The sequence below is a fragment of the Flavobacterium arundinis genome, from assembly GCF_038289855.1.
GTDB lineage: Bacteria > Bacteroidota > Bacteroidia > Flavobacteriales > Flavobacteriaceae > Flavobacterium > Flavobacterium arundinis.
Genome location: NZ_JBBYHR010000003.1, coordinates 57,672 through 115,342, shown reverse-complemented (window position 1 = coordinate 115,342; position 57,671 = coordinate 57,672). Strand labels below are relative to the sequence as shown.

50 protein-coding genes (2 of these 50 cut by a window edge) are annotated in these 57,671 nt (G+C 41.8%); 25 read left to right on the top strand and 25 right to left on the bottom strand.

All coding sequences use genetic code 11. From position 1 onward, the window contains the following. From AAEO56_RS06140 to AAEO56_RS06120, 5 genes are all read right to left on the bottom strand, one after another. Positions 1–1,389, bottom strand: the 5' portion of a protein-coding gene (locus tag AAEO56_RS06140; protein WP_341696155.1) for an IS1182 family transposase. 159 nt of this gene lie to the left of the window's left edge; the window shows 1,389 of its 1,548 coding nt (coding positions 1–1,389); it begins with the start codon at positions 1,387–1,389; its stop codon lies off the left edge, out of view. Continuing rightward, entirely contained in the window at positions 1,367–2,683 is a 1,317-nt protein-coding gene (locus AAEO56_RS06135; RefSeq protein ID WP_341696154.1) for a pyridoxal phosphate-dependent decarboxylase family protein, read from the bottom strand. Before AAEO56_RS06135 ends, AAEO56_RS06140 begins: the two co-directional genes overlap by 23 nt. 144 nt (positions 2,684–2,827) lie before the next feature. After that, a complete protein-coding gene (locus AAEO56_RS06130) occupies positions 2,828–3,214 on the bottom strand; it encodes a hypothetical protein (RefSeq protein ID WP_341696153.1) in 387 nt (128 codons plus the stop codon). Beyond that, entirely contained in the window at positions 3,211–3,474 is a 264-nt protein-coding gene (locus tag AAEO56_RS06125; RefSeq protein ID WP_341696152.1) for a heavy-metal-associated domain-containing protein, read from the bottom strand. Before AAEO56_RS06125 ends, AAEO56_RS06130 begins: the two co-directional genes overlap by 4 nt. A 59-nt stretch (positions 3,475–3,533) precedes the next feature. Next, positions 3,534–4,070, bottom strand: a complete 537-nt coding sequence (locus AAEO56_RS06120) for an azurin (protein WP_341696151.1) — start codon at positions 4,068–4,070, stop codon at positions 3,534–3,536. A 67-nt stretch (positions 4,071–4,137) separates the two neighbouring features. Between AAEO56_RS06120 and AAEO56_RS06115 the strand changes: the two genes are divergently transcribed. Beyond that, positions 4,138–4,263 carry a hypothetical protein gene (locus AAEO56_RS06115; RefSeq protein ID WP_341696150.1) on the top strand — a complete coding sequence of 42 codons (126 nt, stop codon included), beginning with the start codon at positions 4,138–4,140 and terminating at the stop codon, positions 4,261–4,263. A 1,103-nt stretch (positions 4,264–5,366) separates the two neighbouring features. Here AAEO56_RS06115 and AAEO56_RS06110 read toward each other — a convergent pair. The 7 genes from AAEO56_RS06110 to AAEO56_RS06080 all read right to left on the bottom strand — a co-directional run bounded on the left by AAEO56_RS06110 (position 5,367) and on the right by AAEO56_RS06080 (position 12,109). After that, positions 5,367–6,044: an anaerobic ribonucleoside-triphosphate reductase activating protein gene (locus tag AAEO56_RS06110; protein WP_341696149.1), complete on the bottom strand. Its 678-nt coding sequence runs from the start codon at positions 6,042–6,044 to the stop codon at positions 5,367–5,369. Next, entirely contained in the window at positions 6,044–6,205 is a 162-nt protein-coding gene (gene nrdD, locus AAEO56_RS06105; protein WP_341696148.1) for an anaerobic ribonucleoside-triphosphate reductase, read from the bottom strand. The genes AAEO56_RS06110 and nrdD overlap by 1 nt, the downstream gene beginning before the upstream one ends. Beyond that, positions 6,186–8,306 carry a ribonucleoside triphosphate reductase gene (locus tag AAEO56_RS06100; protein ID WP_341696147.1) on the bottom strand — a complete coding sequence of 707 codons (2,121 nt, stop codon included), beginning with the start codon at positions 8,304–8,306 and terminating at the stop codon, positions 6,186–6,188. Before AAEO56_RS06100 ends, nrdD begins: the two co-directional genes overlap by 20 nt. A 5-nt stretch (positions 8,307–8,311) precedes the next feature. Further along, positions 8,312–9,034: an iron-sulfur cluster repair di-iron protein gene (gene ric, locus AAEO56_RS06095; protein ID WP_341696146.1), complete on the bottom strand. Its 723-nt coding sequence runs from the start codon at positions 9,032–9,034 to the stop codon at positions 8,312–8,314. A gap of 11 nt (positions 9,035–9,045) precedes the next feature. Further along, positions 9,046–10,548: an L-aspartate oxidase gene (gene nadB, locus AAEO56_RS06090; RefSeq protein ID WP_341696145.1), complete on the bottom strand. Its 1,503-nt coding sequence runs from the start codon at positions 10,546–10,548 to the stop codon at positions 9,046–9,048. 12 nt (positions 10,549–10,560) lie between these two features. After that, positions 10,561–11,493 carry a quinolinate synthase NadA gene (gene nadA, locus AAEO56_RS06085; RefSeq protein WP_341696144.1) on the bottom strand — a complete coding sequence of 311 codons (933 nt, stop codon included), beginning with the start codon at positions 11,491–11,493 and terminating at the stop codon, positions 10,561–10,563. Positions 11,494–11,674: 181 nt separating this feature from the next. Continuing rightward, the gene (locus AAEO56_RS06080; protein WP_341696143.1) at positions 11,675–12,109 is read right to left on the bottom strand and encodes an OsmC family protein; all 435 of its coding nucleotides are present in this window, start codon (positions 12,107–12,109) and stop codon (positions 11,675–11,677) included. 148 nt (positions 12,110–12,257) lie between these two features. On the opposite strand from AAEO56_RS06080, the gene AAEO56_RS06075 reads away from it, so the two are divergent. Both AAEO56_RS06075 and AAEO56_RS06070 read left to right on the top strand, forming a co-directional pair. Then, entirely contained in the window at positions 12,258–12,692 is a 435-nt protein-coding gene (locus AAEO56_RS06075; RefSeq protein WP_341696142.1) for a c-type cytochrome, read from the top strand. After that, positions 12,682–14,034, top strand: a complete 1,353-nt coding sequence (locus AAEO56_RS06070) for a cbb3-type cytochrome c oxidase subunit I (RefSeq protein ID WP_341696141.1) — start codon at positions 12,682–12,684, stop codon at positions 14,032–14,034. Before AAEO56_RS06075 ends, AAEO56_RS06070 begins: the two co-directional genes overlap by 11 nt. Before the next feature lie 46 nt (positions 14,035–14,080). On the opposite strand, the gene AAEO56_RS06065 is transcribed toward AAEO56_RS06070, so the two are convergent. From AAEO56_RS06065 to AAEO56_RS06055, 3 genes are all read right to left on the bottom strand, one after another. Further along, positions 14,081–16,057: a TonB-copper family protein gene (locus tag AAEO56_RS06065; protein WP_341696140.1), complete on the bottom strand. Its 1,977-nt coding sequence runs from the start codon at positions 16,055–16,057 to the stop codon at positions 14,081–14,083. A gap of 96 nt (positions 16,058–16,153) precedes the next feature. Continuing rightward, on the bottom strand, positions 16,154–16,993 hold the full coding sequence (locus tag AAEO56_RS06060; RefSeq protein WP_341696139.1) for a hypothetical protein: 840 nt from the start codon (positions 16,991–16,993) through the stop codon (positions 16,154–16,156). An 80-nt stretch (positions 16,994–17,073) separates the two neighbouring features. After that, complete coding sequence (locus AAEO56_RS06055) at positions 17,074–17,442, bottom strand: hypothetical protein (RefSeq protein ID WP_341696138.1); 369 nt, start codon at positions 17,440–17,442, stop codon at positions 17,074–17,076. 124 nt (positions 17,443–17,566) lie between these two features. Here AAEO56_RS06055 and AAEO56_RS06050 point away from each other — a divergent pair, with 124 nt between their 5' ends. From AAEO56_RS06050 to AAEO56_RS06040, 3 genes are all read left to right on the top strand, one after another. Beyond that, the gene (locus tag AAEO56_RS06050; RefSeq protein WP_341696137.1) at positions 17,567–18,154 is read left to right on the top strand and encodes a Crp/Fnr family transcriptional regulator; all 588 of its coding nucleotides are present in this window, start codon (positions 17,567–17,569) and stop codon (positions 18,152–18,154) included. Further along, on the top strand, positions 18,154–19,359 hold the full coding sequence (locus AAEO56_RS06045) for a hypothetical protein (protein ID WP_341696136.1): 1,206 nt from the start codon (positions 18,154–18,156) through the stop codon (positions 19,357–19,359). Before AAEO56_RS06050 ends, AAEO56_RS06045 begins: the two co-directional genes overlap by 1 nt. A 93-nt stretch (positions 19,360–19,452) precedes the next feature. Beyond that, entirely contained in the window at positions 19,453–20,007 is a 555-nt protein-coding gene (locus tag AAEO56_RS06040; RefSeq protein ID WP_341696135.1) for a fasciclin domain-containing protein, read from the top strand. 97 nt (positions 20,008–20,104) lie between these two features. Here AAEO56_RS06040 and AAEO56_RS06035 read toward each other — a convergent pair whose 3' ends face one another. Genes AAEO56_RS06035 through AAEO56_RS06005 form a run of 7 tightly spaced genes read right to left on the bottom strand, consistent with a single transcriptional unit; the run spans position 20,105 to position 26,795 of the window. Further along, the gene (locus tag AAEO56_RS06035; RefSeq protein WP_341696134.1) at positions 20,105–20,485 is read right to left on the bottom strand and encodes a group III truncated hemoglobin; all 381 of its coding nucleotides are present in this window, start codon (positions 20,483–20,485) and stop codon (positions 20,105–20,107) included. A gap of 49 nt (positions 20,486–20,534) precedes the next feature. Next, on the bottom strand, positions 20,535–21,302 hold the full coding sequence (locus tag AAEO56_RS06030; RefSeq protein WP_341696133.1) for an ABC transporter permease subunit: 768 nt from the start codon (positions 21,300–21,302) through the stop codon (positions 20,535–20,537). Then, positions 21,286–22,008, bottom strand: coding sequence for an ABC transporter ATP-binding protein (locus AAEO56_RS06025; RefSeq protein WP_341696132.1), 723 nt, complete (start codon positions 22,006–22,008; stop codon positions 21,286–21,288). Before AAEO56_RS06025 ends, AAEO56_RS06030 begins: the two co-directional genes overlap by 17 nt. Then, the gene (locus tag AAEO56_RS06020; RefSeq protein WP_341696131.1) at positions 22,005–23,237 is read right to left on the bottom strand and encodes a nitrous oxide reductase family maturation protein NosD; all 1,233 of its coding nucleotides are present in this window, start codon (positions 23,235–23,237) and stop codon (positions 22,005–22,007) included. Before AAEO56_RS06020 ends, AAEO56_RS06025 begins: the two co-directional genes overlap by 4 nt. Continuing rightward, complete coding sequence (locus AAEO56_RS06015; RefSeq protein WP_341696130.1) at positions 23,237–24,256, bottom strand: nitrous oxide reductase accessory protein NosL; 1,020 nt, start codon at positions 24,254–24,256, stop codon at positions 23,237–23,239. The genes AAEO56_RS06020 and AAEO56_RS06015 overlap by 1 nt, the downstream gene beginning before the upstream one ends. A 54-nt stretch (positions 24,257–24,310) precedes the next feature. Further along, positions 24,311–26,287 (bottom strand): Sec-dependent nitrous-oxide reductase, encoded by a 1,977-nt coding sequence (gene nosZ, locus AAEO56_RS06010; protein ID WP_341696129.1) that lies wholly within the window; start codon positions 26,285–26,287, stop codon positions 24,311–24,313. A 34-nt stretch (positions 26,288–26,321) separates the two neighbouring features. After that, positions 26,322–26,795: a c-type cytochrome gene (locus AAEO56_RS06005; RefSeq protein WP_341696128.1), complete on the bottom strand. Its 474-nt coding sequence runs from the start codon at positions 26,793–26,795 to the stop codon at positions 26,322–26,324. Between the two features lie 216 nt (positions 26,796–27,011). On the opposite strand from AAEO56_RS06005, the gene AAEO56_RS06000 reads away from it, so the two are divergent. The 15 genes from AAEO56_RS06000 (at position 27,012) to AAEO56_RS05930 (ending at position 52,478) form a co-directional block, all read left to right on the top strand. Further along, on the top strand, positions 27,012–27,464 hold the full coding sequence (locus AAEO56_RS06000; RefSeq protein WP_341696127.1) for a CopD family protein: 453 nt from the start codon (positions 27,012–27,014) through the stop codon (positions 27,462–27,464). After that, on the top strand, positions 27,461–27,931 hold the full coding sequence (locus AAEO56_RS05995) for a hemerythrin domain-containing protein (RefSeq protein ID WP_341696126.1): 471 nt from the start codon (positions 27,461–27,463) through the stop codon (positions 27,929–27,931). Before AAEO56_RS06000 ends, AAEO56_RS05995 begins: the two co-directional genes overlap by 4 nt. Before the next feature lie 300 nt (positions 27,932–28,231). Continuing rightward, positions 28,232–30,505 carry a nitric-oxide reductase large subunit gene (locus AAEO56_RS05990; protein ID WP_341696125.1) on the top strand — a complete coding sequence of 758 codons (2,274 nt, stop codon included), beginning with the start codon at positions 28,232–28,234 and terminating at the stop codon, positions 30,503–30,505. Positions 30,506–30,614: 109 nt separating this feature from the next. Then, on the top strand, positions 30,615–33,392 hold the full coding sequence (gene acnA, locus AAEO56_RS05985; protein ID WP_341696124.1) for an aconitate hydratase AcnA: 2,778 nt from the start codon (positions 30,615–30,617) through the stop codon (positions 33,390–33,392). Positions 33,393–34,040: 648 nt separating this feature from the next. After that, on the top strand, positions 34,041–34,481 hold the full coding sequence (locus AAEO56_RS05980) for an Arm DNA-binding domain-containing protein (protein WP_341696123.1): 441 nt from the start codon (positions 34,041–34,043) through the stop codon (positions 34,479–34,481). Then, positions 34,451–35,146, top strand: a complete 696-nt coding sequence (locus tag AAEO56_RS05975) for a phage integrase SAM-like domain-containing protein (RefSeq protein WP_341696525.1) — start codon at positions 34,451–34,453, stop codon at positions 35,144–35,146. Before AAEO56_RS05980 ends, AAEO56_RS05975 begins: the two co-directional genes overlap by 31 nt. Before the next feature lie 1,190 nt (positions 35,147–36,336). Further along, on the top strand, positions 36,337–39,324 hold the full coding sequence (locus AAEO56_RS05970) for a histidine kinase dimerization/phosphoacceptor domain -containing protein (RefSeq protein ID WP_341696122.1): 2,988 nt from the start codon (positions 36,337–36,339) through the stop codon (positions 39,322–39,324). Between the two features lie 111 nt (positions 39,325–39,435). After that, entirely contained in the window at positions 39,436–40,191 is a 756-nt protein-coding gene (locus AAEO56_RS05965) for a response regulator transcription factor (RefSeq protein WP_341696121.1), read from the top strand. Between the two features lie 195 nt (positions 40,192–40,386). Continuing rightward, positions 40,387–40,596 (top strand): hypothetical protein, encoded by a 210-nt coding sequence (locus AAEO56_RS05960; RefSeq protein WP_341696120.1) that lies wholly within the window; start codon positions 40,387–40,389, stop codon positions 40,594–40,596. 9 nt (positions 40,597–40,605) lie between these two features. Next, on the top strand, positions 40,606–42,975 hold the full coding sequence (locus AAEO56_RS05955) for an RHS repeat domain-containing protein (protein WP_341696119.1): 2,370 nt from the start codon (positions 40,606–40,608) through the stop codon (positions 42,973–42,975). Positions 42,976–43,120: 145 nt separating this feature from the next. After that, positions 43,121–43,807 (top strand): hypothetical protein, encoded by a 687-nt coding sequence (locus tag AAEO56_RS05950; protein WP_341696118.1) that lies wholly within the window; start codon positions 43,121–43,123, stop codon positions 43,805–43,807. A gap of 66 nt (positions 43,808–43,873) precedes the next feature. Then, entirely contained in the window at positions 43,874–46,120 is a 2,247-nt protein-coding gene (locus AAEO56_RS05945) for a hypothetical protein (protein ID WP_341696117.1), read from the top strand. Positions 46,121–46,293: 173 nt separating this feature from the next. Continuing rightward, positions 46,294–50,778, top strand: a complete 4,485-nt coding sequence (locus tag AAEO56_RS05940) for a beta strand repeat-containing protein (RefSeq protein WP_341696116.1) — start codon at positions 46,294–46,296, stop codon at positions 50,776–50,778. A 4-nt stretch (positions 50,779–50,782) separates the two neighbouring features. Then, entirely contained in the window at positions 50,783–51,313 is a 531-nt protein-coding gene (locus AAEO56_RS05935) for a TlpA family protein disulfide reductase (protein WP_341696115.1), read from the top strand. A 766-nt stretch (positions 51,314–52,079) separates the two neighbouring features. After that, positions 52,080–52,478 carry a hypothetical protein gene (locus AAEO56_RS05930; RefSeq protein WP_341696114.1) on the top strand — a complete coding sequence of 133 codons (399 nt, stop codon included), beginning with the start codon at positions 52,080–52,082 and terminating at the stop codon, positions 52,476–52,478. 143 nt (positions 52,479–52,621) lie between these two features. On the opposite strand, the gene AAEO56_RS05925 is transcribed toward AAEO56_RS05930, so the two are convergent. Continuing rightward, on the bottom strand, positions 52,622–52,930 hold the full coding sequence (locus AAEO56_RS05925; RefSeq protein WP_341696113.1) for a sensor histidine kinase: 309 nt from the start codon (positions 52,928–52,930) through the stop codon (positions 52,622–52,624). A 579-nt stretch (positions 52,931–53,509) separates the two neighbouring features. On the opposite strand from AAEO56_RS05925, the gene AAEO56_RS05920 reads away from it, so the two are divergent. Beyond that, complete coding sequence (locus AAEO56_RS05920; RefSeq protein WP_341696112.1) at positions 53,510–54,142, top strand: T9SS type A sorting domain-containing protein; 633 nt, start codon at positions 53,510–53,512, stop codon at positions 54,140–54,142. Positions 54,143–54,217: 75 nt separating this feature from the next. Here AAEO56_RS05920 and AAEO56_RS05915 read toward each other — a convergent pair whose 3' ends face one another. Continuing rightward, complete coding sequence (locus tag AAEO56_RS05915) at positions 54,218–54,745, bottom strand: lipocalin family protein (protein ID WP_341696111.1); 528 nt, start codon at positions 54,743–54,745, stop codon at positions 54,218–54,220. A gap of 241 nt (positions 54,746–54,986) precedes the next feature. Between AAEO56_RS05915 and AAEO56_RS05910 the strand changes: the two genes are divergently transcribed. From AAEO56_RS05910 to AAEO56_RS05900, 3 genes are all read left to right on the top strand, one after another. Further along, on the top strand, positions 54,987–55,439 hold the full coding sequence (locus AAEO56_RS05910; protein WP_341696110.1) for a VOC family protein: 453 nt from the start codon (positions 54,987–54,989) through the stop codon (positions 55,437–55,439). A 140-nt stretch (positions 55,440–55,579) separates the two neighbouring features. Further along, positions 55,580–55,951: an iron chaperone gene (locus tag AAEO56_RS05905; RefSeq protein WP_341696109.1), complete on the top strand. Its 372-nt coding sequence runs from the start codon at positions 55,580–55,582 to the stop codon at positions 55,949–55,951. Between the two features lie 83 nt (positions 55,952–56,034). Continuing rightward, positions 56,035–56,418, top strand: coding sequence for a hypothetical protein (locus AAEO56_RS05900; RefSeq protein WP_341696108.1), 384 nt, complete (start codon positions 56,035–56,037; stop codon positions 56,416–56,418). A gap of 123 nt (positions 56,419–56,541) precedes the next feature. On the opposite strand, the gene AAEO56_RS05895 is transcribed toward AAEO56_RS05900, so the two are convergent. After that, positions 56,542–57,671 carry the 3' end of a T9SS type B sorting domain-containing protein gene (locus tag AAEO56_RS05895; protein ID WP_341696107.1) on the bottom strand. Its footprint extends 4,132 nt past the window's final position, so only the last 1,130 of its 5,262 coding nucleotides appear in the window; the start codon falls outside the window, past its right edge; it ends in the stop codon at positions 56,542–56,544.

The following is a 57,671-nucleotide window of genomic DNA, read 5'->3' as shown; positions in this document are numbered from 1 at the left end:
CCTTCTTTTACGTTTAGCCACACCTTCTTCTGATAAAAGGAGTTCTTTAGCTTGTTTTTTGAGTCGTAAGAGATTGTAGTTGCGTTCTATAATACGGTTGCCTTTAGCTTTATGGCATTGTCCCCTTAGCGGGCATCCCGCACAGTTCTGTGCCTGGTAGCGTACATAGGTTTGCTCAAAACCTGTTTTGGTGGTGTCCTGTCTTATACCGATGTTTATCATCGGCTGTCCTATCGGGCAATAATAAATATCCTGCTCTTCATTATAAAAAAGGTTGTCAGGCAGGAAGGGATTTTCCGCACGTTTCTTATCATGCTGTTCTTTGTGGAAGTAGTTATATTTTACAAAGCCTGTAATCTCATTTTCTTCAAGGTAAGTGTAATTTTCTTCACTGCCGTAACCTGCGTCTGCTGTAACACTATCGGGCGATTCCCCATAGCTGTTGCTATGCTCATTGAGATGGTCTTTCAATGTGGTAGTGTCTGCTGTAGTCTGGGCAAGGGTATAGTTGGTGATGTACTGGTTGTTGCTGGATGCCTGTAGGTTGTAGCCGGGCTTGAGCTGCCCGTTGCCCATATGGTCTTCTTTCATGCGCATAAAGGTGGCATCAGGGTCGGTCTTGCTATAGCTGTTGCGCCCGCCTAATATCTCTTCCTGCTCTTTATACTTTTGAAGGTTCTTAGGCCAGTTCTTTTTACCGTAGTCTAACTTGCGCTTTATCTCCTTGTCAACTGGTTTATCCTTTAGGGCCTCATTGATCTGGTCGATGGTAGCTGCTATCTTTTCAGGGTCGATGGCAGTAAAGTCGGGCTCATTAAGTTCCTTTTGTTCTTCCCTGTATACCTTTTCTACATAGGCCCATATATCTTTCAGTTGCTTTTGGATGCGCTCACGGCTGGTCTTAGCTGACTTTGCCCATACAAAAGTATAACGGTTGGCATTAGCTTCTATCTTTGTCCCATCTATATACAGGTCTTTGATGCTGAGTACCCCCGCTTCCTGCAAAAGGAGCACTACCTGGGTAAAAATCTGTTTCAATTGGTTCCTTAGACGTTGCCCCCTAAAGTTATTGATGGTGCCATGGTCGGGCTTACTCTGGCCGCTAAGCCACATAAAGTGGATGTTTTCCTGAAGCGCCTGTTCTATCTTGCGCGAGGAATAGACATTGCGCAGGTAGGCATATACAAGAACTTTTAAAAGCATACGCGGGTGGTAGGAAGAACTGCCGCCCCCCTTATATTCTTTCTCTAAGGCAGTGATATCTAACTGGTCGATGATGTAATTGACAACACGAACCGGATGATTGGCTGCTACTAAATCATCATAGCTTGGTGGGAGTAAGCTTAACTGGTTCTGGCTATAGGTCTTAAAGGTAACTTTCTTGCTCATCCCTAAATTTAAGCAATATCCTTAAAATAGAAAAGAGGCTGCCTAACTTTTTAGACAGCCCCTTCCTTTCATCTTTAAGTGTTTGGATAAACAAAGATAAGTGCTCAATTTCAACATGATCCATTACAATAATTTTATACCATTGATTGGTGGGGTCATGTTTCTGCGGGACGAGATCAAATTTCTGAGCGACTGACTCTGAAATACCGTTGGACTTTATCGTTACGATGTTCATGTAAGGATTCCTGAAATAGTGGATGCCCAGCAGTTCCAACTGTTTGCAAAGCCAGGCGGTCCTCATTTGCAGGACGCTGATTTTTTCAAACCAGGCATGCGCGCCATAGGTGAAAAGGATCATCCATACCGCTACTGCATTGGCTCCGGAGCGGCTTCCGCAGAGCGTAAGGTCCATACCCTCGACATACTCAGCCTCCTTAGTCAGCACGTTCTCAATTAATCCTTTCCGACAGATAAAAATCCCGGTTCCGTAGGGAGCCTGCAGCATTTTGTGTGCATCGATGGTTAAAGAACTGACATGGGGGTTTCCAAAATGCAGTTCACTTGCCGGATTACTGAAAGGATAAATGAAGCCGCCATAGGCAGCATCTACATGCATTTTAAAGTGAGCGCCCAGCTTCTGCAGGATGTCGGTATAAACATCAGTATTGTCGACAGAACCGAACATAGTAGTTCCCATATTAGCTATTACAATAAAGTATTTCTTTCCTTTTTCCTGTGCGTCCTTAATGCTATCTTCCAAAGTAATTTCGCTTATAGCGCGTGTTTCAGAATCAACCGGGATCCTGCACCAGTCAATCATCAGGAGATCAGCGCCTTTTGGAATGGAGTAATGAGTATCTTCGGAGGCTATAATAGCAATTTCACTGCAGCAGGCACCGAAATTTTTAATAAAATAGTTCCGGTAGATCCACAATGCCTGGATATTCGCTTCTGTTCCCCCCGGAGCGATATAACCGTCAAAGCCATCAGGCTCGGCCTTAAAGACATCTATCGCAATAACATCAAGCACTTCACGCTCGATGGCCTGCGTGCCTTTAAATGCTTTTTCAGACGTGCCGAAAGTGTGGCAGCCGATATGGTTTGGGTTGGCCACGAAAGCCTGTAGTGTTGGGGAATCCTTTAAGAATGGTGCTTCGTCATGAAACACCCTGCCGTCTAACTTGGAGGCAGGATACCCCAGAGAAGGGTCCTGTGCGAAATTTACATTGTTTCCAAGTGCTTTTTTTATGTGCTCAAGTCTTTCTTCGTGCGAGAATTTTTTCCAATAGTTCATAAAGAATTTAATAGTAATGTAATAATTAAAAATAAAATCGCAGGCATGCTTCAGTAGCTTAGTGGCGATAAGTGTTGGCCTGTACTACTATAAAATGATAGAACACTAGAAAGAGCAAAATATTTTGCTCTTTCTAGTGTTCTATCATTTAAAATAAGTGTGGAAGGTCATAAAATGCTGCTTCAGCCTTTCAGTACTTTCCTTATCATCCACATCATCAACAGATTCCATAAGTGGGATCAGCCATTTATGAAGTTCAGCGTGAGCCTGACCCTCCATGGTACAATTTGAGGTTACCCCCTTTAAATTATCCTTCAGCATGGCCTTCAGCTTACTGATGTCTCCGTCGGGTCCAAAATCATTTACCGCAATTTCCATTGCATTAATGTATTCCAGCATAGCCTTGTCCACAATCCATTTCTCACCGTTATCCAATTCAATGTTGGCTTCTGCAACACCTTTTCTGTCATTTACACAGCCTGACAATGAAAGCGCTACTATAAGATAAGCTGTAGCTAAAACTGTTTTCATGATGCGGTTGCTTTACCTATTGCACAACTCAAATACGATTTAGCTTTAGATACAAATGAATTTTCACCTTTCTGCGGATAGCCAAGGACATGAAGCTTATTCACTATCACATCCCTATGTGCGGTACCAGTAATTTTTATCGTCCCTGTTTCCAGGGTAATTACAACATCTTCCACCTGAGGTATTTTTTTTAGCGCTTTTTTGATTGTGTTTTCACATCCGCCGCATTTAATATTCTCCACAACAAACAATTGTTCCATTTCAGTAATTTTAAGTAAATAAGAAAAATAAGTTGCCCTACAAGCATCAATCAAGTAGCTTATTCTACAATAAGTTTGCCTTTCATGATCGAAGAGTGGCCGGGGAAGGAACAGATATAGTCATAGGTACCTTTTTCAATAGTAAACTCTATAGTGTCGCTCTCACCTCCGCCAAGTAATTTTGTATGGGCAATAACATTCCCTTTTTCTGATTCAGGTATAAATTCATTAGCCTTAGCATCTGCGGCCTGCAAGGAGAACTTACCAATATCAGTTCCCGTTTTGAGGATAACCAGATTATGTCCCATAACCGATTTCTCCATCTTCCCTATATGATTTAAGGTAAGGGTAACAGTTCCGGGAGTTGCTTTTAATTCATTTTTTGTGAATTGCATCTGGTCAGTGCAATCGATCGCAAGTTTATTATCCACAGCGGCTTCCGTAGCGACTGTTTCACCTATTTGAGGTTCAGCATTATCCCCCTCATACGTTATCTCCTCATGATTGTGCTCAGCCTCTTTTTTGTCGTCTCCGCATGAATTTAATGCCAGGATCGTGCACACAGACAAAACTGTAAGTCTAAATAATTTTTTCATTTTTTAATACATTTTAGGTTATTACTTCATTATTATACAAAAGTAAATCACCTATTTGCACAGGAATATGACCGTAATCATAGTCGCACAGAAATATCAGCCATTCAGTCCTTTTGACTGGAAGGATGAGGTTATTATTAAAGATAAACCTATCGGTAATAATGTGCTGGAAATGAAAAGCAGTTCAAAGTAATGAGGGAGCTTCACGTACTCAAAAAAAATAGTAAATCCCTGTAGAAAAAGCAGTATTTCTGAAGATATGAAACCCAAATAAAAAATTAATACTCCTATAGTGAAGAATATATTTTTGAATTTTATAAAATAGAAAAGCGCCCCCGTTATTATCCCTAACATCGCAAGATGTATAAAGCCTAACGTAAAATTACGCACTGTATGCGATGCAACTGCGATCTGTGGCAATACAGTTACAGTCTGTATGCTTATTTTTAAAAAAAACGAAAATAATGGCAAAAGCAGTAGTAAGCGCGTTATTGGCGGAAGGGTATTGCCCGCTTTTCTAAAAGGCCAAACCAATTTTATAAAAAGGGCCAAAGCAAGTAACTGGAAAATGATTCCTAAAGCATTAAAATATGGTAGTGCTGCATTGTCATAATACCAACTAAGGGGCAAAGCGAAAGTCAGTACTGTTGAAATTATGAGCAGTATAAAAAAAGGCAAAAATTTTCTGTAGCCAATGATAATACTTTTTTGCTCGAAATGCTTGAAAAGAAGTGCAAGTACAGCAAAAATCAGCCATCCGTTAAACTGGAAGTGCAGGAAGAATTGCAATGATGAATAATATAAGGGGGAACTTTTTCCTCCGGTTGCACCTGTGGTGCCCAAACACCATGCTCCTAAAGTAGAGAGGGACATGAACAGCAACGAAGCCTTTAACATGTAGTAAGATGGTACTGGTTGCTTTTTTAAATCCCGGCTTACCCTGAAAAAAAAGTAATAGCTGCAAAAAATATGCGAGGTAGAAAAAGCTATTGAAAACAGGGCGTAGCCCTGAAATGGAAAACTTATCATCATCCCTGCCACTGTAGCCTGTGTGAGCCAAAAAAGCGCGTTGTATTTTTTTACCTTTTCTGCGGGAATAAAATATTTAACTATCAGTGAAAAAATCATCATGTAAGCCCAGCCAAGCATGGCAGTATGTGAATGGGCGTGCACCAGGTACTGATAATTTATATTTACCGGGTATATGTATGCAAATCGCAATAACAGCCCCATTAAAGCAGCTATGAGGAAATTTACGAGGCAGACAATAAGCCAGCTTTTTTTCATAATAAGAAATTATCCTCTAAAAATAACCTGAATAGTTGAGGAGTAAAAATCTTCGGCCTCTAAATTTTTTAATGAGGGTGATAAACCCGAGAGCGTGGGGGTGTCGTTTACAAAATGCTGTACATAGTACTTGCCCTTATAGCCTATCACTTCAAGGTAATTCACCATCTTGGCAAGGTCATTCTTCGTTATTAAGGAAGAGTGTACTGTAGTACGTACTTCAAACTTCATATTGTGCATCAGCAAAAGTGATAGTGTTTTTTCAAAATTGCCGAAAAGGTTACTCACTGTAACCGCTTTAAATGACTGTGGCAAAGCCTTGAAATCCAACGCCACATAATCAATGAGGTCCTGAGCAATTAAATTCCTCATCACTGCCGGGGTAGAGCCGTTAGTGTCGATTTTCACCATATATCCTCTTTTTTTAAGTTGAGTTATAAAGCCTGGCAATTGTTTATGAAGTGTACATTCTCCGCCGCTAAGCACAATACCATCCAGAAGTTTTCCGCGGCGGTCCAGGAATTTAAGGGCATCATCATAAGAGAGTTTGCCTTTGCCGGTAACAATATCGGGGTTGTAACAGTACAGGCACCGCATATTACAGCCTGCAAACCAAAATATGCAGGCTGTTTTATCCGGGTAATCCAGTAATGTAAAAGGTGTAATACTATATATTGGTAAAGCCACTATTTCTCTTCAAAATGCATTCTTTGCCTGTGCTCACCTTTTTTGCCAATATTAAAGCTTTCTACAGGCCTGTGGTAGCCCATTACCCTGGTATACACCAGGCACTTACTTCTTTTTCCTGAATTTGTTGCAAGGATTTCCTCACGTTGTTGTGTGTTCATACGGTTGTAATTTAAGGTTATCGTTTAGTATTGCATCATCACATTTAGGGCAGTATTCATGCTCACCGTTCAGGTATCCATGTACAGGGCAAACGCTAAATACAGGTGTAACTGTTATATACGGCAACTTAAAGTTGGTCAGCACTTTCTGTACAAACCTTTTGCAGGCTTCCGGGCTGCTTATTTTCTCTCTCATGTACAAGTGCAGCACGGTGCCTCCAGTATATTTGCACTGCAGGTCGTCCTGCAGAAACAATGCTTCATAAGGGTCGTCTGTATGGTCTACAGGTATTTGAGAGCTGTTGGTGTAGTAAATGTTTTCACCCTGTCCCGCCTGTATAATGTCGGCATATCGTTTCTTATCTTCTTTTGCAAACCGGTAAGTAGTCCCTTCGGCAGGTGTTGCCTCAAGGTTATAAAGGTTGCCTGTTTCTTCCTGGTACTCTTTCATACGCCCTCTGATGTGGTCAAGAATATCGGTTGCCAGGGTTATCCCGCTACTGCCCGTAATATCTTCTTTTCCGCCTGTAAAGTTCAGTATCATCTCGTTAATCCCATTTACCCCAATTGTAGAAAAATGGTTCCTGAAATGCGGGAGATATCTTTTAGTATAAGGAAACAATCCGCGCTCATACATTTCCTGTATAAATGCCCGTTTCTTTTCGAGGGTAGATCTTGCAACGTCCATAAAGTAATTCAGTTTCCCGTATAAGCCTTGAATATCCCCTTTGTACAGATACCCCAGCCTTGCCATATTTATGGTAACAACACCAATACTCCCGGTCATTTCGGCACTGCCAAAGAGGCCGTTGCCACGCTTTAGAAGCTCCCTAAGGTCGAGCTGGAGCCGGCAGCACATGCTCCGCACCGCGTTAGGCTTGTATGCCAGGGGATTCTCTGTGCGGTTGCCATCTTCATCTCTGACATACTGGCTTCCTATAAAGTTTTGGAAATATGATGAACCTATCTTAGCAGTATTTTCAAAAAGCAAATCTACATTTTCACCCTCCCAGTCAAAATCTTCGGTAATGTTTACAGTAGGTATCGGGAATGTAAAAGGCTGCCCGTTAGCATCACCTTCGGTCATTATAGTATAGTATGCCTTATTTATCAGGTTCATTTCTTCCTGGAAATGCTCATACCTAAGGTCCACAAGTTTTTCCGCACCCCTTTGCATGGCCTCTGCCAGTAGCCCATCATCATCAAGGCCGGTAAACAAATGCAGGTCTTGCCGGGTAGGTATCTGCTCTTTTAGGTCGGCTGGTACCATCCAGTCCAGGGTAATATTTGTAAAAGGCGACTGGCCCCAGCGGGCGGGCACATTAAGGTTGTACACAAAACTCCTTACAGCTTTTACAATTTCGACATAATCCAGCTTGTCTTTAAAAACATAAGGGGCGAGGTAGGTGTCAAAAGAACTGAAAGCCTGCGCACCTGCCCACTCACTCTGGAGAATACCGAGAAAATTAGCCATTTGTCCCAAGGCTTCCCTAAAGTGGGAAGGAGGCCTGCTTTCTACCCTGCCCCTTACGCCATTAAAGCCATCATTAAGCAGTGCCCGCAGGCTCCAGCCTGCACAATAGCCTGTTAAACAGTCAAGATCATGTATATGAATATCGCCGTTGCGGTGTGTGTAGCCTTCCTCTTTAGAATAAATTTTGTCGAGCCAGTAGTTTGCTATTATTTTACCTGCCGTGTTGTTAACCAACCCGGCATTTGAGTAAGAAGTGTTGGCATTGGCATTTATACGCCAGTCGGTCTGGTTTATATACTCCTCAATGGTTTGTGTGCTGTCTACATAAGTTGTATCGTCATTAAGCCCATTAACATGTTCACGCTGCAGCTTTCGTGTGTGGCGATACAGCATGAACGAGCGCATTACATTAAAATGATTTTTGTTGTATAATGCTTTTTCAATAATGTCCTGTATCTCTTCAACAGCCCATGTGTGCTTTTGTTCAAGATTTTGCAGCACCGTAGAAAAAACAGAGCCGTCAGCCGCAATGCTTACACTGTCAAAAGCTTTATTAATTGCTTCTTCAATTTTAAAGCTTTCAAAAGGCTTGTAGCTACCGTTACGCTTAATCACATATTTTTCCATAACGTTTAGTTTTCCAATTCTTTCTCCATTGCTATAGCCCTTGGAAATAAAATGTTGTTCTCTAAGTGTATGTGTGTGTGCAGGTCCTGCTCAAATTCCTGTAGCATGGCAAAGGTTACTTTGTATGTACTGCAGGCATCAGCCGGGGCATTATAATTATCTGTAAGCTGCGCGATTGCTTCAAAGCGCTCACCTTCTGTAGTGTGCTCATCTTTCATCATTGCAACAGGATTTTCAACTGTACCAAAGTGTGGCATCTCTATAGGCTCTCCGGTCTGCTTTGCCTTCAGCATCTTTTTAATGAACGGGAAAAGTATCAATTCTTCTTTCTTCATGTGTGCTGCAAGATCTTGTGCGGATTGGAGGAATAACTCATTGATCCTGAAAAGTTCAGGGTGCCTCTCACCGTGTACCTTACAAAGCTTATTTAAGTACTGTAAAAGTACAGGTGTTTTCTCTTCTATGTACCTGTGGTGCTTTTTCTCGATGTAGTCTATAAGCAAGTCAGACGGCCATGATAAATAATCGGTTGTGCCTGCCGAAGCATTAGCTACGTTACTTAATTCTTCAGTAAGCTGCTCTACGGTAATATTTTTCTTTTCGCAGGCTTCTTCAAGTGTCCTGTTCCCCTTACAGCAAAAGTCTATACCATATTTAGAAAATACCGATGCTGTCCTGAAATCTTCGGCAACAATTTCGCCTATTGTAATTTTTGTATCTACTGTCATCTCTATAATTTTTAAAATGTTATTAAATTGTTTTTTTTTGAATGTTCTATAATTAAAGTTGCTACTGTGAGCATATTTATAAGTTCAATTATCGGCACAGTTAGATCGTCATTGTTGTACAGGCTGGAGGTAGTATATTTTAAGTCTTTTAACCTGGCTAATGCTGTATTGCTGCTGTCGTTATCAGCATTATAGGAGGCCATTATTTCCTGCAGTTCTTTTTTTATGGCATTTATTTTCCTGTTGTCTGCCTTTAAAAGCCCATTATGGTATTTGCGTATGTAAACCTTTGCCGAAAACGACATGTCGTCTATTGTACTGCAAATTTTTTCCGCAGCCTGGTGTGCATAAACTACAGCCTCCAGCAGCGAGTTAGATGCCAGCCTGTTGGAGCCGTGCAAGCCGGTTTTTGCACATTCGCCTATAGCATATAATCCGGTTACTCTAGTTTGCCCGTGCTTGTTAACTGTGACGCCCCCGCACTGGTAGTGGGCTACCGGTACAATAGGCAAAAGCGATGTAAACGGATCCATTCCTTTACCCGTACAATAAGACAATATTGCCGGGAAATGTGTTTTAAATGCGTGTCGGTCAATATGCCGGCAGTCAAGATATACATGCTGCCGGCAGCTTTTTTGCAATTCAGTTCCAATCGCTTTTGAAACGATATCCCGAGTGGCAAGCTCACCTCTTACATCATATTGAAAAAGGAAACGCTTGCCCTCATCATTAACCACATGTGCGCCAGATCCGCGTAAGGCCTCCGTAAGAAGGAAGTAAGGATTTTTTCCGGGTTCATAAAGCGCCGTAGGATGAAATTGGATGTATTGCATGTCTTCTACCAGTGCATTTGCCCTGTAGGCAATAGCTACACCATCACCTGTGGCTATGTGCGAATTTGTAGTGTTCCTGAATACCTGCCCGCACCCGCCGGTGCTAAGCACTGTTTCTTTTGCGCGGATGTATCTTATTATGTTGGTGTCATCAAAATAAAAGGCACCAATACATTTCTTGTCACTGTTATCTTTTTCAACAACAAGGTCAATTACAAAGTGTTTTTCAAGCAGGGTTATATTGCTTAGTTTATGCACGGCATTTAGCAATGCGCTCTCAATCTCAAGTCCCGTTATATCGCCATGATGCAATATCCTGTGTGCCGTGTGGCCACCTTCAAGAGCCAGGTCCCACTGATTATTATTCATGTCAAATTTTACCCCAAGCTCTACCAGTTCCTGCAGTCTGTCGGGTGCCTGATGCACCACCATTCGCACAACCTCTTGGTCACAAAACCCTCCCCCTGCCTGCAAAGTATCCTGTACATGGCGGTTAAAACTATCGTTGAGCCTATCCATAACAGCGGCAATACCTCCCTGTGCATACCTGGTGTTCGTTACTTCTGCTGTATCCTTTGTCATTATGGTAATATGCAGGTCAGCTCTTTTCATTGCGGTTTTAATGGCAAATGATAGGCCTGCAATCCCTGTCCCTATAACTAATATATCCGTTTTAACCATATATCTAAAAAATTATGAGAGTTCAAGCATTCGTTGTATCGGGACTAAGGCTTTTAAACGGGTCTCTTCACTTACCTTTATTTCCGGATACCCATATTTCATGCAACGGTACAATTTCTCAAGTGTATTTAGTTTCATAAAAGCACATTCGCTACACGCACAGGTATTATCTTCATAAGCAGGTGCCGGTATAAGCGTTTTGCCGGGTGCATCTTGTGCCAGTTTGTGAAGTATTCCTGCCTCTGTGGCCACAATAAAGATTTCGGCATCACTGCTCACGATGTAATTAAGCATGCCCGATGTAGATCCTATATAATGTGCTACCTTTAATATCTGGGTTTCAGATTCGGGGTGTGCTACAATTTTTGCTTTCGGATATTCTTTATATAGTGCAATAAGCTTATCGAGTGAAAAAGCCTCGTGAACTATGCATGAACCGTCCCACAGGACGAGATCCCGATTTGTTTCGTTTTGAAGATATTTGCCAAGGTTCCTGTCCGGGGCAAATAAAATCGGCTGGTCTTGAGGAAACGATTCTATTATTTTTTTTGCGTTTGATGATGTGCAAACAACATCGCTCAGGGTTTTTATATCGGCGCTGCAATTTATATAGGTGACTACTTTATGTCCCGGGTACTGTGCTTTCCATTTTATAAAATCTTCTGCTTTGCAGCCATCGGCCAGGGAGCAGCCTGCATTTAAATCGGGCAAAACAACCGTTTTTTCAGGATTTAAGATTTTAGCTGTTTCTGCCATAAAATGTACTCCTGCAAAAACGATCATATCTGCGCTGGTGGCCGCCGCTTTTTTAGAAAGCTCCAGGCTGTCGCCTACAAAATCTGCAATATCCTGGATGTCTTTTTCCTGATAATAATGCGCGAGTATTACAGCATTTTTTTCCTTTCTTAATCTGTTTATTTCCTGAATTAATATATCTTTTTCCATATTTTAGGTAATATCCTGCTTAATCCAGCCCCTGCATTTATAATTATTGCATCAGTAAAATTAGCTTGCTGCATCCTCTTAGTTTATGACCTTAATCATATGGGCAAAATAAATAAATAAAAAAACGCAGTTACTTTCATAACTGCGCCAGGCAAGGGTTTAGTAAGATGTGCTTTATGGTTCACTGCACTAGTACCGTATAGTGCGGGATGATTTCTGTTTTGACTGAATTAGAAATAAGGCATGCAGCTTCTGCTTTTTGCATAACACGCTCTGCCTTGCTTCGCCCTTCTTCGGAAGCAATGGTAACAACAGGTTTTAAGTTAATTTGTGTCATTAAGTACTTGTTGTCTACCTTTTCCAGAACCCCTTCGGCAGTGCAACTAAAAGCTTTAAATTCCATTTTTGAGTGTTCGGCTATAGCAAGGAAAGTTGTCATATAACAACTCACTATAGCGCCTGTAAATAAATGTTCGGGTGACCAGATTCCCGCAATGCCTTTATCAAATTCAGGTGGGGTTGCAACCATCATAGATGTTGGAAGTTCAGGTGAGGCAAGTGTGCCTTTTCTTTCCCCTTCCCATTGCAATGATATGTTATAGCTGTGTCTTTTCATGATTTTTTATTGTATGTTTCCTTTCGTGATAAGCTCTGTATACTATTGAGCTACAAATTTGATACATCCTTTTTGGTTAAAACATGACTATAGTCATAATAAACACGGTGAATATAAATTTATGTTTGCTGGTAAAAAACCAGTCGTCATGTTGGAGGGGAATAAGAGGATCTATATGTTTTGCGTTGCAGTGTTGTTTTCAATATTTGGCTTCTATAACTATACCATTTACAGTGGCAGTACAACTGCTTCGGGCCCTCCATTTAGTGATAAGGCCCTGAGTGGGCAGGAGCTTTGGCAAAGCAATAACTGCTTTTCGTGCCATCAGCTTTATGGGTTGGGCGGGTATATGGGGCCTGACCTTACCAATATTTGTTCAGAAAAAGGAAAAGATGAAAAATATATTAAGTTGATGCTTAACAGCGGTATAAAAACCATGCCCCTGTTTAATTTTACAGAAGATGAGAAGGATGCTATAGTCTGCTTTCTGAAAGAAGTAGATGCTACAGGCTATTACCCTAATTACAAAGCTGTTATACACACTAACGGATGGGTAGAAATAGATATTAAAGATGAAAAATAAAGTTTCAATATTGTTTTTAGCTACCGCTTTGCTGGCATTATTATGCGGAATGCTATGTGGAATACTGGCCGGGCTGCAGTATGTAATTCCTGGCTTTATAAAAGAGATAATGCCATTTAACAACCTGCGGCCTATGCATGTAACCAGCGTTATAAGCTGGATAGTGTTGGCTGCTACGGGTGGCATTTACTACTATATGTCAGAGATAGAGGGCCAGGAACTGTTCTCTAAACTACTTGTAAAAGCACACTTCTTTATTTTTATAGTTACAGGCTGCCTTATATATTATAGCTATTACACAAAAACCTATGGGGGCAAAGAATACCTTGAATTTCCGCCATACCTTATCTTACCGGTTATAGCGGGGTGGATACTATTTGGCATCAGCTACTTTAAGACCTTGAGCGGAAAAGCAAAGAGCTGGCCTGTATACTTCTGGATGTGGGGCACAGGTATTGTTTTAATGGCTTACCACCTTAGTGAGGCCTATTTATGGCTGCACCCTTCTGTTGGTCCTGATTTTATTAAAGCTTTGGCTATTCAATGGAAAGCAGGTGGTTCGTTTGTAGGCTCATGGAACATGCTTGTATATGGCACTGCTATTTTCCTGATGGCAAAAATTAAAGGGGATGACAGCATTGGCCGTAACAGGATTGCTTTCTTCTTTTATTTTCTGGGGCTTACTAACCTGATGTTCGGCTGGGCACATCATATTTATATAGTACCCACATCGCCATGGCTAAGGTATTCTGCTTATATAATAAGCATGACAGAATGGATAATATTAGGGAGTATGATCTATCAATGGCGAAAATCGCTCCCCGTTGAATTAAAGATCAAAAATCTTATGCCTTACCGGTTTTTAATGGCTGCAGATGTCTGGATATTCCTTAACCTCATATTGGCATTATTGTTTTCTATACCTGCCATTAATTTCTTTACACATGGCACCCATACTACTGTGGCGCATTCTATGGGCACAACCATAGGGATCAATACCACAATTCTTATGGCCTCTTTACTGTATATAACAAAACAGGTTTATCCTGCTGTGCAAAACAAATTAACCGTTGCCGGCTTTAAGATATTTAATGTATCGCTGCTTTTATTCTGGATAAGCCTGCTTGTGGCAGGAGTTAAAAAGAGCATTTGGCAATATTTTGAACAGACAATTTCATTTGGCGCTATGCAGGACCAGCTTTACTGGGTATATATTGCATTCCTTATTTTTGGTGTAGGTATTTTCTCAGGACTATCCTTAATTGCTTATCAGCTTATGAAAGCTTTTATATTCATTATCTTTAAAAGTAAACCTCAAAAAGTACCTGATGTTGCCCTTTAGGAGACACCGGTTGTTTTACCTAACATTATATGGTTAAGAAGGCGCTTTAGTTATAAAATATTACGTTTATAAAGAAATTCCTTCCGGGCCGGGGAATATTATTCCAATCACCAAATGTGGAATAGTAAGCGTCAAAAATATTTTCTAACCCTGTTCTTGCCTGTATTTTATATTTTCCCGCATAAAAAAGATAGCCTGCATTGTAGTTTACAATTGCAAATGATGCTGTACCGTCTTCACCATATTCGGCAGCATAGTTGCTTTGCTGTGCATTTCCATATAACACCAGTTCGCTGCTAAACGATTTATGCCTATAAGCAATAGATGTTGTATACCTGAAGGGGCTTATAAAGGGGAGGTTGTGGTTGTTATTATCTCTACCCAGGCTATATGCCAGTTGGGTTTGCCAGTTAAAATGTTCACTTATTTTATATTCCGTATCAAGAGCTGTATTAAATATTGATGCGTATGGCAATGCAGTATAGATCTTAATGCCGTCAGCGCCTAATGTCATTGGTAAAAGAGCGGTATCGGGTTTGCCTATTATGTAATCCTTAATATGGAAATAGGAAGCAGAAAGTTTCATTGTGCCCTTTTCTTTTCTGTAGGCTACAGCAACATTACCTTCAAGCGATTTTTCGTTACTTAAACCAGGATTCCCTACATAATCATAATTATCAAAGCTATTAAACAGGTAAAAGCCATAACCTTCAGAAACTGATGGCGCCCGCTCACCATAACCTGCACCTACGGTAATTTCGACATCTTTTTTATGGGTGTAAGATATTGCTATGCTTTTTAGCAGCCTGCTCTTTGTTTTTTCTGCATCACGATAGAAAATCTGCATGCTTTCCAATCCTGACTGGCTTTGCACAGTGTTAGAATGCAGCCCGGCACTTGCTGTCAGCTTTAAGAAAGAATGGCAGTTAAACTCGTAGTTGTCCTCAAGATAAAGGCCATTGAAAAAAGTCCGTACATCTGGCCAGGTTAACATAAACATGCTGTTTTCATCAGGGTTGGAAGGATACATTGTCATCTCTGCATACGACCTGTTATAATATGAATTGTAATTGACTTTGAACGAATGCTTACCAAAACTACCCATCAGCGCCGAGTATCCGCCATAGGTTTGTGTTTCTCCGGGCATATCCATATGCATGGGCACAAAGGGGCGCTTAGTGTCGTCCATAATGTGTGTGACGGAGTTATAGTAAAGCTTGGTTTCCCATGTTTTCAGCGCGCTATTAACAGGTTTTACTTCAAGTTTTGCAGATGTTATTAGTGCTTCTGCAAGAGATACATCCATAGGCAATGCAGGATAGCCTACATCGTTTGCTTTATCGTAAATTGCAGAGGCTTCCAGTATTTTATTAATGCCCAGCCGGAAACCTGCAGTACCCGACAGGTTTAATTTCCTGAATTGTGAGAATAGTACTTGATTGTTATTACCGGCCTTGTAATTGCCGGCATCCCGATATATAATATCAGTGTCGGCATAAAACGAGCTCTCGGCATAACTAATGGCAGCACCCGCAATTTTTTGGTTGTTTACTGATTCATAGCCGGTGTTCAGCATGGTTTTCCATCCGGGATTTGTAAAGTAGTTACGGTTCCTTTTAAGGTCTACCGAGCCGCCTATAGTAGCGCCATAACCGCTGCCATGCTGGCCGGAGGTAATTGTGGCTTCGGAGAGATTAGAAACTTCTACATAAGATGTTACAGGATCCATTTTATCAGTACACGCACCAAATATGTGCATGCCTTCTATCGTTACCAGGGTGCGTTCCGTTGCCATGCTGTTTAGCACGGGCTCCCATGCATACCCCCCACGTTTTATCATTGTAATATTTCCTGATTGCTGTAGGTAGTCGTCTATTGTGGTAAGAGGTTTGGCCTGTTTAAGGTTAAGGTCTTTTTTCCTGCCTATTACTATAACTTCTTCCAGTACTTGTATCGAATCTTTTTCCTGTGCATAAGAAAAGGTAATGCACAGTATTGCTAAATGAAAAATAAGCTTTTTCATATTTTTTTATTTTGAAGTGTTTTAACAACACATAGTTATAGAGGCCGGGTTTTAATGAGATAGCCCCCGGCCATATAGAGATTAGTTGAATACGATTTAAAATTCTATTTCAAAGAAAATACTGCTTTCAGGAACAGTTTCGGTAACCGGCTCACCTTTTACAACCACATTTTCAGTATTTAAAAGCTGCAGGTTAATTTTCCAGTAGCCGCTCATTGTTAGCGACAATTTTCCATTATACAATCCATCAGCGGCCTGTGTAAGATCTACATTATTAGGAGAGCCATGGTTCCCCATACTTGGCATTCGGGGGTCAATTTTTATTGTATAGCCATCGACTGCAGGATAGCTCACCATCGACTCCATTTTGAACAATCCGGCAGTAACGTTATTGACCGCGACCCTGGGGGCTATGGGCTCAATCAGTGCAATAACATATTTACTGCCGTCTGTTCCTGTAAATGAAGCTACTCTTCTTTTGGAAGAAGCGGGAACATTTATTGTTTCGCTAACAGAATAATCATTTCCATTTAAGGTGTAATTAACCTGTAATGTCCAGTACTCTATATCGTTTTGTGCCATCTGGAATACTATATAGCCATTGTATAGAGTTTCTTTGCCGGGCGTTTTTGCTATGCCTGAGAAAGGGCAGGAATGCTGCATTGAAGCCATGTGCATAACCGGCATCCAGGACACTGTTGCATCTGTTTCATAAGTTCCTGTTGTTTTGTCTTTTATTCTTAGCGAAACGGCATTATAACCTTGCTGTAATGTCCCGGTAGGGGTGTAAAGTTCTACTATATGTGTGTCGTTAGGCATTTCCTGTACAAGTGTAAGGCCCTGCAGCTCGTTGATGGTAACAGTTTCAGGCTCATCAGAAGAACATGAAGAGAAAAAAGCGATTATTATAAGAGATAAATATTTTAAAGTTTTCATTGTATTGATTTTAAGTGATGATAATAAGAGTCCGCTCCGGCTGTAAACCGAAATAAAAGACACTAGAAAGTTGATTTAAACTAATACAATAGCGGAGGGTGAAAAATGCTGTTGCTGTTTTTATAGCTATAAAAATTGGTATAACTGTCCTGTATATCTACTATAAAAGCGGCATCTCTTGGAAATACAAATTCTTCAATGGTATGTAAATATAGAATTTCCTGTTCAGCTACTTTTATCCTGCGCCCGGGGTTGGTGCTTTCGGTATCAGCAGAGGCTTTTGCAAGTTCCTTTTTAAGTTGGCACTTACCGTTACATTTCAGGCTGGTGTTGCCTTTGTTTTCACAAAGTTCTTTCACAATATAATCATAGTTTACAAAATACCCTGCTACCGGAATAACAGGCCTTAAGAGGATGATAAGGGCAATTATGATCATAAACTTATTCATACCGCAAAGTTATATCATGGAGTACAGTTTATTTATGACCGCGGTCATGTTTTATGTATATATATACAGCTAACTTTGTAAGACGAAAATAATGAGGGTTTGAAGGCCCTAAAGTTTTACTGTCATGCTAATAGATCTTGATTTACTGTACACTTGGGGAGCCGTTGCCAAGGAATATAAAAAAGGTGAAATTATTTTTGAGGAAGAAGGGATAGCTAATTTCTACTACCAGATCATAGACGGCTGCGTTAAAATGTTCAATACAAATGATAAGGGAAAAGAGTTTACCCAAGGCTACTTTTTTAACGGCCAGAGTTTTGGAGAACCCCCACTTTTTATAGACGAGCGTTATCCGTCTACCGCGATGGCTTTTCACGATACTACAATAATCAAGCTTTCTAAAGATAAACTCATAAGGATACTGGATGAGTATCCTTCCATACAAAAACAGTTTTTAAACCTGATGGCACGCAGGATATATTCTAAAGCCAAAACATCTAAAGATATTATTAACCAGAATCCTGCTTTCCGCATCATTGCTTTTTTTAATACCAGCAAGAAAAATAAGGAAGGCGAGAAAGAATTAATCACGTATACCCGGCAGGAAATAGCAAATTTTACAGGATTGCGGGTAGAAACCGTAATCAGGGCGCTTTCCAGGATGAATACTGAAAAAAAGATTGAGATTAAGAACCATAAAATCTACTATTGATGAAGGCAGGTCTACAGTTTTGGTTCAAATTTTCGCTGCTCAATTTATTAGTTGTTGCCATTATAGGGTTATTGATGCGGTATAAAATAGGGTTTGAATTTCCTTACCTGAACCAAAAGAACCTGCAGTTTTCCCATTATCATTTTGCGTTCTACGGCTGGATAAGCCACACCCTTATGGTGCTTATGGTTCATTGTCTTCTAATGTCTGACGGGAGCTTAAATGTGAGAAAATTCGGCCCTGTATTCATAACTAACCTTATTGCCTCTTATGGCATGCTTCTTTCATTCATTGCCTTTGGTTATGGCGTTACCGCAGTTGTTTTTTCAGTAATAGCCATTGCTGCCTCCTTTTGGTTTTCAATCCTATATATAAAAGAGCTAAAACGAGCTGTTATCAATACAATAGCATCAAAATGGTTTAAAGCAGCACTATTATTCAATGTAATTTCTGCTGCGGGAGTTTTTGCTTTGGCATATATGATGCTTACAAAGAACGTGCATCAAAATGAATACCTTGTCTCCGTTTATTACTTCTTGCACTTCCAATATAATGGATGGTTTTTCTTTGCCTGTATGGGTTTGTTTATGAATTATATAAATGCTCAAGGACAAGCTTATGTAGTAGCTTACAGGCTCTTTTTTGTTTCCTGCATTCCTGCATATTTTCTCTCTGTTCTATGGCTCGACCTTCCGCTGTGGCTCTATGTTATCGTAATGCTGTCTGCTCTTGCTCAATTATGGGCATGGCTTTTAATTATTAAGCAGGTGCTCAGGGCAAATCACATAATTCGTAACAGCCTGCCTTTTATACTGCAATATATTTTGCTTTTTGTAGGCACTGCTTTGAGTATTAAGCTCCTGTTGCAGCTGGGGTCTACAATACCGGTAATAAGTAAGCTCGCTTTTGGGTTCAGGCCTGTAGTTATCGCGTACCTCCATCTGGTATTGCTAGCGATAATTACACTCTTTCTGCTGTACTACATGTATGCTGTCAATATACTTACCACATCCAGAAAAGTTCTATTAGGCCTTTTACTGTTTTCCGTGGGCGTTCTGCTAAATGAAGTAATACTGGCGGTGCAGGGTGTAGCGGCCTTTACTTATACTATTGTTCCACTTGTAAATGAGGCTCTTTTTATAGCGGCTTTAATACTGGTTTCAGGCATTGGGATCCTTTATTTATACACTATAAAAAAAGGTTGAAAATTTGTGTATGTATGATTACACTCATAAAGTTATAGGATTCAAGTTAAGTACTTTGTACTATAATCCTAACAATCTAATTATCCCGTAACTATGAAAAAAGTAATTAAACCATTATTATTAGCAGCGCTTATGGCTTCTTTCGGATGCCAACAGACAAGTACTGAAAAAACAGAGGCTGCTTCTGAGACTGAAGCTACCCAAAGTGTGGGCCAATCAGGCGTGCTGGATGAAACTTCTAAACCCAATGTAGTCCAGACGGCGATAAGCAGTAAAGACCACACTACGCTGGTTGCCGCTGTAAAAGCTGCAGGACTTGTTGATGCGTTAAGCAACGCAGGTCCATTTACAGTGTTTGCACCTACAAACGCTGCCTTTGATAAACTTCCCGCAGGCACGGTAGAGGGCCTTTTAAAGCCGGAGAAGATAGATGATTTAAAAAATGTATTAGAGTATCATACCTATGTAGGCGTTCTTAAAACAGATTACATGCAGGATGGGCAGGAATTTGAGATGGTGTCATCCGGGAAAGTGAAAATAACCCGGGAGGGTGAAAAAGTTTTTGTAAACGGTTCTGAAATAGTAGCCTCAATAGAAACTTCAAACGGTATAATACATGTTGTGGGAGATGTACTTCTCCCTAAATAGAAATTAGTTGATTGTTAATTCAGAAAAGCGTAAACTCTTAGGAGTTTACGCTTTTTGTCTATCTGACATTGGGCGACTATACAAATATCCCTGATGGCTAATCGATAGGGGTGAGGGTTTTATACATCATTACCGCAGCTATATTTGTTGCCCTGCTTTTTATCTCTTCTGCCTTTACCCCTTCAAACATGCTGTCTACGGTTTCATTGAACAAGTGGTTCCAGTGATTAAAATGCTCTTTTGTCATGGTGTTTTTGCTGTGCAGTTCCCTGTGAACAATCATGGGGCTGCCACTATAATTACCGGTGTAAAATAAAATGTTTTCCCAAAAGTTATACATCTTTGGCAAGTGCTCACCCCAATTAACCCTGGCGACATCATTAAAAAGGTAACCAATAACATCATCATTCTTTACCTTATCATAGAAGGCATTCACTAAGTGTTCAATATCTTTCCTGTCCTTTATATCCTTTTTCATGATAATTATTATTAATGGTACATTATGTCATGTGATCATAAGCTAACCCTTATAAATCTTTATTTTTAAATTTCCTCAATGATATATAAAAAGGTATAGCGGCCCAAAGGCATAGTAGCAGGAAAGAAATTATAAGTCCTGCAGTTGTGCCAAAAAAATCTTTGAAAATTGCTCCTGTATAGCCCATCATGGCTGAGACATCAAGATGCATCAGTATTTGTATACGAGCCAGGTCTATAGGGCTTAGCGCAGTTATGCCTACCATTGCATTTTCTATCGGATATTCAGCAAGCTGAAACAATAAAAAGAGGACCATACCATCAAATAGTAAGGCAAAATAAAGCCATGCCATAATTGCAATACCTATACCTTTAGCTTTATCGCGGGTAAGTATTGAACTTAAAAAAGCAAGTGCAACAAATATTACCGATATAAGGCATCCGGTTAAGATCATCATGAAGCCCACTGCATCGGGAGAGTTTACAAGCAGAGGTATACCGGCGCCAACAAAAAAGGCCAGTACCATAGAAAGTGAAAGCCCTATAAACAGGCTAATCCATATTTTTGCCCGTTTTACAGGCTGACTAAGTAAAAGCTCAATGAACTCTGAACTATTGTATATATAAATTGTAGCGAACAGTACAGAAACCAACGGTACTGTAAAAAGAATTACATTCAAGATGGTAAGCAGCCCTTTTGCCGAATTATCTTCCAGTGCAAACGAACTCCACGATAGTATGGCAAGTATAAGTGTATAAGTTACAACTATCTTATTTTTAAGTATATCCAGTAATATGATCTTAATTAATCTCTCCATTTTTCTGCTGTCTTAAAATTTTTGCTATCGCTTTGGATATCTTAGTTTCATTAGTTTCAGTTATTAGCTGCTCAATCTTCTTATGAAAATGTATTTTACCTTCCTGCATAAAAACTATCTCGGTAATTAAATCATCGAGCTCGCTAAGCAGGTGAGAAGTTATAAGGATCAATTTTCCTTTTTCTTTTTCTTTGATTATCTTTTCTTTCAAAATTTCTGATGCCAAGGGATCCAGGCCTGCTGTAGGCTCGTCCAGAATTAGAACATCCGGATTAAAAAGGAATGCTAATACAGCGCTTACTTTTTGTGTAGTGCCGCCGGAGAGCGTGCGCATTTGTTTTTCTAACATTTTTTCAAGGCCAAATGCATGGTAAAGATCTTCGTCCAGCGCTTCTTTAGAGTTGCGTATCCTCTTGATCATATCAATAATCTGGGCTATTGTCATGTTATCGGGATAACGCCCTATCTGGGGCATGTAGCCTATTTTTTCACGGTACAGGTGTTCGCCCAGTACTGTTTTTCCATTAAATTCTATACTGCCTTTATCGGGCAATACCATTCCCAAAATAGATTTAATAAGAGTGGTTTTTCCGCAGCCATTAGGCCCTATAAGGGCAATGCATTGTTGTTTGCCGCAAGAAAAATCTACATTATTCAATACTTCCAGTTTCCCGAACTTCTTGCTTAAATTTTTAATCTCTATCATAGTGGCAATGCCTTCATTAAAGGTGAATTATCTATAAAATTATCCGGTGTTATGCTGGGCAGTACTTTTTCTGACTTATCCAGCAGGGAAATCATAAAGCTGCGGTATAATAGCATAGTGGACGGATTGCTTTCGGTAAGCACGGCAAAGAGGCTAAGCGGATGATAAGGCACATCGCCTATGTTATCCCGGTTAATGTCGTAGCCCTCATACTTATCCCAGTAATTATTGTTAAAAGTATTGAGTACAAGGCTTCCGTTCGTGCTTATGTCAAAAGTGTTTTTAAGATAGTTATTGTTTACAATTTCATTTTCCATACAGCTTGCCTGTATTTTCATTCCCCATCCGTTAGCCGAGAAGACATTTTTCTCTACTTTAACCCTGGAGGTGCCTTCCATATAAATACCTGATGTATTTCTGGCAAACCTGTTATTGAATATATAGCTGTCTGAGATTTCTTTGAGAAGCAGGCCGTAAGCCGAGTCGCCCCAGTTTTCTTCAAAGTAATTATTGAACATTTTTACATTTTTAGTAAACATCACGGCTACACCGGCACCGTTGTTCTTAAAAACATTTGTGATGTAGGAATCGTTGTGCGAAAACATAAAGTGCAGCCCATACCTTACATTGTTTTTTGCAATATTTCTCCAAATAACGGATTCTGTTACAAATTCAAAATAAATGCCATCGCGGTGGCCCGATATTTTGTTACCTATTATTTGAAGGTTTTCGCTCTTCCAGCAGTGTATGCCGTTACCTATAAGTTGTTCATCTTCACCATATGCAATTATGGCATTATTTTTTACAATGCAGTTTTTTCCATTTTGTATGTAGATCCCAAAGAAATTATTGTCAAGTATATTATTGGCAATTACCACATTGTCGCTGTCATACACTCTTATCCCGCAAGGGTCGTTAAGTGCAGAGTGCCCTGAGTTTATTATTTTAAGCCCTTTTACGACAACGCTGTCTGTACCTATTGACAATACTTCATGTTTGCTTTGCCCGTCAAGGACAGGATAACCTTTGCCTAAAACAACAACTCTTTTTTTAATAAGTATGTTGCCCTCTTTATAAGTGCCTTTATTAATAATTATGGTATCGCCGTTATTTGCTTTCGCAATGGCCTGCTTAATGGTTTTTATGGCAAATTCGTTCCCCACATTAATAACCTGGGAATTTGCAGTACATAAAGACAAAAAGGTTATTATATTAAAAATCAGTTTCATTAATATGCATTAAAAATTTCTGCCCACGACTTGGTATCAGCATTTAGTTTTTGCTTGTATTCATTTGCCTCTTTCTGTGTGCTGAAGGCAGCAATATTTCCCCTCATAGGAGAGCTTATGTCTCCTCCCTTAAGATAGAAACTGTTTTCGGCAGGTATAAGGGTATTATCATGTAAATAATCATTTACGTAGAAAGAACTGTACTTAACCTGGGTATTAGCTTTTACATATTGTCCCATGCACGACATATCGTCAAATTTGTAATGCCTTCCTTTCTGGGTAATTACTTCAGCGCCAAACTTGCCGTTAGATATGGTCATTTTGCAAAACTCGCAACTGTCACTATTCAGCTTTATTGGTTTTGGTTCGGTTGTATTACAAGAAAACATAATTAAAGAAGCAAATAGTGCAACGGTCCCGGCGGTAGCCGGCTTTCTAAACCTGTTAATCAGGTTTGTTTCTTTAATTATTACCATCAGCAATAACAATCCTGCTGCAAACAGCATCCATCCGCCGGTATCAGGGATTGAATAGGCACCAAAATTCAGTAATTGCTTGTAGCCAATGAGAGGTGGCTGGTATGCCATTCCCGGTACTTGTATAGCGGCATGAGGGTCAAGATCATGTCCGTAATCATAGTTCCACCTGTAAAAATCTAAACCTGCCAGTACGCCAAATAGCAGGAACGATACAAACAGGGCTATAACACATTTTTTGTTTGAAAAGAAAACCATAAGTAATGACACAATTCCAAAAAAACCAATTATATAAGGCAGTATTTTAAACTCTACAAAATTTTCGGTATGAAGTGTTTTCATACCGATGTAATGGTTAAGGCCATTTATAATTTCCACATCTCCACCTATCTTATGAGCATGTAATTTTAAAACCAATCCTTCAGGGTACTGAGGGGCATCAAGGTCTATCTGCCACATAGGGAAAAGTAGTGAACAAAAGAAAAGTATTGCGGTAACTCCTAAAAAAAGTTTTGACAGCAAAGAAATTTTTGAAAAAGTCATGATAAAAGAATTTAAAAGGGACAAAATTTTATTTTTGCCCCTTTTGTTGAGATTTTATTTAGCTGCAGGTTGGTTAGTTCCTAAGCTGTAGGATATTGGGACATTGCTTCCCGCCGGGGATACTCTTATGTAACCCGACATCTCCTGGTGAAGTGCACTGCAAAAATCTGTGCAATACATTGGGTACATCCCAGGTTTTTTGGGTAGCCATTTTAATGTAGTGGTTTCACCGGGCATTATGAGGAGCTCACCGTTATCTGCCCCTTTCACTGCAAAGCCGTGTGGTACATCCCAATCCTGCTCAAGATTAGTAACATGGAAGTAAACTTCGTCACCTACTTTTACACCTTCTATGTTATCAGGCGCAAAGTGAGAGCGTATCGAGGTCATGTATACATGCACTTTATTCCCTTCCCTTACTACTTTAGACTCTTTTTCGCCTTTAGTTGCGTATGGATGTTGGTTGTCATCAAGCTTATAAAACTTAAGCTGCCCGTTGTTCCTTATCAGGTCGGCAGGTGCTGCCTGTGCATAGTGTGGCTCGCCTATGGTAGGGAAGTCCAGTATTAACTGCATCTTATCGCCACTTATATCAAATATCTGAGCACTCTGTGCAAGTTCCGGCCCTGTAGGCAGGTAACGGTCTTTAGTGATCTTGTTGTAAGCAACCAGGTATTTACCAAAAGGTTTTTTACTGTCACCACCAGGTATCATAAGGTGTCCTATTGAATAATAAGTAGGAACCCTGTCTAACACTTTAAGTGTTTTGATATCCCATTTAACAATTTCTGAAGATACAAAGAATGAAGTATAAGCATTTCCTTTACCGTCAAACTCTGTGTGTAGAGGGCCTAATCCAGGTTTTTTAACTTCACCGTGCAGTACGCTTTCATATTTCAGTACCGGTATGCCTTCATAATCACCTTCATATTGCTTGCTTGCAATAGCCTTTTTCAGTTTATCAAAACTGAATACAGGTATTAATGCCGCCAGTTTACCACTGCCTACAATATATTCTCCTGTAGGGTCTACGTCGCATCCGTGAGGAGATTTAGGGCATGGTATCATGTAGCATATGTCCTTAAACTCTGCTGCATCAAGTACCAGAACTTCTGTTTTTATTTCAGATTTCGCCGTATGGGTTTTTTCATCCCATGTGTTGTGTGCATACTTAACAGCTTGTTTTTTCCCTTTACCTGCTTTAATATACTCTTCGGCTTTCTTCCAGTTCACAGCCATAATAAAGTCTTTATCTTTTTGCGATGCATTCACCTCAAGTAAAGTATTTGCCTGTTCTGTATTATAAGTTGAAAAGAAGAACCATCCATGCGATTTTCCTTTACCTGCGTGAGAAAGGTCAAAGTTCACACCTGGAGTCCTTATCTGGAAAGCGATATCCATTTCACCCTCTTTGCCTACCTTAACGAAACTAATATGTCCTTTAAAGTTTTGTTTGTAAGTGTTAATGGGCACATCGCCATTCTCATAATCTCCGGGAACACTAAAACGTGTACCTGCTACTACATACTCAGTATTTTCAGTAATAAAAGGAGATGAGTGGTTACCACCACTGTTTGGCAACTCAATGATCTCAGCAGTTTTGAAGGTTTTAAGGTCAATACGTGCAATACGCGGGGTATTGTTTGCATTACCAAAAACCCATCTGCCATCTACCTCACCGTTTGTTTGAGACATTTCGGTGTGGTGTAAATCGTCCCATGGCACAAAACCATGAGATGTGTTAAGCATTGGTTTCGTTTCTTCGCTATAGCCCCATCCTTTTTCAGGGTCAACAGAAAACACAGGGATTACACGGAAAAGTCTTCCGCTTGGTAAGCCATAAACGCTTAGCTGCCCGCTGAAACCACCGGATACAAAGTTGTAAAACTCATCGTATTTGCCCGGAGCCACATATGCTTTTTGAGCCGCATCACCGCTTACAGCATCACCGGAATTTTTTGGCTTACAGGAAACAAACAAAGAACTCCCCAAAATGATTAAAGCAGCGGCTTTTAATAAATTATTTTTCATGGTCAATAAAAATTGAGTTAGGTATTGCGGTGTATTATTTAACACCGTCTATTTTGCGCATATATTCAAGTATGTTTCTTGCTTCCTCATCGTTAAGCCCCTGGTTAGGCATACGCACGAGGCAGATTTCAAGCTGGGCCTGTACTTCAGGGTCCTTGTCTATCATTGGGTCCGGATTGGTGATGAAATTCATGACCCATTCCGGCCTTCTTCTCTCCGTGACACCTTTCCATCCTGGGCCTACAAGTTTTTCATCCGTAACCTTGTGGCATGATAAGCATTTTACGCCTGCAACATCTTCACCTTTATCAGCCATGGCTTGGTCAAGTGAGGCCCCCAGGTCTACCTTATCATACTTGCCTTCTCCTCTTTTAGGGTCATAGTCTGATGGGCTTGCCGCAGTTTCCTCAGCATCAGGTTTCGAAAAATCCTGTTCATTTTTTGCTTTGTCTCCCCCACAGGACATCAGGAATATGGAGGCGATAGTTAGGATTGCTAATTTTCTCATGATTGTTGATTAATTATTATAGGACAAACTTACTGTGCATATTGCCCTTATTTTATGACCGTGGTCATACTAATAAATGTTTTTAGCTCCGTAGCAGCATTTTAGCGCTAAAGCAACTTATTATTTTACAATGTATGACTGTGGTCATAATCACTTGCCCCTACTATATTTACTTTTGCTCTATTAACATAGCGGCGGAACATAAACTGAATACTAATGGCCTATCATCACATCCTGCTTCTTTTACACCTACTGGCCGCTACCATTTGGGTAGGCGGGCATATCCTTCTGCTGGCATGTTATGTGCCTGCAGCACTGCGGGAAAAGAACAAGCATATCATCCTGGACTTTGAAAAAAAATATGAGAAACTGGGCATGGGCGCCTTATTGGTCCTTGTAGGTTCCGGGATAGCCATGGCTATTGATTATGGAATCGCCCCAACGGATTGGTTCAGCTTCGCGGCACCTGTGGAACGGGTGGTATCGCTTAAACTCCTGTTGCTGCTTTTGACGCTGCTGTTGGCACTAAGCGCGCAGTTTAATATCATACCGCGGCTTAAGGCAGGAAATAATAACCTACTGCCTTTGCTTTACCACATCATGTTTGTCACTGCACTTGGTATACTAATGCTTGTAATCGGAAGTTTTGTAAGATTTGGAGGGATATGAAAGAAAATAAACCATTAAAGCGTTCTGCGGCGCTCCGACCCTTAAGTATTGACCATCACCAGGGATTGCTGCTGTGCTGGAAAATAAGAACAGGCATTAAGAGACGGATAGACCCGGAAAGGATTTCGTCATATGTTAGGTGGTTTTACAAAAACCACCTCCTGCCTCACTTTGAGATAGAGGAACTCCATGTGTTCCCAGTTTTAGGAATGGACCATGAATTAGTGAAAAGGGCGATGGGAGAGCACAGGTTAATGCGGACATTGCTACCGCCAATAAGTACTAACGAGAAACTGGCACAAGCTGCGGAGGTTTTGGAATCACATATCCGTTTTGAAGAGCGGAGATTGTTTGAGCAGATCCAGCTAGTGGCAACCCCGAAGGAACTTGAGCAGATCCAAGCTGTTCATCAAGGCTTGGCATTTTATGAAAATGACACAGACAGGTTCTGGGAAAGAGAATCATAGCTTCCTAATAATTTGCCTTTTTGAAGAAGAGATCCATCCTTGCTAAAAGTTCAGATCAAATTTAGTTATCATATGCTGTCATAAGTATGTCGTAAATAATGACTACATTTATGGTTGTAAACACTAGTTTTGGATAAAACCCTACAAGTGAATGACGTCCAACAAGGATGCTGCAATTACTGACACTGGAAGAGTATTCCGCATCACGGGTATACCACGAGCAAAATCTCCTTTTACCATCAGCATTCTGACAAGTAGGCTTTCGCTAAACTTTTCTAATCAACTAAAACAATTATCAATATGAACCAAGAAAGAAAGTTATGGATTGCATTTATCCTGATCACAACGATATCGTTGGGGGTCTTAGGATATTTTGGCCACGAGATCTACCAAAAGGCACCACCATTGCCACAACGTGTCGTTACTACCACTGGCGAGGTAATTTTCCAGGGGCAGGATATTAAAGACGGCCAGAATGTATGGCAAAGCATGGGCGGGCAGGAAGTGGGCTCTGTCTGGGGACATGGCGCGTACCTTGCGCCTGACTGGACTGCGGACTGGCTGCACCGTGAAGCCCTTTATATCTTAAACAGGTGGTCGAAATCGGAATACGGAATTTCTTATGAAACGTTGCCTAGTGAAAAGCAGGCTGGGCTGGAGCGGCGGCTTCAGATTGAACTTCGCAAAAACACATACGATCCTGAAACCGGCGATATCACTGTTTCGCCCATACGGGCCGAAGCCATTGAATACCTTAACAGTTACTACGCGGGACTCTTTATGGAAAATCCTGAGTTGGACGAATTAAGGAACAATTATGCTATTCCGAAAAATGCGATAAAAGATGCCGCGCGGATGCGCCAGATGAGCGGTTTCTTCTTTTGGGCGACGTGGGCATGTGTAACTGAACGTCCTGATAGCGACATCAGCTACACCCATAACTGGCCGGCTGAAGAACTCGTTGGGAATAAACCAACCGGTAACCTGCTAATCTGGACCGGCGTCAGCATAATCCTGCTGTTGATCGGTGTGGGAGGAATGGTTTTTTACCATGCCCGCTTACGTGAAGAGCATATGCCGGAAATGCCGGTTGAAGACCCGCTGATGCGGCAAATACTGACCCCTTCTATGGTGGCGATCAAAAAGTACATATGGGTGGTAAGCATATTGATCCTCATCCAGGTTACTGCAGGGGTGGTAACCGCACATTACGGGGTTGAGGGTGATGCATTCTACGGCTTTGACCTTGCAAGCACGCTTCCTTATGCCATTAGCCGGACGTGGCATGTCCAGCTCGGTATATTATGGATTGCCACCGCATGGTTAGCTACCGGGCTATATATAGCACCATCAGTTGCCGGGAAAGACCCCAAGTACCAGAAGCTTGGCGTAAACTTCCTGTTTATCTGCATACTGATCATCGTATTAGGTTCAATGGCAGGCCAGTGGATGGGCGTTATGCAGAAGCTTGGGCTTGAAACCAACTTCTGGTTCGGCCATCAGGGTTACGAATATGTAGACCTGGGAAGGTTCTGGCAAATTTTCCTCTGCATTGGATTATTTGTCTGGTTGGCGTTAATGTTCAGGCCGCTGATTCCTGTAATTAGGAGCAAAACTGCAGAAAAGGGATTGCTGACCATGTTCCTCGTGGCATCCGCAGCCATTGCCATATTCTATGCCGCAGGACTTATGTGGGGAAGACAAACCAACCTTGCCATCGCAGAGTATTGGAGATGGTGGGTTGTCCACCTTTGGGTGGAAGGATTCTTTGAAGTTTTTGCTACGGTCGTTTCCGCATTCCTGTTTGTCAGGTTGGGATTGCTACGGACAAAGACAGCGACTGTTACGGTTATTTTATCAACAGTAATTTTCCTCTCAGGCGGAATTTTAGGTACTTTCCACCATTTATATTTCAGTGGCACGCCTACGGCAATTATGGCAATCGGTGCAACATTCAGTGCCCTTGAGGTCGTGCCGCTGGTACTAATCGGGTATGAAGCTTACGAGAACTACCGCCTTAGCAAAGCCACCAAATGGCTTGTGGATTACAAATGGCCGATTTATTGCCTGGTGGCGGTTGCCTTCTGGAATTTCTTCGGAGCCGGCATTTTAGGGTTTATCATCAATCCGCCACTAGCTTTATATTACATACAAGGGTTAAATACAACATCGGCACATGCCCACGGCGCTCTATTTGGAGTTTACGGAATGCTCGGCATCGGGCTCATCTTGTTTACACTCAGAAGTATGTACCGGATACAAAAATGGAATGACAGACTAATTGGTTTTGCATTTTGGTCGATAAACATAGGGCTCATGCTCATGCTTGTCCTGAGCCTGCTGCCAATGGGAATCTTACAGGCAATCGCCAGTGTCAATGAGGGAATGTGGTACGCCCGATCAGCTGAGTTTTTAAAAGGACCGGGAATGGACAATATCAAATGGCTTCGTATAATAGGAGACACCATTTTTGCAATCGGGCTTTTCGCTTTTGTATGGTTTGTCTTCGCGCTGAACCGCAAGCAGCACACTGCAGAAGGGAAACGACCAGGAGAGGAATCCAAAAACATATAAGCATACTATCATGTATTATATATAGTTTTATCAGTGGCGGCGCCTGGTTAGGGTTGCCGCCTCTTCTACAAGTGCATCCATCAATTTTATTATAAAAAAGCATAGCATCATGAGTAATGACATCTACCAGATTAAAAGGCTGTTAAATACCAAGAATGGGACTTTCACCTATTACAGCCTTCCCGAAATGCAGAAGCAGGGGTATGCTATAGAAAAGATGCCTTTTTCCATAAGGATCCTACTGGAAAATGTGTTGCGCAACTTTGATGATTTTGCCATTACCCGCGAAAATATTGACACACTGCTAAACTGGAAACCCGAACCGTCTGACAAAGACATCCCGTTCAAGCCTGCGCGCGTGCTCATGCAGGATTTTACAGGAGTTCCCGCAGTGGTCGACATTGCATCGCTGCGGGCTGAAGTAGCGCGCAGGGGAAGGAATCCAGACGAAATAAATCCGCTTATACCGGTAGACCTGGTTATAGACCATTCGGTACAGGTGGACTATTTTGGAACGGAATATTCTTATGCCCGAAATATGGATGAAGAATATAAACGGAACAAGGAGCGCTACCAATTTTTGAAATGGGCGCAGCAATCCTTCAGTAATTTTAGTGTAGTCCCCCCCGGCATGGGTATCTGCCATCAGGTAAACCTTGAATATTTGTCAAAAGGCGTTATAGAACGCAATGGTGAAATTTTCCCGGATACCTTAGTGGGAACCGACAGCCATACGCCAATGGTTAATGGTATTGGGGTGATTGCCTGGGGTGTAGGGGGTATAGAAGCTGAAGCTGCAATTTTAGGCCAGCCGATCTACTTTATCATGCCTGAAGTTATCGGGTTAAGGTTAACCGGCAAAATTCCTCTCGGTTCTACGGCAACTGATATGGTGCTTACCATTGCCGAGCTGCTCCGTAAATATGGAGTAGTAGGTAAATTTGTGGAGGTATTTGGCCCCGGGCTGGATAACCTTTCGGTGCCCGACAGGGCTACTATTGGCAATATGTCGCCCGAATTTGGCTGTACGGTCACCTATTTCCCTATAGATGATAAAACGCTCGAGTATATGCGCCTTACCAACCGGTCGGAAGATCAGGTAAAGCTTGTGGAAGATTATTGCAAGGCTAATTTATTATGGCGTACAGGTAGTGAAAACATTACATATACCGATATACTCGAACTGGATCTTTCAACCATAGAACCAACCGTTGCAGGGCCTAAAAGGCCGCAGGACAAAATACTGCTTAAAAATTTTAAAGAAGCATTTATAGATGTGCTTCATAAGAGCTTTGGGCGTAATTATATAAAACCCCAGGAACAGCTTACGAGATGGTATGCCGAAGGCGGAAGTTCTGTGCCTATTACAACAGATACCCAAATGCCTCCCGAAACAAAAATTGAGGAAAAGATCGAAGATGGAATGAAGGTAGTGTCTGTAACGGTAGGGCAGGAACAGTTCATGCTGTCTGACGGTGCTGTAGTTATTGCCGCTATCACATCCTGTACCAATACGTCTAACCCTTATGTAATGGTAGGTGCAGGGCTTGTAGCCCGTAAGGCGAGGGAACGCGGGCTTAACGTTAAGCCATGGGTAAAAACATCGCTGGCACCGGGATCTAAAGTTGTGACCGACTACCTTATAAAAGCCGATCTGCTGGACGATTTTGAGTCGATGAAATTTCATGTCGTGGGTTATGGCTGTACGTCCTGCATAGGAAACTCCGGGCCGCTGCCTGCACACATAGCCAAAGCTATAGATGAACATGAACTCGTGGCTGCATCGGTATTATCAGGCAATAGAAATTTTGAGGCAAGGATACATCCGCAGGTGAAGATGAATTTCTTAATGTCCCCCATGCTGGTTGTAGCCTACGCCATTGCGGGAAGGGTAGATATCGACCTTATCAATGAGCCTATCAGTTATGATCCTAACCTGCAACCGGTATACCTTAAAGACATTTGGCCTGCCGATGACGAGATCAATGACGTTTTGCGTTCTGTACTTTCCCCAGATCAGTTTGCCAACAGCTACGGGACCATATTTGAAGGGAATGAGATATGGCAAAACCTTCAGGTGCCCGATGAAAAGATATATGTGTGGGATGACAATTCGACCTATATTAAGGAAGCACCTTTCTTTAAAGACCTTCCGGATAACCCGCAGCCATTAGAGGATATTAAGGATGCCAATGTATTGCTGGCTTTGGGTGATAGTATAACAACCGACCATATTTCACCTGCAGGTTCTTTCAGGGATACGTCAGATGCCGGTATATACCTGACGGGTCGCGGTGTAGAGAAAAATGATTTTAACTCGTATGGTTCCCGTCGTGGCCACGATGAGGTGATGATTAGGGGAACTTTTGCTAATGTGAGGATTAAAAACAGGCTTGCCAAAAAAGAAGGCGGCTATACTAAATATATGCCTACCGGCGAAGAAATGAGCATTTATGATGCCTCTGTAAAATACAAGGCTACCGATACACCATTGGTTATCCTTGCAGGTGAAGAGTATGGTAGCGGGTCATCGAGGGACTGGGCGGCAAAGGGCACATTTTTGTTAGGCGTAAAGGCAGTACTGGCCGAAAGCTATGAAAGGATTCACCGCAGTAACCTTGTAGGTATGGGTGTCTTGCCATTACAGTATAAACCAGGAGAAAATGCCGAAAGCCTTCATCTTACAGGAGAGGAGCAATTCAGCATTTCGGGAATAGCAGATGAGATCAGGCCGCTAAAAGAGGTTGATATAACTGCGGTCAAATCAAATGGAGCCGTAATACATTTTCAGGCAGTTGCGAGGCTGGATTCTAAAATAGAAATAGAGTATTACAGGAATAAAGGCATACTGCAATATGTTTTAAGACAGTTCCTCCAGAAAGCATAATTGGTAAAGTAAAAGCATAGAAAGCGTAATGGCTGACGATGTGCGGAAATTTTAGTAGATTTTTTGAAGTGAATCACGGTAAACACGATCAAATAAATACATATAATTGTGTAAATTATAATGTTCTTTAAATCAAGTACGTACGCAGGATAAAGTTGTGGCAAAATCATGGCACTACATCCCTACGAAATATGAAACCCTTTATTTTCAAGGGTTTCAGGGATGGAGTTCGACTCCCATCTTCTCCCTGATACTACGACTTGTATTCAGCAACTCATTTTATGCAAAAAAGATTAAAAGTATAAAATTCTCAATGATCCTTTGTGAAAAATATTCCATAAATTTGTAAATACTACCGTTACAAAGCTTTGTGAGCAAAACGGTGAGTGTTTTTCAAGATGTGTACATAATTTATTGATATAAAAGTATTTGTGGTGGTTTGGAGTCGTCCTGCCACCCCGACTTTGAAGTCTTCATTGGCTTCTGTTGGCCCGCAAATACTCAGTATTTGCGGGCTTTTTTCGTTTTATACCCTAAAATGAAAACGGCATTTATATCAATATTTTTGTGAGTAATTAGGTGAGTAAATTTCAATGCGAAAAAATTTACTCACAAAAACAGGGTTAAAAAATTGAATAGCAATCTGTTATGGCGATTTTTTTAACATTTATTACTGCCAAACGTAGCCTCTTGAAGCCGCTCACGATTCGCAAGCATTTTGAATCGGTACTTAATGTCATGTTTAATTTAAACCACATTTGGTATGAAGAGCACAAACACTTTGGTATCCAGTTCATCATTAGGGTTCCAAAAAATGAAAAAACAGCAGAGGCAACTGTCTATGCGCGAATTACAGTAAACGGACGAAGATCCGAAGTTTCACTTAAAAAGAAGATTGACCCAAAATTCTGGGACGAAGCCAAAGGACGCGCTAAGGGAAAAAGGGATGAAAGCGCCAGCCTTAACAACTACATTGAGCGTATTAGGAGTATCATAGCCGATGGCTACCATAACCTTATACAGGAAAGAAAGCCAATTAATGTTGATAGCTTAAAGCGCTGTTTACTGGTCAGGATGAAGATGCCATAACAATCGAAAAGCTTTTTGACTACCATAACCAGGAGGCAGCTTATAAACTTGCACCGGGTACCATGAAGAATTACGGCACGACCCAACGCTATATCGGCAAATTCCTGCGGGACAAATACCACCGGCATGATATACTGCTCTCAGAGCTCACCTATCGTTTTTTGTTGAATTTTGAAAGCTATCTCAGGTCATACGTGCCAAAAGACCATCAGCAGCGGCTGCACAACAACGGCATTATAAAGCACATTGAAAGGCTTCGTAAAATGGTGAACTTGGCTATTAAACTGGATTGGCTTGAAAAAGACCCCTTTGCCCATTTTAAAAAACATTTCGACAAAGTAGAGCGCCACTGCCTGACCGCTGAAGAACTCTCGCTATTAGAGAAAAAAGTATTTAAAATTGAAAGGCTGAAAAACGTAAGGGACATGTTCCTGGCCTACCAGATCCGTAGTGAGGGATGGCTGACCTCAAACGTGACCGTAAAGCTCCGCTATTCTAATTTTGATACCGAGACAAGGCCGGTAACCTTAGCATATACGGCATCGGATCATACGCTAACCAAAGCTGTACTGGAAGCCTTCGGGAAACTCTACCAGCGGCGTGAGCCTGCGCCTTGTAGGGGTACGCTTCAGCAAACTGGTTCGGGGCTCGTACCACTCTGCTGAAACGATTTTTTTAGCTTTTCAAAACAAAGCAATATTTTCAAAAAGCTTCGTAAAACCATCAAAATAAACATTTTGCGTGTTTTTTATTTTTTCGAACTATCTCAAATTTTTCAAAAATGCACATAAAGCTTGTGTCAAAATCGTGGCAAAAATATTTTTTAGAAATTTCGCCACAAAACAGCAGCTAAAGTACTGATAACCAAAACTTTTAACCTACTTAACATCATGACTGATAAAGACTATAATTCGAAATGCTGTGCCACAGCTCTGTAAAGCAGACTGAAGAGTATGCCCCTCACAGAACAGGTTCCAATTGGCAGGGAAATGAAACAATTGCAGTAGCGACTTACCAATAGAGAGACCCGTACAGAACAGCCTCCGGTTGATATTATCTTAAAAATGCAGCAGGAAATTAAGGAACTAAAAGAACTGCTTGCACTTACACATAATGCTTTATAACCCAAACAAAAATCATGGAACTAGTTTTATAGAAATAGCGCAAGTAATAACTCAAGCCCGGTCAAATGCCTTCAAAGCGTTTCAAAAGGACTTTGGCTATTTACACAATAATAAGACATAATAATAGTGATTTTTAGCATAAGAGCTCTCTTTTTAAATTGTACATTGTAATCATTTATAAATCCGATAATCCAGCAGGATTATTTCATCTTTTGTATGTAGATGTTAAGCTTTAAGTCGTTCATATCATTTAAATTCTTGGCAAGAATCGCCGCCTCTATAACTATCTTTGTAATTTGGTTCTCCAAAAACAAATAATAAAAGATTATTAATTACTTAAAAATAAAACAGTTAAGTGATGTGTTATTTTAATTTCAAAGCCCCATTCACTTATTGCTGGCTGAGACTCATATCATTTTTCTGTAGAGCTGATTTCTCTATATCAAATTGATAAATCAGTAAAAACGTTGCTTAAAATAAAGAATAATTATTGAGTTTTCAAAGTTAGGTTTATTTATTCTTAACATTTTGAAGACTAATATGAGCCACTATATTTTACTACTCTTGGGATTACTAAAAAATTAAAGCAATATTTTTTTGAAGTGTACTTTAATGTTATAGTAAGATATAATTTTTTATAATTTTTGGTATTAGCCCGATTTTTTACTTGTACACATCAAGACATACACAATGTTGAATTTAAGTCACACTTTATAAATGATTCTTCAAATATGAAATTTTTCCTTTCTTTTCTTCTATTATTTACCTTGGCAGGCTATGCCCAAAATGCAATGATTCCTACTAACATGAAATGGATAAACGATCCGTTGGATCCACTGGTTTCTATACGGAGCTGTGTGCAGGATGCCGATGGCTTTTTATGGATTGCTACAGAGATGGGATTGTACAGGTATGATGGGCTAAAGCTGCTTAAAATAAAATCGGAAAGGTTTCCCGATATTGAAAATAACAGGATAGTGATATTGGAAAAAAATGTTCTTACAGGCGACATTCTTTTTCAGGCCTATCCGGCAAAGAATTGGTATATAATAAAATCGGGTACTATAAACAGGTTTAATTTAAAAATGCAGAATCGTATTGTAGTCCACGATGGAAGTATAAAATGGGTTTTGTTGAATAAAAAGTTAAAAAAGGAAATTGAAAATGATTGCGGAAATATTTCGGAAATCAAAAAAATTCCTGACTATAATTTGACGAATTTTTTTATAACCAATCATCACCTTTATATAAGATATATGGAGCGATTGAAAATTATAAACCTCAAAGACTTTAACCTAAATAAAACGATTCCTTTAAAATGTGATGAGATACTTTTTAAGAATGTTGATAAAATATTTATTTCAGATGGGGGTATGGTTTATGAGGTTAGGGGAAGTACCATATTAAAAGATAAACGGATACAAACTGACAAGCTGATAGCATCTTTTATTGATCAACCACATAAAAAAGATAAAGAGCTTAATAAGATAATTAGCGGTAATGATGACACTTACTATCTTCTAAATGATAAAAATCTATATTTAATTGAGTATCTAAACAATAAGCTATCAACAAGGTTTTTGGCAAATGTTGGCGTTAACGATATTACAAATATATGCTATGATAAGAACCGTAGCATATATTTTATTACAAGCGCAACTAAAGGGATATTACAGGTAAAATATAGTTCTTTTAAGTCCTTGCAATTCAAATTACACAGGCACAATATTAATTACTCGGTAGCTAAAATTGATGAAAATACCATTTATAGCGCAACAGGATGGCAGTACAACCTGAAAGATGACAAAGTAGTATATGACAATGCGGTAAAAGACCGTAGCCATTGTTTTCTGCTCGATTATAATCATAATTTTTACATACAGGCGAGCAATAAGGTTTTGCTGGATATAAATACTTTTTTAAAGCCACTTCTTATAGATGATTTAAAAACGAACAGTGAATACCTGGGCTATTGTTGGCATAAAAATATATTATGGATTGTAACACGCGACCCTGAGCAACCAATAATTTGTAAACAAAACGACAAAGTATTTGTTGAGCGTTTTTTGGTAAAAGCTTTTAAAAATAAAAAAGTCACGAATTTATTTTCATGGAAAGATAAAATTATAATTTCTACTGAAAAAGGGGTATATGAGTATAAGCCATTTTCAAAAGAAATTATAAAAATAGCAGGCCTTGAAACTGTTTATGCGAGGAATATTGTTAAAAACGATTCGCACAGTTATTGGGTATGCTGCTATGGGCAAGGACTTTATTTAGTATCCTCGGGGAAGGTTTATAAGGTTAACGACCGGAATCTTACTATTAATACTGCACATACTGTAGAGACAGATAAATTGGGCAATATATGGATAAGTACCAACGAGGGGCTGTTACTGGGAAACAGGACTTCAATAATTAAAAATACGTTACAAGGTAAGTCGGTAGACTTTTACAAGTTTACAATAGAGGATGGGCTGGTAACAAACGAGTTTAATGGTGGCTGCACGCATCCATCGGTCAATGATGGCCGTATAATCGGATTCCCTACGATGAAAGGGTTTTTATGGTATGATCCGTCAACAGTAAAGAGGCAGGTCTTTAGCGCGGATATCGTGGTTGACAAAATTTTAGCAGATGGAAGAGTAGTTAACTCCGATGCTGATAAGTATTTTGTCAGTAAAGATAAATCGATTATTGAAGTGTCTTTTTCTTATGCCTATTATTTTGACAGGGAGAACCTCAGTATTGAATATAAACTCCACAGTAATGGATTGTGGAAGAAGGTAACGGGTAATAAATTTAGCTTCGCCCGTGATGCAGGTGGAACGGACAGGTTAAGTATAAGGATCTCTACCCACGGAACAGCCCATAGTGTAGTAAGAGATTTTAACTTCAGGTTTGAGAAAAGGTATTATGAAACTTTCTTTTTTTGGGTAATTATAGGCACTATACTTACAATAACAGTTTATTTTGCTTTTAGATTTGGTACACGTTTAAATATAAAACGTGAAGAGTTTTTAAAACAAAAAGTAGCCGAAAAAACTTTAGAATTAAACAATGCAATTGAGGAACTACAGATTTCCAAAGCTTTAATATCTAAATCTTTAGGTGAAAAGGAAATTTTATTGAGAGAAATTCATCACAGGGTAAAAAACAATCTGCTATTGATAATAAGTTTCCTCCATATACAGTCTAAGAAACTGGGGTATTCTTCCCATCATCCATTTATTACACAAAATGAAAGCCGTATAATTTCAATGGCGCTTATACATCAGAATCTCTATGACTTTGAAAATTCAGAGCGTGTAGATTTTAGTCAATATTTAAATAATCTGGTGCCTTCCATAATTGATCTTTATCAGGTTGATTCATCCGAAATTAATGTTTTGCTCGAAAATGTAAGCTTTACATTCGATATACAAACAGCCATACCTTTGGGGCTTATAATATGTGAAATAATCAATAATTCATGCAAATACGCAAAGCGCAACGGTACTATTCTTGAGATTACATTAAACATAACTAAAAGCAATGATGAGTATTTACTGGTGATTAAAGATAACGGCCCCGGATTTGATATTGAAAAAGTTTCAACAACATCGTTTGGGATAGAATTGACTCGCTTATTGGCACAACAGCTGCAGGGGGCTTTAGAAATCGATGCCAGTAAAGGTGCAAAATATACATTATCATTTATCGACCTGAATCTAAATTAAGTCAATTATTAAATATTAATATCAATAAATTACATACAATAGTGATTTTCGTATTATACCTTTGTAGGAAATTACTTTTTAAGACTTTGTTAAATATGAAAATATAATTAAATGTGTGTAAAAATATTGATTGTTGAAGATGACTATATTGTAGCTAGATACATACAGGAGATATTAAAAGAAGAAGGCTACACATTTATAGAACATACTACAACTGTTGAAGATGCTTTAGAAGTAATTCAATTACGAAGGCCTAACCTGGTATTGATGGATATAAATTTAGGCAGAAATAAAGATGGTATAGACCTTGCCCTTGATCTATTATTAAAGGATAATTTGCCATACATATTTATTACGTCTTATAGCGATAAATTAACCATTGAACGAATAAAGGAAACAAGGCCTTACGGTATTATAATGAAACCCTTCAAAGCTATTGACATTAAAACTAATGTTGCTATAGTGTTGAATAATTACAAGTATAAAAGTATCGATGTAGTAAGGGCTAAAGATACTATCGACCAGGATGCGCCGCTGCGTATAAAAGATGTTGTAAGGTACATAGATGATCATATTTCTGAGAAAATAGATATCGACACCCTTGTGCCTATAACCAAATGGAAAAAACACCATCTTATTAGAATGTTTTCTCAATTTATGGGCACTACACCTTATAGTTATATACTCAACAGGAAAATAGAAAAATCAAAATTACTTCTTGAAGCGACAGACCTTCCTGTTGCTGCGGTGGCAGCAGATATGGGTTTTTACAGCTCATCAAATTTCTGTGCTACATTTAAAAAGTTTACCGGCCTCAGCCCGGATGCCTATCGAAAGCAACACTGGATTAAAAGCAAGACAACATAATAAAAGGGGATTTTCACATCGAAAGTCCCTTTTTTTATGTTAAATATTTTGTTAATTTTTAAACAGCCGTGTCAATATTTAAATATAGAGTTCTTAGCAGTGGGGGTAATTTTGCCTTATATAAGAACATATTATTTTAAGCCTGCCCTTCTGGCATAAGCATTACAATCCTACGTTAATATTAAATTTTTCAATATGAAGTTACTTACAATCAAAGTGTATTGCTTTATTGTGTTTGCATTGCCGTTGGTAGTGTTTGCACAAGAAGAGGATGAAGGGCCTGATCCGCCGCCGGATGAGGTGCCTATAGACAATTACCAGGTATACTTAGCATTACTTGGGCTTTTACTGGCCTTTTATTTTATTAAAAGAAAAGGCTTACTGCAGAAAAAAGTTAACCTGTAAAATCAAATTATGTTAAAAAGATTTACTCTTAAAAAAGAAAGAAGGTTATACGCTGGTTCGTGTGTGTTGATACTGGTTGTTTTTTCATTTATAAATGCAAATGCCCAGGTACAAAACAACGGAAGTCTCTATGTCGCTTCGGAAGTGTCAATGTATGTTGCTACAGGATCCTATAATTTCGGGAATACTCCTGCGGCAACAGCTACATTTAAAAACACTACAGCTTACGGTAAGCTCCTTTTTGAATCGGGTGTAACTGCAAACGGCGCTTCAGACAGTCATTACATAAACGGATACGCTTCTTATAATGGGAGTGACTCATTTTTGTATCCTTTGGGCGATGGAGGGGTTTATGCACCGGTTAAAGTCGTTTCCGGCACTGCCACAGCGACAGATGCGGCATATTACCTTACAAATCCCGCTACAGTGAGCACCGCATTGGAAACTACCCTTACAGCAATATCTTCTGTAGAGTACTGGGATATAAAGGGTACGGCAGCATCGGCAACGGTGTCCTTAACATGGAGGGCGTCAAGCGGCATGGCATCAATTACGGGAAACGACATCAATAATATAGTAGTGGTAGGTTATAACAGCGCCACCGCCAAATGGGAGGAACTGAACTCTGCAGTAGACTTTGTGTCGGCTTTGGGCGGTTACAGCAGCATTACTAAAGGCTCGGCAACTGCCACGGGTGTAAATCTTGCTACATACAGGTACTTTACCCTGGCGGGTAAAGTAGATGGTTGTGCACCGCTTGTAGCGTCTTCGGGTAATGTTAAAACCTGGGACGGAACTTCCTGGAGCCCATCTCCGCCTACATTGTTAGATCCGGTAGTTATAAATGCCCCATACAGCGATAACCTTAGTTGTAACTCGCTAGTCCTTAATGCAGATATAAACCTTGCGAACGGGCAGTATCTGGAAATTGTATATGGGTGTACGGGTAGCGGAAAGGTAAATATGGAATCGGAAGCATCTATTGTGCAGCGCAGTACCACAAGTCCGGCGCCGGCTATAGCAATGGTAAAAACAACCGGGCTGAAACGCAAGTTAGATTATATCTATTGGGGTACGCCTATAGCAGAAGACTTCTATAGCCAGTTGAACAATGCTGTCGCAGAAGGTCAAACTACCGCAGGGGCTTTCGACCAGAAATATAAATACGTTACCGGGGCAGGCGGAGGCTGGCAAAACCTCACGGCTATTACAAACGGTAAAGGTTTTATTACCAGGATTAAGCAGCAGGCGCCCTTTACAGATGCTACTACACAGGCCAGGGTAAATTTACCCCTAACCGGTACTGCAAACAATGGTACTGTAAACGTTACTGTGGCAAACAATCCTGCCTCTCCAAACGGGGGGTCCAGCTATGAGCTGCTTGCGAATCCGTATCCCAGCGCGCTGGATGCGTCAAGGTTTTTAAGGGCAAACGACCTGCTCGATGGTACCCTTTACTTCTGGACGGCAGCCACGGCTTCTACAGTTAGCGGTGCAGGCCAGTATACACAGGCAGATTATGCGCTATGGAACCTTGCGGGTAATGTAATAACCTCGCCATCATCGCAATTGCCTACCGGAAAAATCGCTTCAGCGCAGGGCTTCAGGGTAAAGGCATTGGGTACCGGTAGTATCAGCTATACAAACTGTATGCGGATAACCAACGGGAATGACAACTTTTTCAGGATGGCAGCAGAGGATGTACAGGAGCGCGACAGGTTCAAGCTTACTATGACCGGGGCTAACGGTGTGTTCAGCCAGATACAGATAGGCTATTTTGAAGAGGCTACTATGGGTTATGACAGGCTGTATGATGCAGGGCGAAACAGTGTGAGCACCTCGCAGCTGTACAGTTTTATAGATACCCAGAAGATCGCTATCAATACGCGGCCTGCTTTTGAAGTTACCGATATTGTCCCGCTTGGCGTATCGAAGGGTAGCACGGATGAAGGCGAGTTCACCATTTCTATAAGCAACCAGGAGGGTGTTTTTACACAGGGTGTAACCGTATACCTGTATGACAGTGCGTATGGCATATACCGCGACCTGTCCGTGAATCCCTATACATTCCCTATAGAAGCAGCAAGCCAGAATGACAGGTTTTATGTAGTGTACCAGATGCCCGACCTAAATAACGGCGACATCGATCATACTACGGCTACTGCCTACATAAAAAATGGGCAGCTTAATGTAAGCTCGAACAGGTTCCTGGAAAGAGTAGAGGTATACGACCTGGCCGGAAGGCTGATAGAGGTGTACGACAAACTTTCCGGCACACAGCTTACAAAGCCATTTAATCATGAAGAAGCCGTTTATATGGCTAAAATAAAACTTTCAAACGGCGCTTATGCCGATGCGAAGCTAATAAACATTAAATAACGCACTGACTTCTTAAAATTTCAACAATAACCTTGATAGTTTGAAGAAGATCAGACTGTTTCTATTCCTGCTGTTCGTTCTTACGGCCTCTGACAGGCGGTACCGTGTTGAAGCAGAAAGTAATTAATAACTAATACTAAGGCCCATGCAAAAATTCCGATATGCTCTTTTTGGCCTGATCTGGACAGGCTCGCTGTTTGCTCAAACGGGACGCCGCCCGGCAGATGCCCCCTTCAACCAATGGTCTGTGGAGGTAATGGTGGGCCAAAACAAACCTGTGCGTCCCTTTACAGAAGGATATTATGTCTCTAATCCCGAACGCTATATGTTCTTCTCAGAGATAAGCCACATAGACATTGGCGGCAGGTACATGCTCTCGGAACATTTTGGCCTTAAGGCCGACATTGGCCTCGACCGTTTCCGCAGCGTTTCCGGTAGCGGGTCGCTGCCATTCGACTCGGGTTCCCGGAGGATAGGCCTTCAGGGCGTGGCCAACATAGGCAGGGTGTTGAAGTTTGAGTCATTTTCCGGACGCCTGGGGCTGCTGGCCCATGCCGGGGTATTTGTCTCCCGGTTCAAGTCGGGAGGCGCCCGCGAAGACAACGGCGGATGGATACTGGGCATTACACCCCAGGTAAGGATAACCGACAGGCTTGCGGTAAACATGGATCTTTCGGCATTGTACAGCGTGAGGCAGCACCTCACCTGGGACGGGAAGCCCGCCGACCCCACGAACAACCTTACCGGTATGTTTTCAACAGTTTCGGTAGGGGCTACGTGGTACCTGGGCAAAAAAGACAAGCATGCCGACTGGTATACCGGCCGAAAGTAATCATGATAATTATATCCGCACACCACAGGACAAGTACGTATTTTTTCCAATCCTAATACATGTAACATGAAAAAAATTTTATTATTATTTGCGTTTTTCACCTCGCTTTGTGCCTCGGCACAGGTGAAGATCGGGGACAACCCTACAAACGTGAACAGTAACGCTGTTTTTGAGTTAGAAAGCACCAACAAGGGTGTTTTGTTCCCGCGTGTGGCGCTAAGCAGCACCACAAGCGCCAGCCCGCTAAGTGCCTTTGTAGCGGGTATGACTGTGTATAATACAGCTACTGCCGGTAGCGGCACTACCGCCGTGAGCCCGGGGTTGTATTACTCCGACGGTACCAAATGGGTTGTTGTAGATAAGGCCGCATATACAGGCTCTACTACAGTAACGCTAAACGGTACCAGCTTTGAGAGGGCTGCCCTTACCGGAGATGTGACCGCTGCGGCCAACACCAATGCAACTACCATCGCAGCTAATGCAGTAAACTCAGCAAAAATTGCTGATGGTACTGTAGTTACTGCCGACCTTGCTGACAATGCTGTAACTTCAGCAAAAATTGTGGATGCTACGGTAGCCAATGCCGACCTTTCTACAGGTACCGGCGGCATCTATAAAGGCAGCGGGTCGCTATCCGGCAATACTACTGTAACCATGGCGGCTAATACGCTGGCCTTCGCTTCAACCGCGACCACAGGCACCAGCCACTTTACTGTAGATGGCACCACGCTTAATGTAGATGCGGCAAACAACAGGGTGGGTATTGGTACTGCAACGCCAAGTGCTAAATTAACATCAGAAGAAGCAACTATTAATGGTAGAGCCTTAAATATTACCGGGAGTGGTATTGAAAGACTCTTTTTTGTTCCTGAAGTTGGAGTAGCAGGCTTCAATGGTATATCCTCTTCAGGGGATACAGGGATGTTCTTCGGCAATTCATCTGGCAGCGGTGTTGGAACAGCAACCTCAAGAGGACTTGTAATTGCTCCATGGACTAGTGGAGAAAGTGGATTAAAGATAACAGAGGCTGGTAATGTGGGTATTGGTACAACAGATCCCATTTCAGCCCTGGAAATTGTTAACAACGCTAGCGGTAACGATGGCAAAGATGATTTCGTAATTAGTACATTTGGTAGTACTTCTCCGGGAATGGCAATGTTCAAAAGCCGCGGAACAAAGTCTTCGCCTGCTAACCTGGTCAATGGCGACTCGACGGGCGGTATAAGTTTTGGCGGGCGATGGAACGGGACTTCTTACATTTGGGGCCCTAGCGCAATAAACTCTTTTTATAAAGGTAATGGCACTACAGGGTTGACCGAATTGCAATTTAATACAAGCTTTACCTCTCGTATGACGATTGATGAAGATGGCAATGTAGGGATTGGAAACACCGCTCCTAATGCACCATTACAATTTTCTAACAGTTTAGTGAACCGCAAATTAGTATTATATGAAGGTACAAACAATGACCATGGGTTTTACGGCTTTGGTGTTAATCCCGCCATGTTACGTTATCAAGTAGATGCTACGGCTTCGAACCATGTCTTTTTCGCAGCAACAAGTGCCACTTCTTCCAACGAATTGATGCGAATTACAGGTACTGGCAAAGTTGGTATTGGTACCAGCGCACCTACTGGTAAGCTGCATTTATCAGGAGATTCAACAGGAAGTAACTGGAACAACAGCTCAATTTATTCTACGCATACCGGTACGGGTGGGCATACCTGGGCATTCGGGGCGCGGCCTGTAGGTACGAACGGGGACTTGTCCATTTCTGATGAGACCGATGGACAGATCAGGATGATCCTTCAGGGCGGTACAGGAAACGTTGGTATAGGCGTAGGAGCACCAACCACACCACTACAGGTAGGTGGTGCAGTACGTGTAGGTACAAGCACACAAACAGCAGCAGCAGCAGGCGCTGGCGCTATGCGGTATAATAGTACATCAGGTGTAATGGAGTATAGCAACGGTACATCATGGATTCAGTTTGGCAGCACTAATTATGGCGCTTATGGAAGTATAGAGCTGGGTGATATTTACGGAGGCGGCAGCCCGGCAGCAGCTACAGTTTACCTCGGTTATAATGTCGCCTCTGCTTCGAAACCTGCCGGCAATAAAATAACAGTTAACTTTTCAACGCCGATGGCGAATGCGAATTACCACGTATCCATGATTCTTAAAGGGAACTATGATGCTGTAACCGAACCCTGGATAACAAGCAGGACAACAACAGGCTTTACTATCCAGTTTACGGAATTTACAGGTGTAGGGCAGACAGGTACATTCGAATTTATTGTATTTCCAAGATAACATATTGTATTGCTACCGGTATACTTAGCCGGTTAAACAGGGCACGACTTTATAACAGTTGCCGGGATAGGAAACTATGCCTTACAGGTAATTGTAACAACGCTTTGCATAGCCGCTATCCAAGGCGCAGCACAGGACAAGTACGTATTTTTTCCAATCCTAATACAAGTAACATGAAAAAAATTTTATTATTATTTGCGTTTCTCACCTCTCTATGTGCCTCGGCACAGGTGAAGATCGGGGATAACCCTACCTCGGTAGGAGAAAGTTCCTCCTTAGAGCTCGAGAGCGCCAACAAGGCGCTCCTGCTGACCCGGGTGCCCAATACGGCCGCCATTACCACCCCGGTAAACGGAATGGTGGTGTATGATGTATCCAGTAACTGTGTAAAATCCTATGAGAACGGTGCATGGTCCAACTGTTTGAGCTATACCGGCAGCACCGACCCTTCTACGAACGGTACCGCAGTGGTGTCGTCATACAGCTGCAACTCAGGATCCACAGGTATATTGACCGCCAGTGTGGCCGTTACAGGCGTTACACAAACCATTACTGCAAACGTTACCACCATTGGTACCTACAACATTACTTCGTCTATAAACGGGGTAGTGTTTACAGGATCGGGTACGTTAACTGCAACTGGCCCGCAAACCATTGTATTAACGGCAACAGGTACGCCTACAACGGTAGGCTCCAACTCGTTTGTGCTTAATACCGCGCCGGGCTGTACTTTTGCCCGAAATGTGCTTGCCAACCCTACATCGGGCGGCACGGCCATTGTATCGGCCTACAACTGTTCTACCGCTTCGGCGGGCACGCTTACTGTGGGCACACCCGCCAGTGGCGTTACACAAACCATTACGGCTACCGTAACCACATCGGGTACCTATAACATTGTTACTACTACGGTAAACGGTATCACCTTTTCAGGCTCGGGCACTGTTACCGCGCCTTTAGCTACTATAGTCTTAACGGCAACCGGTACACCGGGAGCGCCTACGGCTTCGGCCTCAAACCCTTTTACTTATAACTTAGGCACATCGCCGTCGTGCGGCTTTACCCGCAATATTATAAGCCCTACCTCGGGTGGTACGGCAGCCATGACCATTACCAGCTGCGCTACTACGGCCACAGGCGCCATGACAACAGGCACAGCCGTATCGGGCGTTAGCCAGACACTTACCGTAAATGTTACCGCACTGGGTACGTATAACATAAGCACTGCCGCCGCGAACGGTGTTACCTTTGCAGGCAGCGGCACATTTACGGCCCTTGGTTCCCAGACTATCGTACTAACCGCAACAGGTACACCTACCGCAGCGGGCACTACCAGCTTTGTGCTTAACAGCACACCAAGCTGTACCTTTACCCGTACTACGGGCGAGGCTTTTGTATCGTCATTATGTTCTGTTGCTTACGGAAGCTACCCGCAAACGGTTAGCGTGGGCAGCACTACCGTAACGGTTGCTAAAACCACTACTACCGATGGGGGTACTATTAGTGCATCAAATAGCTGCGGTGCAATAATACCTGCAACGTATAGTGGAGGAATTCAATTTTCTGGAATACAAAGCGCTACCTATACTTTTACAGTGCCGTTAAAAGGTATACAGGTATACGGTATAAATAATGAAAGCGGTGAGAACAACGAAGGCTTTACGGTATCAGCTACATTAGCAGGTGTACCTGTACCGGTAACGCTCGCTCCACTGAACTTAGGCAGTTGTTTTTCTAGTTTTACCCCTACGCAAAGCGGCAATACCGCATCTATCAGGAACACAGGCGTAAACTCTCCTTCAGGCCTTATCTTTAACATTAGCGCTACAGGCCCGTACGACAGTATTACCATATCACGTATCGGTGACTCCGGCGGCACCAACAATCACGGCCTTATGTTCTGTAACGCAACGGCGGTACCATCATCGTCTAACGGTACAGCGGTAGTATCCAGCTACGATTGCAGCGGCGCTACGGCAGGTACGTTATCTATGGGCGTAGCAGCATCGGGTGTTACCAAAACCATTACGGCCAACGTAACCACAGCTGGTACGTATGTAATTACGACAAATCCTGTAAACGGTATTACCTATTCCAGATCGGGCACCTTTACTGCTACAGGCCCGCAAACGGTGGTGCTTAACGCAAGTGGCACTCCTACCGCTACGGGTACATTTACGTATGCGCTGAACACCGACCCTACGTGTAGTTTTAATGTAACCGCTACATCGCTAACCAGTAATGGTACAGCTGTAGTATCGGCATATACCTGTTCTACAGGATCTGCCGGCACGCTTACCGTGGGCACTGCGCCATCGGGCGTTACACAAACCATAACTGCTACCGTAACCACAGCGGGTACCTATAACATAAGCACAACAGCCAATGGTGTCACCTTTACCGGCTCCGGCACCGTGGCGGCAGGTTCGCAGCCTATAATCCTTACGGCCACTACTACCCCTACTGCGGCAGGTGTGGGCAGCTTCGCGCTGAATACAACCCCTGGTTGTTCTTTTAACCGCAACATTATAAGCCCTACCACAGGTGGTACTGCTGTAATGACCATTACCAGCTGTACTACAGCATCTACGGGTGCCATGACAGCAGGCACAGCCGTATCCGGCGTTAGCCAGACGGTTACGGTAAACGTTACCGCACTGGGTACCTACAGCATAAGCACTGCCGCCGCGAACGGTGTCACCTTTGCAGGCAGCGGTACCTTTACTGCACTTGGCTCGCAAACTGTTGTACTAACGGCAACAGGCACACCTACAGCGGCAGGCACTACCAGCTTTGTACTGAATACTACCCCGAGCTGTACTTTTACACGCACAGTTGGTGAGGCTTTTGCAGCTACTTCATGCTCTGTTGCTTACGGCAGCTACCCGCAAACCATTAGCGTAGGCAGCACTACCGTAACGGTTGCTAAAACTACAAGCACCGATGGTGGAAGTTCAGGTGCAGCTAATTGTGGAATAGTGCCGACCACAAACAACGGAATTAGTTTTGGTGCAGGGCAAAGCGCTACCTATACCTTTACAGTGCCGTTAAAAAACGTACAGGTATATGGCACTAATAATGAAAGTGGTGAGAACAACGAAGGCTATACGGTATCAGCTACATTAGCAGGTGTACCTGTACCTGTAACGCTCGCTCCACTTAGTATAGGCAGCTGCTTTCAGTTTTTCACGGCTACACAAAGCGGCAATACCGCCTCTATTAACAACACAGGCGCATCAACTTCTGGCCTTATATTTAATATTAGCGCTTCAGGGCCTTATGATAGTATTACTATTACACGTACCAGTACCGCAGGTGGCGGTAACACACATGGCCTTATGTTCTGTAACGCTACGGCGGTACCATCATCGTCTAACGGTACGGCGGTAGTATCCAGCTACGATTGCAGCGGCGCTACGGCAGGTACGCTAACGGCAGGTGTAGCGGCAAGTGGTGTTACCAAAACCATTACGGCCAACGTTACTACCATAGGCAGCTATGTTATTACTACCAATCCTGTAAACGGGGTGTCGTACTCCAAATCAGGCACCTTTACTGCCACAGGACCGCAAACTGTGGTGCTTAACGCAAGCGGTACGCCTACGGCTACAGGCGCTCAAACTTATACGCTCAACAGCAACCCATCGTGCAGCTTTAACGTGACTACAGCAGTCAACCCGTCGTCTAACGGTAGCGCGGTAGTTTCTGGCTATGTGTATACCTCCTCTTTCGGCTATCCGACAGCTGGCATCGCTACCACAAGCGCATTAACCGTTACATTTACTGCAACAGTTGTTACTGCAGGCACTTATTCGCTTTCGGCTACGGCAAATGGCGTAACTTTTGCCGGCACGGGCACCTTTGCCGGCACCGGTAGCCAAACCGTAACGCTCACGGCATCAGGCACACCTGTTGCAACAGGATGCTTTAACTGGACATTAAACACAACCCCTGCCGGAACCTACAGCCCAAGGACCCTTGGGAACGGTAGCAGCAGCACTACTACATCTGTAAACTGTAACAAGATCAAGACCGATTTCCCATCCTCGGCTGATGGTTTATACTGGCTGGATATTGATGGATGTGAAAACACATTCTCCCCGGTACAGGCCTATTGCGACATGACCACCGATGGCGGCGGCTGGACACTGGTGCTTAACTACCTGCACAAAGCGGGCACTACACCGGCATTGGTAGTAAAATCGACCTCGTTCCCGCTGCTGGGCAGCAACACGCTGGGCACCGACGAAAGCGCCAGCGCCACCACCTGGGGCCATTGCTCTTCGGCCGTGCTGAATACGGGTCTTTTTTTCACCAGCGCACGCTTTTATGGCAAGACCAGCGGCCACAGCAGGGTAATGCACTTTAAAACCAGCCTGGCAGGGGTTATAAGCTACATGAAAACCGGTAGCGGCGGCATGACGGGCTTAGCGACCAACTTCACCTCTTTATCAGGACATACAGCTAATTTGCCTGGGGCTGCAGATAATTATTGGTCTAATCAGGGGAATGCTTCAATTACGGCATTTCCTTTTTGGAAAGGTGGTACTAACCACTGGGGAGTGGGAGCAAACGATGGCAGTGTATCCAACAGATGGGAAATGGATGATTTTCCGAATGGGCCGGCTAACTCTACCTACCACCAAATATGGGTAAGATAGTAGTATGCTAACCTATAGCAGGCTAATGGCGCTGGTGTTTATTATGGCGGTGCGGGCTACTGCCCAAACCGCCACTACCAGCCCGGCAGCGCAGCTAATGCAGGAGCGCAAAGAGCGCTACAGCCAATGGCACACGGGCGCTGCCGTACCCGATGTTGCCCTGGCTAATGGCGCCAGCCTGTATAACCTTACGGCACGCAATGTAATAGTGCTGTTCTGGAAAACCGATTGCCCGTATTGTGAGCAGCTCATTCCGGTTTTAAACGAACTGAGCCGGCAGTACACAAAAGAAGAACTCGCCATTGTGGCAATATGCCTGGACAATGATACTGCCGCATGGCAAGCCTATACAGGCACCCAGACCGCATCAGGCTTATGGTACCATAAATGCGATGGCGCGGGTTTTTATGGCGATGATGCTGTTAACTACAGTGTTTATGGCACACCCGCACTCCTGGTGGCAGATGCTGCCTTTACCATCAAAGGCAACCCCAGGGGCATAGAGCAGCTAAAGGCATTGCTGGATAGCCGCTGATTGTATTCAATTGTAAGTTGAGTTTTATTTATAAAGCTTGTTTTGGTGTGAAGTAGTAATACTTCGTTTTTTTAGATGCCCGCAGGTGGGGATAATTCCTGCGGGCGATTTAAAACTTTAATTAAAAATGTTCTTGTTACATCATTATATAACGTTCTTGTAAAACTAAGTAACTGTCTAAATTTTAAAAAGATTACTATTTAACCACATAGGAACATTCCCGCTATTGGCGGGACAAGTTATGTGGTTAATTAAAAAAATTAGACAGTTACTAAAAATCAACATTTTAGAAGAAGCCTTACAGCTTCAATTTTTAGTACCCGCAGGAAATGGGGGCCTGCGGGTTACTAAAAAGATGAAATAGTGCAAAGAACATTACAGCGTTTTTTTGCAGTAATTGAACAACATTTTAGATGAAGCCTTGCGGCTTCGGTTTGGAGCCCGCAGGAACGTAAGGGCCTGCGGGTTATTTTTAAAAATTTAATACGACCCTCTATGTTGCATTACAGCTAATGTTTGCAGCAAATTAAAATACTTTTTGGAAGAAGCCCGAGTGCTTCAATTTTTTGGTACCCGCAGGAGGTGAGGGCCTGCGGGTTACTAAAATGTGATAGTTGCAGCAATGCTGTTTTTTAGAAGCCTTACAGCTTCGTTTTTTGGTGCCCGCAGGAGGTGAGGGCCTGCGGGTTACTTAAAAAATCCTCATAATCATACCCTATAGGTATTGTTTGTTGTTAAAAAATAATAATTATAAAAACTTTTTTTAATGTGGTTATCTAATGCCCGTATAAGTTTTTCAAAAGAATACATCGAGATAAAATATGGGATTAAAAAATATACAATAAATTTTTCTGACATAGTTGAAGCAAAAATTGTTACGAGAGTGACATTGGCATCCTATCTAATGATATTGGTGCCGTTGCTACTGCCCATAATACTGCTTGCAGACGGCAGGCTTAAGCAAGAAACCCTATTGTACTATCTCATTGCCTTTATAGCGGTATTACTTATAATGGTAGCTGTAGTAAAGCGCGAAAAAAAATGTTATTTAATAATAAAGCGGAATGGACAAAGCAATTTTCGCTTTTCTATAGAGCCGCGGCAGGAAAAAGCAGCCTATGCGTTGTTATCGCGCATACAGTCTGCCAGAAAAATAAAACCTTAGTTGACGGTACTTTTTTATGGGAGTTTGAATCGCTTTCAATTTTGGGGAGGCTGTGGCCCTAAAAAGCCGCAGCCTATTTTTTTTAGGTATAAAGCTCATAAAATATTTGTGGCATCCGGTGGATTATCCAAATAGTAAATTCCTTAAAATACCAGGACAAATTTTGTATGCCCTACAGAATTTACAGACAATTTTGCATTCAATTGGGTTGACATGATTTTTATCAGTTCCAGTCCGAAGGTTTTTGCCTTTGTGGTACCCTTGTCAAATCCCACACCGTTATCCTGCATCTTTAGCCTCATTTTATCATTCATGGTGTCCAGGCAAATCGTTATTTCGCCTGTGTTTTTATCCGGAAAACCATGCTTCATCGAATTACTTACAAATTCATTTACTATAAGCCCCATGGGAATGGCAGTTTCAAGGTTCATTTCGATATCGGGCGCATCCACGTTTATAGTAATATCTGTACTGCCGGAATGGCTTTTCAGGATGGAGAGGGTTAAATTTTCAATGTAGCTCTTTGCACTTACATATTCTATCGACTGCGATTGGTATAAATGCTGGTGTAGCTGATGTAAATGGCAATGGAGAATCAGACATATTATTTTTCAGGGGCGAATCAATTAATAAGATATCTGTTTAATCTCTTGATAATACGACTTTATTCAACTTATTTTACGCAAAAAAATTGAAAGTATAAAATTCCCAATGATCCTTTGTGAAAAATATTCCATAAATTTGTAGATACTACTGTTACAAAGCTTTGTGAGCAAAACAGTGAGTGTTTTTCAAGATGTGTACGTAATTTATTGATATAAAGGTATTTGTGGTGGTTTTGAGTCGTCCTGCCACCCCGACAAAAAGCCGAACAGCAATGTTCGGCTTTTTTCATTTTATGATTGTGCCGGTTATAGCGTCCCGCCAGGGCGGGAACGTTGCAAGTTCGAATCCTGCCGCCCTCTAACAAAATCCTATCCGAAACAGAAAGGTTTTTTTTTGTACATTTAACCATCCAAAAAATAAACTTCATGATAAAAAAATTACTCTTTGCCATCCTTTTCTCAGCGTGCTTTACCAGCTTACATGCCCAGGGCGTTGTTTGCATAACTGTATTTAACGACCTTAATGGTGATGGTGTGCAAACTGCCAGCCAGGGTGAATCAGGGGTTGAAGGGGTTGCGATTGTCATAGTAGCAGCGCCTGCATCATTTCCCCATCCTTTACCCTACGCTATGTATACCGACGCGACAGGCAATTATTGCTTTACCGACCTCGATAACGGCCAGTATAATTTTGCTTTAGAGGTTCCTGAAGGTTGGAATTATAGCGGTGACCCGTTTTTTACGGTAAATGTTACTGATGGCGGGGCAAACAATTTCAGGTTTGGGGTTATGGAAGCCATGGCAACCAGGGGACATGAAATGACAAAACTTAAAGCCTATCCCAATCCGGCTTCCACTTTTCTCACTATTCAATCGCAAACTACTGAAGTGGGTGCTGAAATTATGATATATGACCTGTCCGGCAAATGGCTGTCCTCCCAAAAACTTACCGGTACAAATACAAACGTTGATGTAAGCCAGTTGGCAACCGGATTTTATATAGCGAAATTTAAGTTTGGAAATGTATCGCAAAACTTAAAATTCGCAATAGCCCGATAAGCTGAACAGAAATAAGAAGAGGCCACCTAAACTGATTTAGGCGGCCTCTTTTCCATTTTATACTTTATCCTGAAATTACTTTTTAGCAACGAATTTCATAACCATATCGGCATCTTTTGGCGCGAGGTCGAGATTGTCATCTGTTAGAGTTAAAACATTTACATCTGACTTTTTACCATCTTTACCATCTTTTTTTTCAGCAGTGGTAAGTGTTTTGCCGTCATCGCTCAACGTCCATGTGCCTTCATTTTTAATCTCCTCCTTACCATCTTTCATGGTATTGGTAAAAGTACCATCTGCCCTAAACTCAAAGATCATGTTGCCCTTCACTTTAGACATGTTCTCTGCCATCATTTTTTTCATTTCTTCCTGCTTCTCTTTTGGCTGCTTTGCAATCATTGCTGAAGCATCCATCTCTTCAATTACCCATGTTTTAGTAAGCATGGCCTTTGGATCAGCTTTAGGGGCTTCTTCTGCTTTGGCTTCTGTAGTTTCAGCGGAAGCTTCAGTTCCTTCTTTTGCAGCATCGCCTTCTTTCTTTTCGCCACAAGATGCAAGCATCATAGTTACAGCAAGGGCAAGCATTAAATTTTTAAATTTCATAATGTTATATTATTGGTTAAGGCACAAATAAAATAAAAATTTTCATATAAAATATTTTGAAAACGTTATTTTTTAACTTTTTAATTAAAAAATAATGCGCTGATGGAATGATCTTTAAAAAAATAATGTCGCAATCTGCCCGCTTTGTTGTCGGGTTTGCCCTGCTTCAATCCGGCAGTACTGCTGTAAATTTGTATAAACCATTCAACTGAAAGTAACAATAATTTTAAAATCAGTCACTATGCAAAAGATAATGCCTTTTTTATGGCTTGATGCCAACCTACAGGAAGTTATAGAATACTACACATCAATTTTTAAGAACTCTAAGGTTACCAGTATACATAAAATGCCCGATGGAAGCTTTATGACTGCCTCTATTGAAATAGAAGGACAGCCGTTTATGCTGCTTAACGGAGGGACCCACTTTAAATTTAATGAATCGATATCCTTTTTCGTGCGCTGCGAAACACAGCAGGAAGTTGACCATTACTGGAACAGCCTTACAGCGAATGGCGGGGAAGAAAGCATGTGCGGCTGGCTGAAGGATAAGTACGGGCTTTCATGGCAGATAATCCCAACCGTGTTACTGGACCTGATGTCCGCGGGTGGTGAAGGCGGGCAAAGGGTAATGCAGGCCATGATGAAGATGCGTAAAATAGAAATTGCAACGATCGAAGAAGCTTATAACGGATGAACCTGATAAGGAACTGTCCGGAAGGTGTTATTCTGACGAAGGAAGATCTCTTATAATCGACAATTTGAGATTCTGCACTCCGCAACCTACGTTCAGGATAACACATTTTGATACATTTATTTTACTAAAAGCACAACACTATGGATAAACCAAAAGACATTGACGACTATATAGCGGGCTTTCCTGATGATGTCCAAAAGCTTTTGCAGGAAGTGCGTAAAATTGTGCAAAAATCCGCGCCGGAAGCTATCGAAAAGATAAGCTATGGCATGCCTGCGTTTACCCTCAATGGTAACCTCGTATATTTTGCCGCTTTCAAAAACCACATCGGTTTTTATGCACTGCCATCGGGAAATAAGGCATTTCAGGAAGAGCTGTCAGCCTATAAAACCGGTAAAGGCTCCATCCAATTTCCGTTTGATAAGCCGCTGCCTGTAAAACTGATACAAAAAATTGTGAAATTCAGGATTGCTGAAAACGATGAAAAGGCAAAGCTGAAAAAGAAGAAGTGACACCTTTTTCCGAAACGATAACATAACCTAAATTAAATATTGAATAAGGGCGGATTACCTATTTTTGGATAAAATGTCCAAACGTGAAAAAGAAAACTTTTCGTAAGCTCGAAATCCTCCTCCATGTCGTTACCTCGGTCATATTACTGCTAAAGGGATATGCCGAAGTTGTAAAGAACCTTTATTTCCCCGGATGTATCTTATTAGGCCTCGGCCTTATCGTTCTGGTCATTACTTTTTTTTGGAGAAAGCTGAATATACGGCCAAAACAGGCCCGGATCATGTGCTATTACATTGAAGCCCCGGCCCTGTTTATAACCGCTTATGTACTTTATCTGGAAAAGAATGAATCGCTTCCACATCTATTTTTGCTTGCAGGGATGCTTTACCCTATGTTGGGATTTATCTCTTCAAAAAAGTTCAAGAGAATTAATAAATCTGTCAACAACAGGGAAAACCCTATTTAACGGGAATTAAAATAATCACCTCTATTTAAATTCCCCAAAAGGCTCAAAACTTTATGCTTGCGCCTTTGCGGGGACCTTCTTTCCAGGTTTCAGAAATAGCATCTGCCTCAGGTTAAGCAGCAATTATCGTAGTAACGAGAAATGCGATTTAAACTCCTTATCCTGTCCATTAGACTTGTACTTTACAATAAACCAATAATCGGTTGCGGGCAGCACAGCGCCATTGAAGGTGCCGTCCCATCCATGCCCGCCTGGCCTTACCACTGCTATGGCTTTGCCAAAGCGGTCGAATATTGAGATCTCGGTCGTATAGCTGCTCAGTCCGGTGATGTTCCACGTATCACGTTCGCCATCGCCATTCGGGCTGAAAAAGTGAGGGAAGTTGAGCGCAGTCACTGAATAGGCTGTTTCTCCGCACCCATTTACGTCCTTCACTGTAACCGTATATTCTCCCTGGCTGATGTTTATGAAGTACGGTTCGTTTTGAAACGGCCCGCCATCAAGGCTGTACACGTAGCTTCCTGAACCGCCTGTTACCGATACTGTGATCGTCTGGTTGTTCTGGAAATCACTTCCGGCATCAACAATAGCCACAGGCACCGACGAAACGCCAACCGTGGAAGTTGCTTCGCCAACACAACCTGTTACGGTATCGGTAGCTATTACCTTGTAAACACCGGGTTCATCTACGGTAATCGCACCGGATGTATCAGGCAATGCAGTGCCGTCTTTTTCCCATGTAAAAGTATATCCTGCCGAAAGCTCCGTATTTAATGTAGTGCTGCTGTAATCGCCGGTAGTTAGGTTTTCGCAAAGGTAAGCATCTTCTATAGCGATGTCCGGCAGGCCATTCACACGGAACAATAGCGTTGCTGTACCGTGGCATTCCGTTGCCGTACCCGGAACATCGTAGGTTATCATGGTAAACCCTTCGCTAAGGGCTGTTACTTCACCGCTGGCGCTTATTGTTGCAACGGTGGTACTGCTGCTGGCCCATGTGCCGCCTGTCACTACATTAGCCAATTGCAGCGTTTCGCCCTCGCAAACTTCGGTGCCGCCTGTTATAATACCGGCATTTACAGTTGGAATGGGATTACTGACAGCAATTACCGGCGTAACCGATGTACATCCATCGCTGTTTTTTACCGTTACCATATAATTGCCCGGCGCAATGTTGGCAAAATAAGTACCTGTCTGGAAACTAGTTCCGTTTATGCTGTAGCTCAAACCGGTACCTGTTGGCGAATCAATAG

Coding starts and splice junctions, on each gene's coding strand:
- AAEO56_RS06075 (WP_341696142.1), top strand. CDS start 12,258: ATGTTGGAGGGGAATAAGAGGATCTATATGTTTTGCGTTGCAGTGTTG.
- AAEO56_RS06130 (WP_341696153.1), bottom strand. CDS start 3,214: ATGAAAACAGTTTTAGCTACAGCTTATCTTATAGTAGCGCTTTCATTG.
- AAEO56_RS05980 (WP_341696123.1), top strand. CDS start 34,041: ATGGCGATTTTTTTAACATTTATTACTGCCAAACGTAGCCTCTTGAAG.
- AAEO56_RS06045 (WP_341696136.1), top strand. CDS start 18,154: ATGAAGGCAGGTCTACAGTTTTGGTTCAAATTTTCGCTGCTCAATTTA.
- AAEO56_RS06015 (WP_341696130.1), bottom strand. CDS start 24,256: ATGACTTTTTCAAAAATTTCTTTGCTGTCAAAACTTTTTTTAGGAGTT.
- AAEO56_RS05990 (WP_341696125.1), top strand. CDS start 28,232: ATGAACCAAGAAAGAAAGTTATGGATTGCATTTATCCTGATCACAACG.
- nrdD (WP_341696148.1), bottom strand. CDS start 6,205: ATGAACACACAACAACGTGAGGAAATCCTTGCAACAAATTCAGGAAAA.
- AAEO56_RS06055 (WP_341696138.1), bottom strand. CDS start 17,442: ATGAATAAGTTTATGATCATAATTGCCCTTATCATCCTCTTAAGGCCT.
- AAEO56_RS06030 (WP_341696133.1), bottom strand. CDS start 21,302: ATGGAGAGATTAATTAAGATCATATTACTGGATATACTTAAAAATAAG.
- AAEO56_RS05945 (WP_341696117.1), top strand. CDS start 43,874: ATGAAAAAAATTTTATTATTATTTGCGTTTTTCACCTCGCTTTGTGCC.
- AAEO56_RS06025 (WP_341696132.1), bottom strand. CDS start 22,008: ATGATAGAGATTAAAAATTTAAGCAAGAAGTTCGGGAAACTGGAAGTA.
- AAEO56_RS05935 (WP_341696115.1), top strand. CDS start 50,783: ATGCTAACCTATAGCAGGCTAATGGCGCTGGTGTTTATTATGGCGGTG.
- AAEO56_RS06020 (WP_341696131.1), bottom strand. CDS start 23,237: ATGAAACTGATTTTTAATATAATAACCTTTTTGTCTTTATGTACTGCA.
- AAEO56_RS06115 (WP_341696150.1), top strand. CDS start 4,138: ATGACCGTAATCATAGTCGCACAGAAATATCAGCCATTCAGTCCTTTT.
- AAEO56_RS06100 (WP_341696147.1), bottom strand. CDS start 8,306: ATGGAAAAATATGTGATTAAGCGTAACGGTAGCTACAAGCCTTTTGAA.
- AAEO56_RS05940 (WP_341696116.1), top strand. CDS start 46,294: ATGAAAAAAATTTTATTATTATTTGCGTTTCTCACCTCTCTATGTGCC.
- AAEO56_RS05915 (WP_341696111.1), bottom strand. CDS start 54,745: ATGAAATTTAAAAATTTAATGCTTGCCCTTGCTGTAACTATGATGCTT.
- AAEO56_RS06035 (WP_341696134.1), bottom strand. CDS start 20,485: ATGAAAAAGGATATAAAGGACAGGAAAGATATTGAACACTTAGTGAAT.
- ric (WP_341696146.1), bottom strand. CDS start 9,034: ATGACAGTAGATACAAAAATTACAATAGGCGAAATTGTTGCCGAAGAT.
- AAEO56_RS06040 (WP_341696135.1), top strand. CDS start 19,453: ATGAAAAAAGTAATTAAACCATTATTATTAGCAGCGCTTATGGCTTCT.
- AAEO56_RS05970 (WP_341696122.1), top strand. CDS start 36,337: ATGAAATTTTTCCTTTCTTTTCTTCTATTATTTACCTTGGCAGGCTAT.
- AAEO56_RS06135 (WP_341696154.1), bottom strand. CDS start 2,683: ATGAACTATTGGAAAAAATTCTCGCACGAAGAAAGACTTGAGCACATA.
- AAEO56_RS06125 (WP_341696152.1), bottom strand. CDS start 3,474: ATGGAACAATTGTTTGTTGTGGAGAATATTAAATGCGGCGGATGTGAA.
- AAEO56_RS05920 (WP_341696112.1), top strand. CDS start 53,510: ATGATAAAAAAATTACTCTTTGCCATCCTTTTCTCAGCGTGCTTTACC.
- AAEO56_RS06080 (WP_341696143.1), bottom strand. CDS start 12,109: ATGAAAAGACACAGCTATAACATATCATTGCAATGGGAAGGGGAAAGA.
- nadB (WP_341696145.1), bottom strand. CDS start 10,548: ATGGTTAAAACGGATATATTAGTTATAGGGACAGGGATTGCAGGCCTA.
- AAEO56_RS05995 (WP_341696126.1), top strand. CDS start 27,461: ATGAAAGAAAATAAACCATTAAAGCGTTCTGCGGCGCTCCGACCCTTA.
- AAEO56_RS05955 (WP_341696119.1), top strand. CDS start 40,606: ATGTTAAAAAGATTTACTCTTAAAAAAGAAAGAAGGTTATACGCTGGT.
- AAEO56_RS06050 (WP_341696137.1), top strand. CDS start 17,567: ATGCTAATAGATCTTGATTTACTGTACACTTGGGGAGCCGTTGCCAAG.
- AAEO56_RS06065 (WP_341696140.1), bottom strand. CDS start 16,057: ATGAAAAAGCTTATTTTTCATTTAGCAATACTGTGCATTACCTTTTCT.
- AAEO56_RS06005 (WP_341696128.1), bottom strand. CDS start 26,795: ATGAGAAAATTAGCAATCCTAACTATCGCCTCCATATTCCTGATGTCC.
- AAEO56_RS06000 (WP_341696127.1), top strand. CDS start 27,012: ATGGCCTATCATCACATCCTGCTTCTTTTACACCTACTGGCCGCTACC.
- AAEO56_RS06120 (WP_341696151.1), bottom strand. CDS start 4,070: ATGAAAAAATTATTTAGACTTACAGTTTTGTCTGTGTGCACGATCCTG.
- nadA (WP_341696144.1), bottom strand. CDS start 11,493: ATGGAAAAAGATATATTAATTCAGGAAATAAACAGATTAAGAAAGGAA.
- nosZ (WP_341696129.1), bottom strand. CDS start 26,287: ATGAAAAATAATTTATTAAAAGCCGCTGCTTTAATCATTTTGGGGAGT.
- AAEO56_RS05960 (WP_341696120.1), top strand. CDS start 40,387: ATGAAGTTACTTACAATCAAAGTGTATTGCTTTATTGTGTTTGCATTG.
- AAEO56_RS05950 (WP_341696118.1), top strand. CDS start 43,121: ATGCAAAAATTCCGATATGCTCTTTTTGGCCTGATCTGGACAGGCTCG.
- AAEO56_RS05930 (WP_341696114.1), top strand. CDS start 52,080: ATGTGGTTATCTAATGCCCGTATAAGTTTTTCAAAAGAATACATCGAG.
- AAEO56_RS05910 (WP_341696110.1), top strand. CDS start 54,987: ATGCAAAAGATAATGCCTTTTTTATGGCTTGATGCCAACCTACAGGAA.
- AAEO56_RS05965 (WP_341696121.1), top strand. CDS start 39,436: ATGTGTGTAAAAATATTGATTGTTGAAGATGACTATATTGTAGCTAGA.
- AAEO56_RS06060 (WP_341696139.1), bottom strand. CDS start 16,993: ATGAAAACTTTAAAATATTTATCTCTTATAATAATCGCTTTTTTCTCT.
- AAEO56_RS05905 (WP_341696109.1), top strand. CDS start 55,580: ATGGATAAACCAAAAGACATTGACGACTATATAGCGGGCTTTCCTGAT.
- acnA (WP_341696124.1), top strand. CDS start 30,615: ATGAGTAATGACATCTACCAGATTAAAAGGCTGTTAAATACCAAGAAT.
- AAEO56_RS06070 (WP_341696141.1), top strand. CDS start 12,682: ATGAAAAATAAAGTTTCAATATTGTTTTTAGCTACCGCTTTGCTGGCA.